Annotated in this window: 46 protein-coding genes and 4 pseudogenes (1 of these 50 running past the window's edge); 22 read left to right on the top strand and 28 right to left on the bottom strand. The window is 52.6% G+C overall.

The window, feature by feature from the left end:
- Nucleotides 1-223, bottom strand: partial view of an arylsulfotransferase family protein gene (locus LJF34_RS18325; RefSeq protein ID WP_231186760.1) — the start only. It extends 1223 nt beyond the left edge of the window; 223 of the gene's 1446 nt are visible here — the first part of the coding sequence; its start codon is at nucleotides 221-223; its stop codon lies off the left edge, out of view.
- A gap of 199 nt (nucleotides 224-422) precedes the next feature.
- Here LJF34_RS18325 and LJF34_RS18320 point away from each other — a divergent pair, with 199 nt between their 5' ends.
- From LJF34_RS18320 to LJF34_RS18310, 3 genes are all read left to right on the top strand, one after another.
- Nucleotides 423-1157 carry a type II CAAX endopeptidase family protein gene (locus LJF34_RS18320; protein ID WP_231186759.1) on the top strand — a complete coding sequence of 245 codons (735 nt, stop codon included), beginning with the start codon at nucleotides 423-425 and terminating at the stop codon, nucleotides 1155-1157.
- Between the two features lie 101 nt (nucleotides 1158-1258).
- On the top strand, nucleotides 1259-3904 hold the full coding sequence (locus LJF34_RS18315; RefSeq protein ID WP_231186758.1) for a heavy metal translocating P-type ATPase: 2646 nt from the start codon (nucleotides 1259-1261) through the stop codon (nucleotides 3902-3904).
- Between the two features lie 144 nt (nucleotides 3905-4048).
- Complete coding sequence (locus tag LJF34_RS18310) at nucleotides 4049-4453, top strand: hypothetical protein (RefSeq protein WP_231186757.1); 405 nt, start codon at nucleotides 4049-4051, stop codon at nucleotides 4451-4453.
- A gap of 34 nt (nucleotides 4454-4487) precedes the next feature.
- Here the strand turns inward: LJF34_RS18310 and LJF34_RS18305 are convergent, their stop codons facing one another.
- Nucleotides 4488-6134, bottom strand: a complete 1647-nt coding sequence (locus LJF34_RS18305; RefSeq protein WP_231186756.1) for a hypothetical protein — start codon at nucleotides 6132-6134, stop codon at nucleotides 4488-4490.
- Here LJF34_RS18305 and LJF34_RS18300 point away from each other — a divergent pair.
- The gene (locus LJF34_RS18300; protein ID WP_231186755.1) at nucleotides 6122-7081 is read left to right on the top strand and encodes a hypothetical protein; all 960 of its coding nucleotides are present in this window, start codon (nucleotides 6122-6124) and stop codon (nucleotides 7079-7081) included. The two genes, LJF34_RS18305 and LJF34_RS18300, sit on opposite strands and share 13 nt — an antisense overlap.
- A gap of 73 nt (nucleotides 7082-7154) precedes the next feature.
- Here the strand turns inward: LJF34_RS18300 and LJF34_RS18295 are convergent, their stop codons facing one another.
- Together LJF34_RS18295 and LJF34_RS18290 are read right to left on the bottom strand one after the other, a co-directional pair.
- A complete protein-coding gene (locus LJF34_RS18295) occupies nucleotides 7155-8408 on the bottom strand; it encodes an FG-GAP-like repeat-containing protein (RefSeq protein WP_231186754.1) in 1254 nt (417 codons plus the stop codon).
- Between the two features lie 86 nt (nucleotides 8409-8494).
- Nucleotides 8495-9073 carry a histidine phosphatase family protein gene (locus LJF34_RS18290; RefSeq protein WP_231186753.1) on the bottom strand — a complete coding sequence of 193 codons (579 nt, stop codon included), beginning with the start codon at nucleotides 9071-9073 and terminating at the stop codon, nucleotides 8495-8497.
- Between the two features lie 114 nt (nucleotides 9074-9187).
- On the opposite strand from LJF34_RS18290, the gene LJF34_RS18285 reads away from it, so the two are divergent.
- Nucleotides 9188-9973, top strand: coding sequence for a PHP domain-containing protein (locus LJF34_RS18285; RefSeq protein ID WP_231186752.1), 786 nt, complete (start codon nucleotides 9188-9190; stop codon nucleotides 9971-9973).
- 19 nt (nucleotides 9974-9992) lie between these two features.
- Here LJF34_RS18285 and LJF34_RS18280 read toward each other — a convergent pair whose 3' ends face one another.
- Nucleotides 9993-11171 carry an AI-2E family transporter gene (locus LJF34_RS18280; RefSeq protein ID WP_231186751.1) on the bottom strand — a complete coding sequence of 393 codons (1179 nt, stop codon included), beginning with the start codon at nucleotides 11169-11171 and terminating at the stop codon, nucleotides 9993-9995.
- Nucleotides 11172-11453: 282 nt separating this feature from the next.
- Here LJF34_RS18280 and LJF34_RS18275 point away from each other — a divergent pair, with 282 nt between their 5' ends.
- Nucleotides 11454-12071, top strand: a complete 618-nt coding sequence (locus tag LJF34_RS18275) for a GAP family protein (RefSeq protein ID WP_231186750.1) — start codon at nucleotides 11454-11456, stop codon at nucleotides 12069-12071.
- Nucleotides 12072-12982: 911 nt separating this feature from the next.
- Here the strand turns inward: LJF34_RS18275 and LJF34_RS18270 are convergent.
- From LJF34_RS18270 to LJF34_RS18260, 3 genes are all read right to left on the bottom strand, one after another.
- Nucleotides 12983-13459 (bottom strand): hypothetical protein, encoded by a 477-nt coding sequence (locus tag LJF34_RS18270; protein ID WP_231186749.1) that lies wholly within the window; start codon nucleotides 13457-13459, stop codon nucleotides 12983-12985.
- Between the two features lie 92 nt (nucleotides 13460-13551).
- On the bottom strand, nucleotides 13552-13752 hold the full coding sequence (locus LJF34_RS18265) for a hypothetical protein (RefSeq protein ID WP_231186748.1): 201 nt from the start codon (nucleotides 13750-13752) through the stop codon (nucleotides 13552-13554).
- 570 nt (nucleotides 13753-14322) lie between these two features.
- Nucleotides 14323-14682, bottom strand: coding sequence for a hypothetical protein (locus tag LJF34_RS18260; protein ID WP_231186747.1), 360 nt, complete (start codon nucleotides 14680-14682; stop codon nucleotides 14323-14325).
- Nucleotides 14683-14992: 310 nt separating this feature from the next.
- Here LJF34_RS18260 and LJF34_RS18255 point away from each other — a divergent pair, with 310 nt between their 5' ends.
- The 3 genes and pseudogenes from LJF34_RS18255 to LJF34_RS18245 all read left to right on the top strand — a co-directional run.
- Nucleotides 14993-15934: an NADP-dependent oxidoreductase gene (locus tag LJF34_RS18255; RefSeq protein WP_231186746.1), complete on the top strand. Its 942-nt coding sequence runs from the start codon at nucleotides 14993-14995 to the stop codon at nucleotides 15932-15934.
- Between the two features lie 99 nt (nucleotides 15935-16033).
- Nucleotides 16034-16525 (top strand): hypothetical protein, encoded by a 492-nt coding sequence (locus tag LJF34_RS18250; RefSeq protein WP_231186745.1) that lies wholly within the window; start codon nucleotides 16034-16036, stop codon nucleotides 16523-16525.
- A 467-nt stretch (nucleotides 16526-16992) separates the two neighbouring features.
- Nucleotides 16993-17364: pseudogene (locus tag LJF34_RS18245) on the top strand (transposase); the annotation flags it as partial.
- 364 nt (nucleotides 17365-17728) lie between these two features.
- On the opposite strand, the gene LJF34_RS18240 reads toward LJF34_RS18245, so the two are convergent.
- A complete protein-coding gene (locus tag LJF34_RS18240; RefSeq protein WP_231186744.1) occupies nucleotides 17729-18427 on the bottom strand; it encodes a haloacid dehalogenase type II in 699 nt (232 codons plus the stop codon).
- A 53-nt stretch (nucleotides 18428-18480) separates the two neighbouring features.
- Here LJF34_RS18240 and LJF34_RS18235 point away from each other — a divergent pair.
- The 3 genes and pseudogenes from LJF34_RS18235 to LJF34_RS18225 all read left to right on the top strand — a co-directional run.
- A pseudogene (locus tag LJF34_RS18235) lies at nucleotides 18481-18639 on the top strand (transposase); the annotation flags it as partial.
- 638 nt (nucleotides 18640-19277) lie between these two features.
- Complete coding sequence (locus LJF34_RS18230; protein ID WP_342765887.1) at nucleotides 19278-19787, top strand: plastocyanin/azurin family copper-binding protein; 510 nt, start codon at nucleotides 19278-19280, stop codon at nucleotides 19785-19787.
- 424 nt (nucleotides 19788-20211) lie between these two features.
- Complete coding sequence (locus tag LJF34_RS18225) at nucleotides 20212-22482, top strand: twin-arginine translocase subunit TatC (RefSeq protein WP_231186743.1); 2271 nt, start codon at nucleotides 20212-20214, stop codon at nucleotides 22480-22482.
- Nucleotides 22483-22717: 235 nt separating this feature from the next.
- Here the strand turns inward: LJF34_RS18225 and LJF34_RS18220 are convergent, their stop codons facing one another.
- Nucleotides 22718-23137 (bottom strand): hypothetical protein, encoded by a 420-nt coding sequence (locus LJF34_RS18220; protein WP_231186742.1) that lies wholly within the window; start codon nucleotides 23135-23137, stop codon nucleotides 22718-22720.
- A gap of 99 nt (nucleotides 23138-23236) precedes the next feature.
- Between LJF34_RS18220 and LJF34_RS18215 the strand changes: the two genes are divergently transcribed.
- A complete protein-coding gene (locus LJF34_RS18215) occupies nucleotides 23237-23668 on the top strand; it encodes a hypothetical protein (RefSeq protein ID WP_231186741.1) in 432 nt (143 codons plus the stop codon).
- 68 nt (nucleotides 23669-23736) lie between these two features.
- Here the strand turns inward: LJF34_RS18215 and LJF34_RS18210 are convergent, their stop codons facing one another.
- The 4 genes from LJF34_RS18210 to LJF34_RS18195 all read right to left on the bottom strand — a co-directional run bounded on the left by LJF34_RS18210 (nucleotide 23737) and on the right by LJF34_RS18195 (nucleotide 26898).
- Entirely contained in the window at nucleotides 23737-24306 is a 570-nt protein-coding gene (locus LJF34_RS18210; protein WP_231186740.1) for a helix-turn-helix domain-containing protein, read from the bottom strand.
- A 627-nt stretch (nucleotides 24307-24933) separates the two neighbouring features.
- Nucleotides 24934-25395 carry a hypothetical protein gene (locus LJF34_RS18205; RefSeq protein ID WP_231186739.1) on the bottom strand — a complete coding sequence of 154 codons (462 nt, stop codon included), beginning with the start codon at nucleotides 25393-25395 and terminating at the stop codon, nucleotides 24934-24936.
- 187 nt (nucleotides 25396-25582) lie between these two features.
- Nucleotides 25583-26095 (bottom strand): hypothetical protein, encoded by a 513-nt coding sequence (locus LJF34_RS18200; RefSeq protein WP_231186738.1) that lies wholly within the window; start codon nucleotides 26093-26095, stop codon nucleotides 25583-25585.
- A gap of 293 nt (nucleotides 26096-26388) precedes the next feature.
- Entirely contained in the window at nucleotides 26389-26898 is a 510-nt protein-coding gene (locus LJF34_RS18195) for a hypothetical protein (RefSeq protein WP_231186737.1), read from the bottom strand.
- A gap of 850 nt (nucleotides 26899-27748) precedes the next feature.
- Between LJF34_RS18195 and LJF34_RS18190 the strand changes: the two are divergent.
- Nucleotides 27749-28192, top strand: a pseudogene (locus tag LJF34_RS18190) (halocyanin domain-containing protein); the annotation flags it as partial.
- 81 nt (nucleotides 28193-28273) lie between these two features.
- Here LJF34_RS18190 and LJF34_RS18185 read toward each other — a convergent pair.
- Nucleotides 28274-29065 carry a plastocyanin/azurin family copper-binding protein gene (locus LJF34_RS18185; protein WP_231186735.1) on the bottom strand — a complete coding sequence of 264 codons (792 nt, stop codon included), beginning with the start codon at nucleotides 29063-29065 and terminating at the stop codon, nucleotides 28274-28276.
- 1774 nt (nucleotides 29066-30839) lie between these two features.
- Between LJF34_RS18185 and LJF34_RS18180 the strand changes: the two genes are divergently transcribed.
- The 3 genes from LJF34_RS18180 to LJF34_RS18170 all read left to right on the top strand — a co-directional run bounded on the left by LJF34_RS18180 (nucleotide 30840) and on the right by LJF34_RS18170 (nucleotide 33544).
- Nucleotides 30840-31523: a plastocyanin/azurin family copper-binding protein gene (locus tag LJF34_RS18180; protein ID WP_255666256.1), complete on the top strand. Its 684-nt coding sequence runs from the start codon at nucleotides 30840-30842 to the stop codon at nucleotides 31521-31523.
- A gap of 394 nt (nucleotides 31524-31917) precedes the next feature.
- Complete coding sequence (locus LJF34_RS18175; protein WP_231186733.1) at nucleotides 31918-32211, top strand: SWIM zinc finger family protein; 294 nt, start codon at nucleotides 31918-31920, stop codon at nucleotides 32209-32211.
- Between the two features lie 337 nt (nucleotides 32212-32548).
- On the top strand, nucleotides 32549-33544 hold the full coding sequence (locus tag LJF34_RS18170; RefSeq protein WP_231186732.1) for a bifunctional oligoribonuclease/PAP phosphatase NrnA: 996 nt from the start codon (nucleotides 32549-32551) through the stop codon (nucleotides 33542-33544).
- Between the two features lie 48 nt (nucleotides 33545-33592).
- On the opposite strand, the gene LJF34_RS18165 is transcribed toward LJF34_RS18170, so the two are convergent.
- The 3 genes from LJF34_RS18165 to LJF34_RS29190 all read right to left on the bottom strand — a co-directional run bounded on the left by LJF34_RS18165 (nucleotide 33593) and on the right by LJF34_RS29190 (nucleotide 36877).
- The gene (locus tag LJF34_RS18165; protein ID WP_231186731.1) at nucleotides 33593-34276 is read right to left on the bottom strand and encodes a TrkA family potassium uptake protein; all 684 of its coding nucleotides are present in this window, start codon (nucleotides 34274-34276) and stop codon (nucleotides 33593-33595) included.
- Between the two features lie 519 nt (nucleotides 34277-34795).
- The gene (locus LJF34_RS18160) at nucleotides 34796-36349 is read right to left on the bottom strand and encodes a TrkH family potassium uptake protein (RefSeq protein WP_231186730.1); all 1554 of its coding nucleotides are present in this window, start codon (nucleotides 36347-36349) and stop codon (nucleotides 34796-34798) included.
- A 333-nt stretch (nucleotides 36350-36682) separates the two neighbouring features.
- On the bottom strand, nucleotides 36683-36877 hold the full coding sequence (locus LJF34_RS29190) for an HVO_0649 family zinc finger protein (protein ID WP_303646683.1): 195 nt from the start codon (nucleotides 36875-36877) through the stop codon (nucleotides 36683-36685).
- 159 nt (nucleotides 36878-37036) lie between these two features.
- On the opposite strand from LJF34_RS29190, the gene LJF34_RS18155 reads away from it, so the two are divergent.
- Nucleotides 37037-37219 (top strand): hypothetical protein, encoded by a 183-nt coding sequence (locus LJF34_RS18155; protein WP_231186729.1) that lies wholly within the window; start codon nucleotides 37037-37039, stop codon nucleotides 37217-37219.
- Nucleotides 37220-37666: 447 nt separating this feature from the next.
- Here the strand turns inward: LJF34_RS18155 and LJF34_RS18150 are convergent, their stop codons facing one another.
- Nucleotides 37667-40081 (bottom strand): amino acid permease, encoded by a 2415-nt coding sequence (locus tag LJF34_RS18150; RefSeq protein WP_231186728.1) that lies wholly within the window; start codon nucleotides 40079-40081, stop codon nucleotides 37667-37669.
- 177 nt (nucleotides 40082-40258) lie between these two features.
- Entirely contained in the window at nucleotides 40259-41035 is a 777-nt protein-coding gene (locus tag LJF34_RS18145; protein WP_231186727.1) for an Lrp/AsnC family transcriptional regulator, read from the bottom strand.
- Nucleotides 41036-41209: 174 nt separating this feature from the next.
- On the opposite strand from LJF34_RS18145, the gene LJF34_RS18140 reads away from it, so the two are divergent.
- Nucleotides 41210-42112 (top strand): universal stress protein, encoded by a 903-nt coding sequence (locus tag LJF34_RS18140; RefSeq protein WP_231186726.1) that lies wholly within the window; start codon nucleotides 41210-41212, stop codon nucleotides 42110-42112.
- Nucleotides 42113-42135: 23 nt separating this feature from the next.
- Here the strand turns inward: LJF34_RS18140 and LJF34_RS18135 are convergent, their stop codons facing one another.
- Complete coding sequence (locus tag LJF34_RS18135) at nucleotides 42136-42492, bottom strand: hypothetical protein (RefSeq protein ID WP_231186725.1); 357 nt, start codon at nucleotides 42490-42492, stop codon at nucleotides 42136-42138.
- A gap of 151 nt (nucleotides 42493-42643) precedes the next feature.
- Between LJF34_RS18135 and LJF34_RS18130 the strand changes: the two genes are divergently transcribed.
- Entirely contained in the window at nucleotides 42644-44866 is a 2223-nt protein-coding gene (locus tag LJF34_RS18130; RefSeq protein WP_231186724.1) for an amino acid permease, read from the top strand.
- Nucleotides 44867-44908: 42 nt separating this feature from the next.
- Here the strand turns inward: LJF34_RS18130 and LJF34_RS18125 are convergent, their stop codons facing one another.
- The 3 genes from LJF34_RS18125 to LJF34_RS18115 all read right to left on the bottom strand — a co-directional run bounded on the left by LJF34_RS18125 (nucleotide 44909) and on the right by LJF34_RS18115 (nucleotide 49666).
- Nucleotides 44909-46774 carry a cation:proton antiporter gene (locus tag LJF34_RS18125; protein ID WP_231186723.1) on the bottom strand — a complete coding sequence of 622 codons (1866 nt, stop codon included), beginning with the start codon at nucleotides 46772-46774 and terminating at the stop codon, nucleotides 44909-44911.
- A 200-nt stretch (nucleotides 46775-46974) separates the two neighbouring features.
- Nucleotides 46975-49227 (bottom strand): amino acid permease, encoded by a 2253-nt coding sequence (locus LJF34_RS18120; protein ID WP_231186722.1) that lies wholly within the window; start codon nucleotides 49225-49227, stop codon nucleotides 46975-46977.
- Nucleotides 49220-49666, bottom strand: a complete 447-nt coding sequence (locus tag LJF34_RS18115) for a universal stress protein (RefSeq protein WP_231186721.1) — start codon at nucleotides 49664-49666, stop codon at nucleotides 49220-49222. The genes LJF34_RS18120 and LJF34_RS18115 overlap by 8 nt, the downstream gene beginning before the upstream one ends.
- Before the next feature lie 1151 nt (nucleotides 49667-50817).
- On the opposite strand from LJF34_RS18115, the gene LJF34_RS18110 reads away from it, so the two are divergent.
- On the top strand, nucleotides 50818-52305 hold the full coding sequence (locus LJF34_RS18110; protein ID WP_231186720.1) for a glycosyltransferase family 39 protein: 1488 nt from the start codon (nucleotides 50818-50820) through the stop codon (nucleotides 52303-52305).
- Nucleotides 52306-53344: 1039 nt separating this feature from the next.
- On the opposite strand, the gene LJF34_RS18105 is transcribed toward LJF34_RS18110, so the two are convergent.
- The 3 genes from LJF34_RS18105 to LJF34_RS18095 all read right to left on the bottom strand — a co-directional run bounded on the left by LJF34_RS18105 (nucleotide 53345) and on the right by LJF34_RS18095 (nucleotide 56511).
- Entirely contained in the window at nucleotides 53345-54802 is a 1458-nt protein-coding gene (locus tag LJF34_RS18105; RefSeq protein WP_231186719.1) for a polysaccharide biosynthesis C-terminal domain-containing protein, read from the bottom strand.
- 19 nt (nucleotides 54803-54821) lie between these two features.
- Entirely contained in the window at nucleotides 54822-56138 is a 1317-nt protein-coding gene (locus tag LJF34_RS18100) for a sulfatase-like hydrolase/transferase (RefSeq protein ID WP_231186718.1), read from the bottom strand.
- 127 nt (nucleotides 56139-56265) lie between these two features.
- Entirely contained in the window at nucleotides 56266-56511 is a 246-nt protein-coding gene (locus LJF34_RS18095) for a hypothetical protein (protein WP_231186717.1), read from the bottom strand.
- A gap of 503 nt (nucleotides 56512-57014) precedes the next feature.
- On the opposite strand from LJF34_RS18095, the pseudogene LJF34_RS18090 reads away from it, so the two are divergent.
- Nucleotides 57015-57116: pseudogene (locus LJF34_RS18090) on the top strand (sulfite exporter TauE/SafE family protein); the annotation flags it as partial.
- Nucleotides 57117-57336: 220 nt separating this feature from the next.
- Here the strand turns inward: LJF34_RS18090 and LJF34_RS18085 are convergent.
- The coding region (locus LJF34_RS18085; protein ID WP_231186716.1) for a hypothetical protein at nucleotides 57337-57671 on the bottom strand (335 nt) is incomplete at its 5' end.

Here is a 57671-nt window from a genome sequence, read left to right as displayed (position 1 = left end):
CGCTTGCTTCCCGGCCGAGCCACGAGTTGGAGTCCGTTGCGATGACGGTGATGTTCTGACGGGGGGGAACCATTTGACCCGTTTCGGCCCTAATCTCGGACTGTGATTTGCCGCGGAAATCCGCGGAACTGCCGGGGGTGGAGGCGTACGAGTTCACGACCGCGACCCCGGATAATATCACCAGTCCGGCGAAGAAGAGCCGACACATCCGCTTTGATACCATTACCCCCCACTATTAGTTCCGAAAATATACCGGTTTTGACCGAACGCGTGATATAACTATCATTTTTTGCGAAAAGATGAACTGTCGGTGACAGTAATGTGACAACTGGTGGCACGCTTTTTCGGATGAATCCACTCCGCGGTCGTCTACCGTTCCGCAACCGAAAGAGGAAGAAAGGGTGCGTCCGTATTCTGCACGGATGAGTAATTCAGGTACCCAGCTTCGGACGTTCGGCGTCGGATTCCTCCTTTCGTTCGGAGCATTTGGTGTCGGACAGGTCGTCGTCGCACTGGCCGCGCTCGCCTTCGCGGCCGTCGGTATCGACGTTCTGAACCGACCCGCGCTTTTCATTGCGATCAGTACCGTCATGCTCCAGGGCGTGACCTTCGGCGGTATCGCGCTCGGCTACTTGACGTATCGAAATCTCGGGCTCGATTTCATTCACGCCCACGTCCCCTCGCTTCGGGATCTCGGTATGGCCCTCGTCGGATTCGTCGTCCTCTTCGGAGCCCTCCAGATAATCTCACAACTGATTCAGCGCCTCGGCCTCCAATCGGCACAGAACACCGTCGTCGATATGGCGAGCGGAAACCCCGACATCTATCTGTTGTTGATTCCGCTCTCGTTCCTCCTCATCGGTCCCGGCGAGGAGTTGCTGTATCGGGGTCTCATTCAGGGACTCCTGCGCAAAACGTTTCGCCCGGCACGAGCCATCGTTCTGGCGAGCGCGCTCTTCGCCGTCGTCCACGTCTTCTCGCTCTCGGGGGCCGGAAAACTCGTCTCCATCGGAACCGTGTTCACGCTGTCGCTCATCCTCGGAATCCTGTACGAGTACACCGACAACCTCGTGGTTCCCATCCTCGTCCACGGCGCGTACGATGCGGTACTGTTCAGCCTCCAATACCTCATGGCGACGGGCCAAATCCCGTCGTAATCACGATAACAATCTGGATCACTCATTTTAATAATCTCTACGTAACGAACCGCCGATTCGTAGCAGTTGGATTAATAAGTCGATGGGGACTACGTTCGAGTATGAACGACGCGGGTTCGGATCCATCCTCCCCCGACTCCGGTTCGTGTGGTTGTAGTGACGACCACGGCAACCACGTCCACGAGAGCCACGACGGCGGCCAGCGCGGCGAGTCGGAAAACGGAGACATCGTCGCCGACGGCGCTGGAAACCGCGATGTCGTCCGATTGTCCGTTCCCGATATGGACTGTCCCTCCTGTGCCGGGAAGGTCGAAACCAGCGTCCGAAAACTGGACGGCATCGACGCCATCGACCCGCAGGTCACGACCGGAACCCTCACCGTGGAGTTCGATGCGACCGAAACGGACGCCGCGGCCGTCGAAAATCGGGTCGAAAAGGCTGGCTATGCGGTCGAAGACGACTCCTCGGAGGTGACACTCTCCGTTCCCGATATGGACTGTGCGTCCTGCGCCGGAAAAATCGAGAACGCCCTCGACGGCGTTTCCGGCCTTCGAACGTACGATACGCGACCGACGACGGGGACGGTCGTCGTCACCACCGATCCGTCCGCGTCCGTGAGCGACGTGACGGCGGCCATCGAAACCGCCGGCTACGACGTCGTCGGGACGAGCGCGGACGAAACCGACGGCGGGTCGCTCGATTCGGAGAGCGTCTGGCGGAGTTCGCGCGCGCTCAAAACGTGGACCAGCGGCGTCTTCGTCGCGCTCGGTCTGCTCTTCGAGTTCCTGCTCGTCGGGCAAAACGCCACCGTCGTCGGCGCTGGCGGCCTCCTCTCGGCCGGGACCATCGAAATCACGATTGCGGACGTGGCGTTTCTGCTGGCCGTCCTCGTCGGCGGGCAGGCCATCGTCACGAACGGCTACTACTCGCTTCGCAACCGGAACCTCGACATCGACCTGCTGATGAGTGTCGCCATCCTCGGCGCGCTCGCGGTCAGCGTCGGTTTCGGACGGTCGCTCTATCTGGAAGCCGCCACGCTCGCGTTCCTGTTCAGCGTCGCGGAACTTCTCGAACGCTACTCGATGGACAAGGCGCGAAACTCCCTCCAAGAACTGATGGACCTCTCGCCGGACGAGGCGACGGTCAAACGCGACGGCGAGGAGGAGACGATTCCCGTCGATGCCGTGACCGTCGGCGACGTGGTCGTGGTCCGTCCCGGCGAGAAAATTCCGATGGACGGGACGGTCGCCGACGGCGAGAGCGCGGTCAATCAAGCGCCGATCACGGGCGAGAGCGTCCCGGTGGACAAGACGACGGGCGACGAGGTGTTCGCGGGAACCATCAACGAGGGCGGCTACCTCGAAGTGGAAGTCACCTCGGACGCCTCCGACAACACCCTCTCGCGCATCATCGACATGGTCGAGGAGGCACAGGGGAACAAGACCGAGCGCGAGCAGTTCGTGGAACGGTTCGCGGCCTACTACACGCCCGTCGTTCTCGCCTTCGCCGTGCTCGTCGCCGTCGTTCCGCCGCTGTTCTTCGCGGAACCGTGGGTAACGTGGTTCGTCTACGGATTGACGCTCGTCGTCCTCTCGTGTCCCTGCGCGTTCGTCATCAGCACACCCGTCACCGTCGTCTCCGGCATTACCAGCGCGGCGAAGAACGGCGTCCTCATCAAGGGCGGCAACCACCTCGAAGCGATGGGCGACGTCGAGGCCGTCGCCTTCGACAAGACGGGAACGCTGACGAAGGGCGAACTGACCGTCACCGACGTGATTCCGCTCAACGGCAACACCGAGGAGGATGTCCTCCGCTGTGCACACGGCCTCGAATCGAGGAGCGAACACCCCATCGGCGAGGCCATCGTCGCCGAAGCGGACGGCGCGAACGTCACGAAACACGAAATCGACGACTTCGAGAGCCTCACGGGCAAGGGCGTCCGCGCGGACCTCAGCGGCACGACCCACTACGCGGGCAAACCCGGCCTGTTCGAGAGCCTCGGGTTCGAGCTGAACCACGTTCACGCGACGGACGGAGGCGTCGCCGCCGCGGCGACGACCCGCGACCTCTGCGAGCGAAACGACTGCCTCGACCTGCTCGAAGACGCGGTTCCCTCGCTCCAGAGCGAGGGGAAGACGGTCGTGCTGGTCGGGACGGAGGACGAACTCGAAGGCGCGATTGCCGTCGCGGACGAGGTACGCGACGACGCGAAAGCCGCCGTCCAACGCCTCCGTGACCTCGGCATCGACCACCTCGTGATGCTCACGGGCGACAACGAGCGGACGGCGAAGGCCATCGCCGAACAGGTTGGCGTGGACGAGTATCGCGCCGGACTCCTTCCGGAGGAGAAGGTCGAAGCCATCGAGGAACTCGATTCGAACGTCGATGGTACTGCGATGGTTGGGGACGGCATCAACGACGCCCCGGCGCTCGCCACCGCGACGGTCGGCGTCGCGATGGGTGCCGCCGGTACCGATACCGCGCTCGAAACCGCCGACATCGCGCTGATGGCCGACGACCTCTCGAAACTGCCGTACGTCTACGATCTCGCACACGACGCGAACGGTGTCATCCGCCAGAACGTCTGGACGAGCCTCGCCGCGAAAGCCGCGCTCGCCGTCGCGGTGCCGTTCGGTCTCGTCCCCATCTGGGCCGCCGTGCTCGTCGGCGACGCGGGCATGACGACGGCGGTCACGGGCAACGCGATGCGGCTGTCGCGGATTCGGCCCGAAAACCTTCGAGAATAACCGCTTCCGATCCGCTTCTCCGCCCAGTCACCGTTCTCGGTCGTTTTCGACGGCCGTACCAGCGGCGCTATTTCCGTCCCCGACCTATGGGACCCCGAGAATCCGACGAGCGACCCGTCGAATTCCGTTTCGGAGCCACCGACCATGAACACCTCTGCACGACGTGCCGACGCGACGGCCACCGATGCGAATCGCCGATCGAGACGCCACCAGTTCGCGGTTGCGGGTGCCGGACTCGTCCTCATCACGGGGCTGCTTCATCTCGCTTTGGTCCCCGAGCATCTGGAGGAAGCCACCTACCTCGGCGTGCTCTTCGCCGCGGACTTCGTCGCGACAGTGGTCGCCGCCGTCGGTATCTATCGGAATCGGCAGTGGGGATGGTGGCTCGGCGTCGCCATTGCGGTCGTCGCCATCGTACTCTACGTCGCTCACGTTACGGTCGGGCTTCCGGTCGTCGGGGCCGAGGAACCGGAGACGCTGGGAGTGGTGACGAAAGTCGTGGAACTGCTGTACTTGGGCGTCGCGGCGGTGTGGCTACGTAACGGCTGACCACCGCTGTTTCTGACGTCGGATCCGTCCCGTTTCAGGAGACCACCGGTTGCGAGATTATCCACAGCGAGAGGACCGTGTACCCGACCATCAGCACGACCAACGGGAGGTGTCCCCGTCGGGCGGCCGAGGCGGTTTCGAACCGCTCGACTGCGACGTAGTGGGCGGCGACCACCGCGATGACGTGGCCCAGCACGATGAGGAGGACCTGTGATCCCCAGAACGCCGGAAGCGAGAGCCAGCCGAGCGGATTCACCGCCTGGACGCCGGGCGCGACGGGGTGGAGCGCGACGGCGACGAGTTGCCCGACGTAGCGGAACACGTAGGTGTAGTTGTGCGCCACCTCGTAGGCCGCCGCGATGGGCAGGACCGTCGGCGCGAACGCCTGTGCGGTCCCGCGCCATCCGGGCGCGAGCGGCCGTCCGTCCCCGTCCGCCACTTGTCCACCGTCGGTGTTCGCGTCGGCGATGCGTCCCGCACGCGTCGCCTCGCTCCCGCCCAGTCGCTCGACGAGCACACTGGCGAGCGTGAACGAAACGACGAACCCGACCAGTCCGACGGCGTACAGCAGGACGCTCGTTTCCGGCCCCGTCCCCAGCGCGTCTCGGGTGCCGAACAGCACGTCCTGATACGTCCGCGTGTTGGTGAACCCGTCGAAGCTCACGGTGTAGACGGCGGTGACGACGAACGCGACCAGCGAAAAGCTTCGAACCGGTTCGACGCTTCCCTGCCACGGTGCTCGAAGCGAGACGTCCGTGCCTCCGCCCTCCGTCCGGTCGATGGTGACGGAGGAAACCCGTCCGAAAAGCCGATAGAGAACCGAGAGCGGGTCGGCGCGCCGGAACCACTCCGTTCCGTACAGCACGCTCCCGATGATCATCAGGCTGGCGTACACCGCGAGAACGACGGTGGTCAACTGCGGACTGGTCGGAATGTAGGTCAAGTTCTCGAAGATGCCCATGAGGAGGACGAACCCGACGAACGCCGGCCAACTGGCGAGTCGTTTCGGGTAGGACCCGAGGACGGCCAATCGTTCGCCTTCGAGCCACGTGAACCCGCGATAGAGGGTCCGCCACGGCGAGAGGACGGCCCACGGCGTTCCGAGGAGAATCGAGAGGAGGGCGACCCCGCGGAACCATACCGGCCACGTGAATACGGTCGCGAAGTTCCCCTCCTGTGCTTGTTTTCCGACCACGCCGAGGACCAGCGCGGTGACGAACCCGGCGAAGAAGACGAGCCGAAGGGTCAGCCGAATCGCCGCCGAAACCGACGGCGGAACGGTGAGAACGCGGGTCCGCTGCGCGCTCTCCGCGGGCGTCCGTTCGGTGAACGCGAGCCATCCCGCGGTCAGCGCGACGGTCGCGCCCGCACCGAGAAACAACAGCGGAAGCGGGAGCGGCGAAGCGAAGTTCGAGGACGGGACTTGGTGTGCGCTCGCCAGTCCCGGCACCGCTCCGAGCGCGAACAGAACGACGAGGAGGACTCGTAACCGTCCCCCGATTCTACGAGGCTTCCCGTTTCCACGCTTCATCGTGCGCCCGTAGAGGCCGAACGGGAAAAGCAACTGCGATTCTGCGTCGGAACGGCACCGCCCGATTCCGCTCGTCGGGGGCCACTCGGAATCTCCGACCCAGAACGTATTTGCGCCCGTGACGGCAATCCACCGCCATGTCTTCGTCATCGTTCGACGCGGCGGCGCTGTCGTCGCTCCCGTCGTTCGTCGCGCTCGAAACCGCGCCCGTTCTCATGGGACGAAAGGACGGTGCGAGCATCCAGATGAGCGACCGCTACTTCGAAAATCAGCTCTCGGTGCTTCGAAGCCTCGACGGCGCGTCGTTCACCGACCGCATCGAATCCCTCTCCCAATCATACGAAACCGTTCAGGACGCCTCGATACACCTCGATTCGCTATCCGTCGGGACGCTCGAACACGCGGCGAACAACGTCCACGAAACGTATCGCTCGATGCCGGAGACGAAACTGCTCCGCTCGTCGTTTCCCGGCGACTGTCTCACCCTTCCCGAGTTCGTTCGAACCGGCGGGAACGGCATCGACTTCGGCCTTCGGGCGTACTTCTTCCGCGAAGGCGACGCGCCGGACCCGGAGGACGTCATCCACCGAAACGTCGTCGGCGTGGTGGAAGAGACGGAACGCGAGTTCGAACGCTATCAGGGCGGCCTCCATGACTACCCCGACTGCTGTATCGACGCCTTCATGGACCGCTCGCCGGACGCGGACGCGCCCGAAGTGCGTTCCGTCGAGGCGCTATCGTGCGTCCGAGAGGAGCGAATCGGCGCGTCCGGCGTCTCCATCACGGACATCCTCCCCGGCTTCTTCGAGGAGCCACACGCCTACTCCTTCTTCTCGCGCAAATTCTTCCCCGAATCCGACTGCGTGACGGCTCAAGAGTGCGGCCGGGACATCCTCGAAGGGTTGACGGCGGCGTTTCCCGATCGGATGGCTCGGGATATCTTTCGGCTCAACTACGCGCTCTGTTTCACACTCGCTCACAGTCTCACCCCGGAGGGCGGGGAACTCCCCCGCGTCGGGTCGCTGGGAACCGAACACGTCTACGCCTCTCTCCCGCTGAAAAACGCACTCTCTGTGCCGCGGTATCGGTCGTCGTAACATCGAAATCGAAGTCAAAATCGAATTCCTCGTCCGCTGATTTCCGTCCGACGACTCCTTGTCCACCGTCCCGCTATTCCTCGCTGTAGTCCAGCGCTACGACCCGTCCGTCGCCGTAGACGGCCAGTATCTCGGGTTTCCCGTCGTCGTCGATGTCAGCCAGTTTGACGTGGGTCCAAATCGGAACGCTCCGCTCGTAGTTCGCGAGGACGGACCCGGTGTCCGGGTTTATCACCGACACGCTGCCGGTTTCGGTGACCGCGACCAGTTCTTTCCTTCCGTCCCCGTTCAGGTCCCCGAGCATCGGTGGCGGCATCGTCTGGACGTTTTCGGTGGTCAGCGTCGTCGTCCACTCGGCGCTCCCGTCGCTCGCATCGAGCGCCCTGAGTTTTCCGACTTCCGTGTCTCCCTGTTCGTGGAGCGCGGACGCATATATCTCCACCTGCCCGTCTCCGTCACCGTCGCCGACTGACTTCACTGCGGCCATCCCGCCGAACGATTTCGACCATTGGTCCGTTCCCGTCTTCCCGTCGATGACGGTAACGGCTCCGTTGAACGTTCCCGCGGCGATTTCGACGGCGGGGTCGCCGTCGGTCTGTCCGGTCGTCATCCAGTTGACGCTCCCGTCGGTTCCCGTCCGCCACTTCACGCTCCCGTCCGGTTCGTACACGGTGACGTTTTGCTCCCCGACGGCGAGTTCCGACGTCCCGTCGCCGTCGAAGTCCGCGACGGCCGGCGCGGCGACGACGGTGGTGGAGGTATCGATGTGTTTCTTCCAGATCAGGCTTCCGTCCTCCGAGTAGACGAAGACGGTTCCGTTCAGGTCCGTGACGACGATTTCCTTCCCCGGGTCGGGCGTAAAGTCGGTCACGATGGGTTTCGTGTAGCCCCACCACGAGAGGTTCCCCGAGAACTCCCGTTCGCCCCCGGCCGAGAACCCGAGGATCTTCTCCTCGGTCGTCGCCACGAACACGTCCTGGGTGCCGTCACCGTCGTAATCCGCGAAAACCGGGTCGCCGTAGCCGTGGATGTTGCAGGCCTCTCTGGGCATCGTCGTCTGCCACCCTTTCGTCCCGTTCGCGTCCAACTCGACGAGCGAGCACGTCCCTTTGTCCTGCTCAACGTTGACCGAGACGACGATTCGCTTCGACCCGTTTACCTCCGCCACCGCCGGAACGTGGTGGTTTCCGATCGTGTTCCGGGCGGTGTCGGACACCCACTTCTCCGTCAGTTGACCCTGCCGATTCGGTTGGGTGACGGCGTACACCCCGGCACCGACGAGGGAGAGAAGGAGAATCGCGATGACCGCCATCGTTCGGGTACGCATTGGCTCACTCTACCGACGGAGAACGGAAAAACTGCCCGCATCGTTCGTCTCGCGTACTAGTCGTTCGTTTGGAAGGCGGGGGCAATTCACCCGTATCGACGCGTGATTTCTACCGGGTCGTCCCGGTTCCCGTCCGAAAACTCGACTTCGTACACGTCCGGCGTCGTCAGGTCGGCTCGCCAGAACTCGACGTCGAACCGTTCGTCGTACGCGTTCAGGACGAGCGTGAGGAGGTTCCCGTGCGTTCCGACGACAACGGATTCCCCCGCGTGGCGGTCGATTGTCCGCTCGACTGCCGCGAGACCGCGGGTCTGTGCGTCGTCGTTCGACTCGCCGTCGGGCCACGCGAACGACCAGTCCGACCAGACCCGCTCGATGGCGCTTTCGAACGTCTCGCCGACGGTTTCCACGGGACCGTCTGTCAACTGCCGCTCACTGAACCCTTCGTCCTCGGCGATTTTCATCCCGTGGTCGTCCGCGACCGGACGCACCGTCTGCCGGGTGCGGGCGAACGGACTCGAAACCACGGCGTCGATTTTCTCGTCCGCGAGCACCGCCGCGACATGCTCTGCATCCCGACGCCATCGCTCGGAAAGCGGCCGTTCCGCCTCGCGGTTCGGGACCCACGGCGAATGGGCGTGACGAACGAAGTAGAGAGTACTCATGCGTTTCCCACGTTCGGTTTTGGAATGAGGGTTTTGAATCTCGCTCGCCCCTTCCGGATTTTTCACGCTTCCGACAGCGGATTTTATATCGTTCCTCGCCCACGCTTCTATCGAATGCGAGATTTTCACACCCATTCGAACTACTCCGACGGGTCGTTCCTCTTCCGGATGGTTCGTGCCGCCGAGGACGCAAACCTCGACGGAATCGGGTTCGCGGACCACTGCACCGTCTCCGCCCGCGAGTACACGAAGGACGCTCGCGCCGCGAGGGGATTCAATCTCGACGTCACCTACGAACGACGACGGCGGGCCATCGAGGAGTTGCGCGAGGATGCGGCCGTCGAGATTTACGACGCCGTCGAGATGGATTACGACCCCCGCGACGAGGCCGAGATACGCGACTTCCTCGACCGCGCCGACTTCGATTACGTCATCGGCAGCGTTCACGACATCTCGGAGATGAACGTGCAGGTCCCCTCGAACTTTGCGCCCATGTCGGACGAGGAACGCGACGGCATCGTGGACCGTTACTTCGACACCCTCTCCGCCCTCGTCGAGTCCGAGTTGTTCGACATCGCCGCCCACCCCGACCTGATAGAGCGAACCCCCGGACTCCGTGGGCGCGCGACGGACGATCACTACCGGCGGCTCGCACGGGCGTTCGCGTCGTCCCGAACCGTCCCCGAAATCAACGCCGGTCGCGCCCTGACCGACGCGGGAATCGTCCATCCCGCCGAACGCTTCTTCTCAACTCTCCGCGAGTACGACGTTCCGTTCACCGTCGGGTCCGATTCGCACGAACCCGAACAGGTCGGTGCCCGCCGCGAGTTCCTCGGAACCCACCTCGAAACGGTCGACGTGGATCCCGTCTCCCCGCCGAGCCTCGATCTCGACGGCTGACCTTTCGGTCGCTCTTCGGTCACTCCCCGCCGTCGGTCGCCTCGCCGCCCCGCCTCGTGTCGTCGAATCCCTCGTCCGTCTCCCGGGCCGTGGTCGGGCCGATGTCGAGACGGCCGGAGCGCTCCTCGCCGCGGAGTCGCGGCACGGCAACTTGGAAGAACTGAACGACCACGACCATCAGGAGCGGTCCCAAAAAGACGCCGTACCATCCGAACAGTATCGGCCCGAGGAGGTAGGCGAACATGACGAGCGAGAGGTGGAACAGCTTTCCCGAGAGGTACGGTCGGATGTACGTCCGAACCACGTTGTCGAACGCGAGCGTCATGAACAGGAAGAACACCAGCGGATACCAGAGGTCGTTCGGGTCGCGCTGAATCGCCCCCAGCGCCAGAAACGCCGCGATGGCGATGTAGACGACTGAACGCCCGACCAGCGGGACGAGCGTGAAGATGCCCGTGATGACCGCGAGGAGTATCGTCGCCGGAATGAGGAGGTTGTTCGGCGCGAAGAGGTTGAAGAGGTTGTAGATTATCGCGGTGAGTATCATGATTACGAAGATGGTCAACGTGTACCCGAAGTACACCGAGTTCAGCCCCGAATCGACCGCTTCGAGGTAGTCCGTGAACACCGGGTCGCCGTCGAGCAGTTGCTCTTTTCCCCACCGAGCGAGGCGCTCGTCCTCCACGAGGAGGAAAAAGCCGAGCAGCAACGAGAGGAACAGCATGAAGATGCTCGACGCCACGGCACCGACGAACGACTGCGCGCTGGTCAGCGCCGACTGCACCGACGGGTCCTTGAGCGTCGTGGTCGCCGTATCGAGCAACTTGTTCGGGTCGTTCGGAATCGTGGTACTCGGCAGTTCACCGAGGAGGCGCGCTGCCAATCCCGTGTTCGCAATGGAGGCCAACTGCCCGATAGCTATCGAGAAGAAGACCCCCAAGAAGAGTACAACGGGTATGACGATGAGCAAAAGTGACAACGCCGCCGAGGCGTTCCTGCCCTTTATTCGACGCCCGATATATCGGTTTATCGGCCGCGCGACGTAGTAGGTGAACAGGCCGAATACCACCCACGGCAGGAACGTGTACGCCACCGCGGCGACGATACCGAACACTATCAGGCCGACGACCCACCACTTTAGTCCCGGCCGAACGATACGAACCCGCATCGCTTCTGAACTCGCCCCACTCCCAGACATGTGCTTCCGTACGTCACCGACAGCGTTAGCTCTGCCGTCGGTGGTCATCCCGTCTGCAGTCGTCCTCATCCGTCCGCGGTCCTTCGTGTCCCTTTCGCGTGAACGCCACCGCAACGGCTATCCTGTTAGACAACATACGTATATCGAACGGCACGACCCGGCGCTTGCGCCCGGTCGTGTTCCGGGGGCAAGTGACATGATCGACTCGAAATCGACAATCGAGCGGGGGTACGGACGCCGGGAACGTCGAGCAGCGGTGCGATACGGCGGAACGCGGGGACGATGAGTTTTCTCCAAGTCCTTCCGCTGGCGTTCGTGATGATCGCGGGACCCCAGATCCTCAGTGCTATCTTTCTCGCCACGAGCGAGAACTGGCGGCGGAACTCCGCCGCGTTCGTCTTCGGCGCGGCGCTCTCCATTACCCTGCTTGTCTCGCTCGCCTTCTTTCTCGGCATCGGCGCGAACCGCCAACGGGGGTCGAACACCACCCTCTCGGCCATCGTTCTCGTCCTCCTGCTCGTCGCCATGGTGCACACCTATTTGACCCGCGAGGAGTCGGAACCACCGAAGTGGATGGGGAAGTTGACGTCCGCGAATCCGCGCTTCGCGTTCAGACTCGGCTTTCTCCTCCTCGGGTTCTTCCCGACCGATATCCTCACTTCGGTCGCTGTCGGGTCCTACCTCGCCGCGAACGGGTTGGCGTGGACGGATTCCCTCGGGTTCATCGCGATCACGCTGCTGTTATTGGCGCTCCCGTCGCTCACCCTGCTCGCGTTCGGCGAACGGGCACAAGCGTGGCTACCGAAGGCGCGCGAGTGGATGAACGATAACTCCTGGGTCGTCAGCGAGGCCGTGATTTTACTGTTCATCGGCATGAGCCTGAACAACCTCCTCGGGTAGCCGTTCCTCTATCGCGCTCCAACCTTCTACGCCACTCCGAAAGTTGAGACCAGTGTGCTCGATGCATGGATTCTCACCCTCCTCGATTTATTCACTCATTCTCCGACGAAACAGCTATCGCATTCGCTTCGTGTATTATTCGACCGTTACACGATCAGGAGATGGTAACTCACGAAGCTCTGGATTGTGTCCCACGAAGAACGCCCACACCTTCGCGCATACGCGTCACGTAGGAGTGCGGAGTCTTCCGCTCCCGTGTCCGATCCGTCACCGTCTGTAACTATCGAATTTCCGCTGTCCTTGGCTTGCCGCTCGTCACCTGACAACGGCGAGGGTTCGCCGGACTGGTTGTCGTCCGGTACCGTATTTGCGGATGGGATCGAGACGGTTGCAAATACGATCGCAGCGATTCCGAACGTAATGGCGTCAAGGACAAACAATGTAATCGCGCTGAAAAGCCCATAAGGACACCACCAACCCCATTCGCTACCATGTCGAACCCTTGGTAGGCGACCGAAAACGCTGAATTGGCCCCGATCAGTTCTTCCCTATCGAGGATCCGTTGGATTACAGGTGCAAGTTTGAGACAGATCAGTCCGCCCGCCTGCTGAGTCTCGTCGGTCGCAGCATCTAGCCCTTGCTCTGAAAGACGTTTAATGACTTCTAACCGATAAGTTCCACTCTTGGAGATTCTAGGTGCTGTGTGTATCCAGACTTTGCGCCGATTACTCCGCCGAGCGCTGGCTGGTCGAAGGTTGGGGGAGTCACCCTCATATTCGCCATCACTACCATTGAACTGCTCTGCGAACCATTCTGACTGTGACGCAGCAGCTATTTCCCACGGCAGAAAGGAGACTGCTTGGAAGGATCGCGCAGGTCCGAACCAGCTAGCGAGAGGCCGACAGAGAGGATTAGCCTTCCATGTCCGTTACTGCCATTCCGATCCCGTATGTCAGTGAGACTAACGCGACACCGAACATGAGAAGCCACAAGATGAGAATGAGGTTAAGCGGAACGCTCTTCACTCCCTCGGGGAGGCCGTGCTTTACTGCGATCTTATTTGGAACGATCGGGCGGTAGACCAGCTGTACAACCATCAGAACGAGACCAGTGGTGGCACCGAAGGCAATCGCCCACCAACTTCCGCCATCGTTGGGGGTCTGTCGGAGGACACTGACATAGTCGATCATGAGCGTAACCCCGATGGAGTACAGGAGACAGATGGTAATCGATACTACAGAATAATCCAGTAACAGAAAATGCGAACTGAGGCCGATACATATCCCTCCAACCCCACCAACGAGTGCTGCTCGCTTCGTTGGCGGATCTCGGGTCGTCTTCTTGGACGCTGAAAACGGAGTGGAGTGGTTTGATCGATCGGGATTCATCTGATACTCACCAGCTATTGACGGGGAAATCGGCTCAGGGATTCCGTTCAATATACAAGAAGGTCTATAATTGTAATAAAGAAACCGATCTTCTATAGCGAATTGTTCGTGAGTGCTCGCCGTCTCCAGATCAGCAAGGCGAGTGCCTCGAAGAACAAAGGTTCGTAGAGATTAGCATAAACGTCTCCGTTCTTCTTGACGACCTCCTTTGTGTTGTAGAGGTTGCCGTAGATAGCAGTCGAAGAACCGTACTCTATCTCATTGAACTTCTGGAGGAGTGTGTTCTTCTTCACCCTCAGTTGTGAACTAGGTCTGATTGTGACCCGAAACGAACAGAAGTTGAGACTAAGACTCCCGATGTATATGGTGGGTTTGGGGACAGTCAATCTCTTGGTGCAGATCGACGTGACCGGCGAGTACAAGCCATCGCCTGTTGTGACGGTAAACACGGTTTTGACCGTGCTGAAGCAAACTGGCATCGGTTAGAACTGATTCGAGCCGGTGAGCTCCGGGCGATCAGTGGCAGCGCTGGTTCGGCCAGTCACTAAATGATAAAAATTTTAAAAATATAATTAGAAACGGTTTCCGAAGTTCAGTGTAAAGCGGTTGTCGAGAGTTGGATCGGCTGAAATCGTGCATTCTGGCGATGCTATCGCCCGTGTTGTCTCATTTTCGATCAAGAAAATGGAAGTTGAGCCTAGCTCTCTCAATGCATGAGAAAGCTCCCTCCTGGGACAAACATGGCGATAGAAGCTTGTGAGTTGTCGTGTGGTACTAACTGGGAGCTATACAGAAAGTGAACCGATGATAGTTCATACTCAATGCATTTTTTGTACGCTAACGGGTATATGTGTCCACCATACTCAGTGAAAAACTTCGTTGGTCTCGCCGATCATGGTTACCCGGATTTCATCCTCAGGAAGGTATTCGATGGATTCGAAAAACACCTCGTGTTCATCGAGTGGTCGGAGAATTCCGCGGATCGGACCGGGAAGCCGACTGTGAACGTACATGAGTCCGGTACCGTCTCCCGCGTCCGAAACGCTGTGATCGATTGCGTTTGAGTTTTGCTTGATCAACTGACGAATACGGTTGGGGTCGCCATAGACACGAGCTAACATGACCATCGTTCCATCATCAAGCACGTTGATGTGAAGGACCGATTTCCGAGCGGTAGCGCCCATTTCGCGAACAGTTGGGTAAAATCCGTCAGCCCGTGCCACGACGAACGTAATCGATCTCATGGTGTATCGTGCTCTTGCGTCTGACTCGGTTGTCCCACTGTACTACCGTTGAGGAGGCAGCTGGTTAAATACTGCCCCATTTTTGGGGCGGTCGGTTCATTCGAATACGAAACGTAGCATTCAGTGTGGTAAGACTGCGATACGACGAATTCGACGGTGGATGGAAAACTCGCACACCGCGGTGGGTCGCAACGATGCTCAATCGATGGCGGCTACAATCTTTTCCGGTGAATCAGCTATCCAATCGCCGAAAAATGACTCACTCTTACAAAATCCAGTGTGGCCATATATGAACGCAATACGTATTCATGAGTTCGGTGATGTATCGAACCTTCAGTACGAGGAAATAGAGACGCCCGAACCAGCCGACGATGAAGTGCGTGTTCGGATTCACGCGGTCGGTGTAAACCCCGCCGATTGTAAGATTCGCCAAGGAGCACCATTCCCCATCGAGCTCCCGTGGATTCCCGGGTGGGACATCGCTGGCGTCGTCGACGAAGTCGGAAGCGCCGTCACTGAATTCGAGCCGGACGACGAGGTTTACGGGTTTCTCCCGTTTCCTGGCGAGGGCGGCGCGTACGCGGAGGCGGTCACGGTTTCGCCGACGAATATCAGCCGAAAACCCGACTCGCTCTCGTTCGAGGAGGCTGCCGGGATTCCGATGGCGGGACTCACCGCGTGGCGGTCGCTCAAATTGACCGACCTCGAAGCCGGCCAGCGCGTGCTGGTTCACGCCGCGGCGGGCGGTGTGGGTCACTTCGCCGTCCAGTTCGCAAAGCACCAGGGCGCCCACGTCATCGGCACCGCTTCCGGGTCGAACGAGGAGTACCTCCGCGATCTGGGTGTGGACGAGTTCGTCAACTACCGCGAGGAGCGTTTCGAGGATACCGTCGAACCGGTTGATGTGGTGATCGATGCTATCGGAGGTGATACCTTCACTCGTTCGATCGAAATCACCAAGGAAGGCGGGGTCATCGACAATCTCCCGCTGAACGTCACGTCGGAACAGGAGGAAGCAGCTGATGCGCACGGCGTCCGCGTGATTCAGTCCGACACAGGCGATCCGGAGTGGCTCAACGAGATCAGCGAACTCTTGGAAGCTGGTACTGTCGTGCCGACGGTCGATACGGTGTTCCCACTGGTCGAAGCACGGGTTGCACACGAACTGAGCGAGGGAGGGCATGCTCGCGGAAAAATCATCCTCAAACCGAGCGGAGGAATTGAGAATTGACGCAGTAAATATGGTGTACCGTTGATGCCCCCGACTACTGAGTACCGCGTTACTGAGGTTCGAGCAGAGATGTAAGAGGCAGGCAGAGTTGAACGGGCCGTGCGGGTCCTTCGAGAACAAATCGGGGCCAAAAAATCAGAGGAGAAAATGACAATCAAAAATCTAGAAGAAGACAGAGGTGCATTAGTATCGACATTAAATACCAACGAAGGGCGCTACTGGGCGCTCGGTTTTGGAAGTTCCATGATCCATCAGATAGATGAACTCATAGAATCAGGAAATCCGACTCGAATACTAGCTCTACCTTTGTTTCCAATCGTCCTTATCGTTTCTCAACTCATGCCAAAACGAGTTCGAGCAGTGTTCGCAATTCTATTTGGAACGACTTTTATCTCAGGTGTTTTCTTAGGTCACATAATTCCCTATATTCGAGAAGATCGTATGACACCTGCAACTGGGACTGGAGTTTTCCATCTGGCCGGCGGGATAATACTCGTTGGACTCGGTATCTCGTTACTGAGTGATTCACAGAGCGAATCATCAGAAGAGGAGACAACTATGCTCCCTACTGACAGTGAGTCGAACCAGTAAGTGAAAGTAAAAATTGCTTTTCCATTGTTAATTCAAACCAAGTACCTCAGGTTTGGGCTTGAACTCCCCCGTGAACTGACAATTCTCAGACACAGAGAATCTCGCATTCGGATCGAAATTCTCGTACCGGCTAAAGTAAGTTTCTAGTGTGATATCAATAATTGAACAACTAGTTCTCGTCATCTGCTCCGAGGGCTGGATAGAGAGATGCCGTCAATGGGATCCGGACGGACGTGAGCGAGATTCACCGACGGCGCAGTCAGTGAGTCTTTATTGTCCCTGTTTTAACCGTAAACGGCACAGCCTGGCGCATCCCAACGGGAAAGTGTTAGTTATCTATGGTGGTTCTGGCCAATCAATAACTGCCCGAGAGTCCTCTTGGCATGGAACTGTATTCGTCTCCGGCAGTTACTTATCATGGAACTCAAGGGGTATCCTCAGCTAGATGAAAGACCATGGTGGTTTGTAGGCTTCCGTTGGATGACGATGAGCGGCACGAAACGACGCTGGTGTACCGACGTCGGGACAACTCCAAGCGTACCGATTATCGCCAGTATTCAGTGTTCATGACGAATGGCGACCCCAGTCTATTGCGCGAGTATTCATATCACTGGGAGATTGAAAGTGGCTACAAGAGCATCAAACGGTTCATGGCAACAACTACATCGAAGAACTTCGTGTTGCGGTTCTTCTCCTTCGCGTTTGCAAGCCTGCTGTATTCGATTTGGCGTGCAGTTGATCTCCTTGTGCAGGTTGAATTGACGGATGAGTACGAGCACTCACCGATTGTGACGGCAAACACGGTTCTGACCCTGTTGAAGCAAACAGGAATCGGCTAAAGCCGCCGAATAGCACAGTGAACGCCCGTGGATGAGCAACAGCTTTGGCTCAAACAGCCCGCAAATTGAGAGAATTCCAGAATACTAACAAGAGTTGACTCTTAGATTCCGATTTGGAATGGTTGTAGAGCGATAAATCCGCCGAAATCGTGCATCCTGGGTACGCTGTTGCCGCTGTAGTCACAACTTCCAACGGACGACAGAAGTTGAGACTGCATCGCCCAATGCATATGGCAGTAGCCCATATCTTGTCACTTCGTTTCAACAATCCCTCACTAGAAAGCCGATACAGAGAAAATGAAAACAGAACAACTAGTCGCCGAAAATAAAATGTATCCAAATATGCTGAGTACTTATCTATGGATCACACCTCTGTATTCTCCGTCGTCAGCGACTCTGCCAATTCGTGAAAGCTCTCGATAATCAAATCAGGTTCTCTCCCGTAGGGTTCCCACGCTCGGCCTTTTCGATTGAGCCAGACGCCTTGCATCCCGGCGTTCAGCGCCCCATTCACATCACTCCAACTTGCGGTTACGTGAACGAGGTTTCCGAGGGGCACGCCAATGCGTTCGGCTGTGTGTTCGTATAACTCCCGTGTCGGCTTATACAGATGGATGTCATCGGCGCTAATCACACCAGTGATGACGTCCGCAAGGTTGGTATGGTCGACCAAAGAATCGAGCAGTGCTGGATCACCATTGGAGAGAATATAGATGTTGTACCCAGTATCGCGGATGGTCTCAAGCCCTTCTCGAACATCCTCAAAGACGTCCAATTCATGATACACCGAGAGAACCTCTTCGATCTCATCGTCCGTCAGGTTCACATCGAAGACATCGAGGGCATATTTGAGTGCGAGCCGGTGTCGATCTACTGCTGGCCGATAAACATTGGTTTCGTTTCCAACCATCGCATATTCTCGCGTGCGAAGTTGCCACACCCGGGCAAGTGCTGTGGCCTCCGGGGTATGGGCTTCAAGTGCCTTTCGTGACGACTCAACATCAACAAGGGTGCTGTACGAATCAACGACCACCGATTCAATTCGGGATGAATCTATCCCCATGTTGGAAATTGGATTCTCTCGTTATAAATGAGTCAGGTCAAGGCAATATTGTACTGCGGTTCTTCTCCTTCGCGTTTGCCTGTCTACTCTACTCGATTTGGCGAGCGGTCGATTTACTGGTCCAAGTCAACTTGACTGGCAAGTACAAGCGGTCACCAGTTGTGACCGCAAACATGGTCCTTACACTGTTGAAGCAAACAGGAATCGGCTAGAACAGATTTGGAGCCGGTGAACGCCAGGTAATCAGCGGCAGCGCTGATCCGACTGGTCGCTAATTCGGGGAAGAGTTAGAATAGTAATCAGAATCGATGTCTGAGTTCCAGTTTGAAGTGCTTGCAGTGGGCGGTTTGCTCCAAATCGTGCATTCTGGAACCTCTGTATCTACTCTAGTCTCAACTTGCCGCGCTCAATTTTGATATAGCGCCATGCAATATATCGTCTTCGAAACGCTCGAATTTGGTGATTACAGCCTTTCATCCGGTGTTCTACACTGGAAGCAGTGGTGTCTGAGCTACTTCCGGTTATTTCCATAAGCGGAAGTAACCCACCCCCGGGACCCCCACATCAATCTATGCGCAACGCTTTCCCACCCTGAACTGGTGGGTGACCTAAGTGAATTGTAACGAACGGTTTGTACGCTATCTGCGCTCGACGTGGTCAAACACCCCGAGAAGTACGGTGGTGGCGACTGCGGTGGGCGCTCCGTGTCGAGAAGACTAGCGATCACTGACTAAGTAGAAATTTGGGGACAGTCTCATTTTGAGGTGGCTGATGACAATTGTGGGTTGCTGACCTCACAGATGAATCTCAAACTTGTCCTCAAGGAGGGTAGTCCACTCGACGCTCTCAAATGAAGGAGATGAAGGATAAAGGTTCTCGTTATCCCAACTTAGTAGGAACCAATGCGAGGTATTTCGTGATAGTGCCTCAAAATCAAAGTATGAAGCGACGGGCATTCTTAGCTGGGGTCACTGGTGCCACATCCATCAGTATCGCAGGATGTTCAAGTGCCTTGTTTGGGTCAGAGAGATTAAACGGTGATATTGTCATGGGATCTGAGACGTTCAATCCAAATGAGCTTGAAGTAAAAAAGGGAGATACAGTTACTTGGGCAAACGACGACATACGCAGACATAGTGTTACGGCATACGAAACTAACATTCCAGAAGCTGCCGAATACTTCGCGTCTGGTGGATTCAATTCAGAACAGGCTGCCCGCGATGCCTGGCAGAAAGGTCGCGGTACAATTGATCCCAAAACCACGTTTAAACATACTTTTGAGGTTCCTGGGACGTATTCATACTTTTGTGTCCCGCATGAAGTCGGTGGAATGACTGGTACTATCGTGGTGACTGAATAGTCGTCTATGCTTTGTGGTCCACTGAAAAATAGGGACAGATTTCTCTCATGCTTGTGCGGGAGGACTGCAGTAAGTCTCTCCGCCTGAGGGAGACACCGAATGACGCCGGACCGGTGTCAAAGTGTGGTCAGACTATGGCCGGACGGTGATTTGTGGTCCGACAGCAATCACAATTCATCCATGCGGCCACGAGATCGGCCATATGGCGGCGTTCATTGATGTTCCGGACCTTGATCCATTGTTGTCTGGCAAGTGGCTCACGAGGTTCCTCGATACTGACGACGACTGACGCCTCCTGATGCTTTCAGCATCCATTCCAATTTGTTGGTCTTTCACTCGGGCCAGTGTATCCGTTCTTATAGGCTCTCATCATGTTGGGTGACGAGAAAATTGATAACTGACACCCTGGTATCCTCCCGAAAGAATGTCCAATTCGGGGAGCGGTATCATCGATGAAGACACCGCACAGACAGTCGCGAGCGGTCGCGAAACACTCGGCTCGATGCTCTCGGCAGCACAGACACATCTCCAAAAAGTGTTTCTCGTCTTCGTCGCCGGATTCATCGGCACGTTCTACGCGATGGATACGGTCGCATGGCCGTTCCTCCGCCGAGTCATGACGCAGGAAATGCCGAAGTCGGTGATGCGACACGTCGATATCGTTGCGGTGACGCCGTTCGACGTCATTCTCTTGAAAGCGAAAATAGGGACGGTCGCAGGCGTCATTCTCGCGATTCCCGTGTTGCTCTTTTTCGCTCGTGGCGCGATCCGGCGACAGGGGTGGTATCCCGATGCCTCCGTTTCCTACTGGAAGGGTGGTGTCGTCGTCCTGCTCGGAGCGGGTCTCTTTGCTGCTGGACTCGCGTACGGCTACTCCTTGTTCTTCCCGCTGATGTTCAATTTCTTGGCGAAGAACGCCGTCAATGCCGGATTCAGCCCGAAATACGGTATCGTTTCGTGGACACAGTTCGTACTCGTCCTCTCGTTCTCGTTCGGGCTGGCTGCCGAAATGCCGCTCGTCATGAGTGCGCTGGGCTATACCGGCATCGTTCCCTACGAAACGTTTCGCGACAAGTGGAAGTACGCCGTCCTCGGGATCTTTACCTTCGGCGCGTTCTTCTCACCACCGGACCCATTCACCCAAATCATGTGGGCAGCCCCGCTGCTCGTCCTCTACGCGCTCAGCCTCTATCTGACGAAAATCGTCGTTACCATCAAGCGCGGAAGTGAGGAGGTGAGCCTCGGCGGGACGGTTCAGCAGAAGTGGAATACCATCCTCGGTATCGTCTTCATCGGCGGCGTTGGCACGTACCTACTTATCTCGCAGGGGGCGGGCGTTTACCTGAATCGAGAACTGATTCCGACGCTCAACGACACCCTGCCGACGAAGTACCACGTCCCCGTTGTTCCGAGCGTCGAGAACTTGTTCGGTCTCCCTCGTGAACAGGCTCTCATCGTCGAGGCGGTAGTCGTCGCGGCGGGCGCATTCCTGCTGGCGGTGCTGTACTACCTGTTCGCCTCACTCGAAGCAGACGCGGACATGACCTCGTCGGGCGGTGCTCCGCCCGCCATCGACGTCGACGAACTCGACGCGGCTGATGTACGCGCGGCACCCCCGGAGATATTCGAGGCGATGAGCGGCGACGAGTCGCTCGACCACGCTCGGACCGCGATGTCGAACGACAACCCCGAGAAAGCCCAAGCCATCCTCGACCGCTACGACGACAGCAATCAGGAAGCAGCGGAAGCGGACGAGGCAGCGCAGGATACACAGTCAACGGGGAGCATCGAGAGTGAGGGCGATGCACCGCTCGCCGAGGACGTGGCTCGCCAGCAGGGCAGTAGCGCCGATGGCGACGGCAACGTCGTCCAGAGTACGGCCGCGGGCATGATGAATGCGTTCTCGGAGGACGAGACAACTGAGGATGACATTGGCGGCTACTACTACGATATCGCCTTCATCTTCCAGTCGATCACGACGAAGATTTTCTGGGTTGTCGGCATCTTCATGCTCGTCCTCGCGGGGTCGTTCCTCGTCCTCTACAAGGGAGGGATGGAGGCTATCAACAAGGACTTCACACGGCGTGTTCCCGAGGGCGTTGTGCAGGGTGACCCGGCCCAGTTGTTGAACATCGTCACGCTCCACCCGGTCGAGGCGCTTATCTTCGAGGTGAAGGTCTCAACGCTCCTCGGTGCGGTCGCAGCGGTTCCTGTGCTACTGTACTTCGCGTGGCCTGCGATGAAAGAGCGGGGCATCGCCCGTGGGAACCGCAATGTATTCTTCGTGTGGGGCTTCGCGCTGTTCGCTGGACTGTTCGCCGGGAGCTACGTCGGCTATACACAGGTAGCACCACGTATCATCTCATGGCTCGTCTGGGATGCTCAGCAGGCGAACATGGTTATCTACTACCGAGTCAAGAGCTTCTTCTGGCTCGTGTTCGCCACGACCATCGGTATCGGCCTGCTCGCGGACGTCATTGTGACGATGGTTCTGTTCAATGAGGGCGGTATCGTCTCCTATGACACCTTCCGTGAACACTGGCGGGTGGTCGTCATTGGAACGTTTGCGCTCGGCGGGCTGCTGACGCCCGATAGCCTTTACACGATGTTCCTCGTCGCCGTCCCGACCACCGTAGCCTACGTCCTCGGACTGGGCCTGCTGACGGTCACGACCGTTGGTGGCCACCGTGGATAGACCTCGTGCGCTGCGATTCGGCTCACGAGTGACTTCCGTTTCTCGGCGTTCGATGCGACCCAGTCGACCCTCTCTTATTCACTTATTCATCTGTTTTTGCTGGTACAGGCACTAATGGAGTTAGTATACTATACTAACTTTGGGCATTCACTCTCGCTCTGGCTGGTGATAATTTACAGCGATTCACGATGATGGCTTATTTTACTATCGTAGCTGCCTATCTCCCCTCTCATAGTCATGAATTAGCGAATATCCGACGAAGACAGAGACCAATTGCCCCACCAATTGTCCCAAAAATAGCGGCAGTAACAAGGCCAACGATACCAGCCCACAGAATTCGGAATGGAAGACCTGGCGTTTCGCCGGTAATGCCTATTCCAACAAGGTGGATTCCAAATCCTGCGCCGAATGCAAAGACGAATAACCAGACACGATGAAGATGCTGATCACGAACAGCAAGTACTGCACTCCCGATGAGAAGCCCGAGCGCAAAATACTCTAATCGTAAAAATCGAAATACGGGGAGATCAAAGCGTTTAATTGCAGATAAAAGGCCAGCTGAACACACAAACAACCCGAGTGCGATACAGACCGTTTGAATGAATTTCTTTGGATTGGATATTGTAGTAGGAGGTTTGTTCTTCTTGTTCTCCATACCGTATCTCAACCAAGAAAATAGATGAAGGTTAGTTAAACTCAAAATCGATTTTGAATTATCCAAACGAATTACTTCCACACTTCCGACTACTCGGTTATGACATCCCAGCAGCGTCGACTGCCGCTCTGGTTCGGCCGATCATCCTATCGATCACTCTGGTTTCTCGTCTTCGCAGCCGTCCTTTTTCTCTGCCTTTTCGCCCTTCATGTACCGGCCATAGCTGGCGAGCTCGCGTCGTATGGAATTCCTGTTGGATTTGGCGTCGATTTAGTAATTCTATTTGCGCTCATGCTCATTCCTGCAGCGCTCAACGCGTATCTGAACGACGGCCTACTCATTAGCATTGCTCTCGCTGCGAGTCCACTCTTTGGCGTTGTTCTTGGGAGTATGTTGTATACGTCGCCACTATCTCAACTGAACTATACTACTCTCTTCCACACAACACTCCCATTCATGGCAATTGCTATTGGGCTCGCCGCTGGGCTCGGGTTTGTACTTGGGAGTGGCGCCCGACGACTTCGCGCATAATTTCGTAACCAGAACAGACCGTACCTCTTCGCATTACCCACTAGCCAGAATACTGCACCTGAGATCGTTCAGTTGTGAGACGCTTGCCACCAGAGGGCGATCAGAAGAATCACAAGGCCACCGATGAAGAACGCAAGCCCTGTTGGCCACCCAGCTGGCTCCGGTTGGCCACCAGCTGCGGTCTGCGCCATGAACGGAAACCCCTCAACAAGCGTGTGCACGATGAGACTGAGGAATGCAAGCGCACCAATCGCACCAAGAAACCGTTTGAGTATCGAACGAATCCCATGTGTCCGCTCTTCAGTTCCAACAACAAGCACGACCGGGTTCTCACCGGGGGCATAGATTTTCATCTCACGGCCTTTTTCGGAATATCGTGTATCCGCGACTTGGACTAACTCGGCATCAACGAGTGCGTCAAGATGGTAGGAAACGGTTTGAATTGACGTTTCAAGACGATCAGCGAGTTCAGACGACGTTCCTGGCTCGTCATTGATTGTCACGAGAAGGTTGCGAGCCGTCGCAGACGACAGCGTCTCAAAGACTGCATCTGTATCTCGTTCATCGATTCCAAGAATTTGGATCTCACCAGCTTGCTTAGTGTCGATCTCCGGGGTCGAACTGGGTAACAGAGACATGACTGATCAGTTGCATATTCCTGCTCGAACAGGGTATGGCACGCATGCGAGCAGGAAGGAGGGGTGGCGGGGTAGGTGGGAAGTATGGATCAGGAGTGATGGCGCCAGACCCATGTTGGAACCCATTCAGGGTGTCAGCGGCGACCACGCCACAGATAATCGCTTAGCAGGGTTCGGTATATGCTTTGTGCTACTATTCGAAACAAAGACAGTTTTCTTTTCTTTAAGAGTGGGGTAACCAACCAACTCCGCATTGAATGCTATAGTCATAGCGTCACAACCTTGCATATTTGCGCTTTCCACGGTCATATTCGACGTGAACGATACCGCTATGACACACTACAGCATGCACACCAGTGCTGGATACTATCCGCCGTGGCAATTTGTGATAGTGTACAGCGAACGTGGGAAACTCTTCACAGGTACTACACCTTGTCGTCCCACGTTTCACTGAATTCCGGCATCCGTCTGATAGTCTTATTAAACAATGAGGCGGACCACAACAAAACCGAGACGGGTAGATTGTAAAGTATCGCCTTCGAAGCCCATCCATAATCTCAGACAGTCCATGTGCCGTACGTGTGTTCTCTTACCAGTTGCACTCCAATTCCTGACACTAGATCACAATTACGGCGAGGATACCCAGTAGCGATCAACGACCCAGGGGAAGAAACTGATCGCTATTGCACTGATAGTTATCCCGACGAGTGCTGAGAGATACATCGAATGCGAAAACGACCCAATGTAGCTACCACAATATCCCGCAACTAATAGGAGCAGGTTGTAATAGAGTATTCGCACGACAAACAACGAGGGTGTCAACGAAAGCCACCCAGACTCTGTTCGCGTTGGTGGTGTCACCCATTCACCATAGAACAGAGCAATACCGACAACGGCGGTTCCCCACCCAAAGACAAGCGCATTTTTAACCCCGATTGCAGAAATCGGCTCTAGATTGAGGATGACAAGAAGGATCGGGAGTGCAGGGATCGAGATATCGAATACTGCGTACACCAGGTCACCAACGGGATCAGTGGCCGAGACGGTTGGAAATCTCTGTTCTGATTTTCGGGGTGTTGGGGATGACATTGGTACTCACACTCTCAATTTCGAACTTCAGCAACGTACGTCAAAAAATTATTGTTACATTCTATTACTATGGGTCTGAACTCATCGGGGGATGTTTCACTATTTGACCAGACTTGCTCATTCACCGGTTGTCGTGGCCATCTTTTCCAATATGATTCGATAGGCCGGTAGAGTCACTGGTATCAGATCACGTGTGCCGCCGGGCCGCAATTGCTCCAGCTATCGACGGAAAACTCCCAACCGCAAGTCCGCCAATCAATACTGCCCACCCCATTGGGAGTAAGGGAAGTTGGGTTGCTTTGCCAAGGAAATCACCACCATAGGCGATGACTGCTAACGCGAGGTTGAAATAGAGGAACCGAAGGCCGATCAGCAGTGGAGTTAGCGAAACCCAACCGGGGATGTCAGTAAAGAGCGGCTGTATCCAGCCGCCACGAATCAAGGCTGTTCCGAGTACCATTGTTAGCCATCCAATCATGGCTGCGCTTTTGACCCCGCCAAAATCGACTGCTGTGGTCACCATGATGACATACAGCAGTGGAATACAAGGAACGGAGATATCGGCAAATGCATAGACGGTGTCATCGATGAGGAGGCCAAGGCCATCTTTTTCGACGGTTGTGAGTGTCCCATGGCCGCTGAATGAGCGTCGGGTGTTGGTCTCTGCTGGTCGGGGAGTGCGTCCTGGTGGACCAGACATGGTATTTCAAACTACTCTGTACGGTAATAAAAACATTCAGAATTACTACACTTCTATCACATTTCTGAACACAAATTAGACACGAGGTTGCCGATTCGGTTCGGCTATCCCGAACAATTCTGGGGAAAGACGTCTGATTTCTGGAGTTTCGATGCGTTTCGGAATGCTGATTAGTTTGTAACCGAAGTAGAACGTAGGACAGCAGCGAGGTCGATCTCTCGAACCTGCCTGATTTAGCGTGATTGACTTCTTGTGGGAAGTATAAGCAGATGTGGGCATTGTAATGTCATCTATTACTGTCCTTTCGTAAATACAATTGCTGAAATAATAGTGCCACTTATGAATCCTACTCCATGAGCATATACATTTGTTGTACTAGAAATATCACGTATTGGAAGAAATAACATCATAAATAAAGATACTATAAGCCCCATCGATAGAAATACAAACAGCGCGCTCACATACCACTGTTCCCAAGAAAACTGACTGTTCTTTAATTGGAATATATTTGGTGAAACTTTGACACTTGATGCAAGAATAGATACTACTAAAGCAGATGTGAAATATTTTACCGAAATTGCATTGATATGTCTTATTAGTAGTCGTCCGGTACCCATAATAATGGCGAGCTGAGCAAGCCAAAAGGCAATCCATGGCCCATACCTCTTTTGATAAAAAATAATTATGATAATAAAAAGAAATCCTATATACCCTGCTACCACACCAGAAAACCCGTATGATATTATCCTGTCACCTTCAAATAGAATATTGAATATATAAACATTACCAAGTGAGATTACCACTGGTAGAAAGATCAGTAACATTGGTATTGTCCTTCGAAACCACCGACGACGACCAAGTTGTATACAAAATAGATAAATAAGAATGATCGTATTAGCATACATCGACAGGTTCTGAAATAGATGCTGATTATTCTTATGTATATATGCAGAAGTGAACAGGGTTAGTAGATCTGGTGTTGGATAACGGGCTATCAGGCTTGACTGAAGTGACGGTGAGAGAGTGAAATGAACGAAGACGAGAAAAATGGGTGGTCCAGCGATTAGTAGTAATTCATATTTTGTTGGAACCGTCTTTTTCACGAACGTTTCGACCCGGGTCATGGTTTGGCTATCTCCTTCCACCATACACTTCTTAATATTGCCGAATAGTACATAATCAATAAAACCCTTTCTGATAGTACTTCGCTCTTTTTTACTTGACTTTTACCTTCTCTGTATTCAGTAATATCATTTGTTCCCCGGTTGTTAAGATTGACGTACTAAGTAAATATGTGACCGTGAATTTCCCACTTGAATTGGTGTATTCATTCATAGAATATGCGATGATTGTAGTGAGAGAGTATGAATTTTAATCATGCTGCCAGAGGACAGAATTTTCCCCCAATCTCATTCTCTCAATATAATTCAGGAGGATTTATACAGTTTCACTATTAACTCTGCCTATATGAACAGACGAAATTTCATTAAAATACCTGGTGGAGTAGTAGCAGCGGGTACGATCCCAGTGACCGCCCAAAAGGAAAATAATTCCACAAGTGGAAGTGGAAATTCATCTAAAGGAAATAAATCAAACACGAATTAATCAGCAGGTAATCAAACTAGTGGAAAGAAAGCAGGTGGTGGCACAACAAAGACGGTGAAAGTCGGTACAAAAGGAAACGGTGGGTACTATGCGTTTTCCCCAGCCGAACTAACCGTCCAACCGGGGACAACAGTCAAATGGGTATGGACTGGAAAAGGTGGAGCACACAATGTCGTTGCATCTGATGGTTCTTTTAAAAGCGGAGCACCAGAATCAGGGAGCAGTATTACATTCAGCCACACGTTTGAGAAGAAGGGATCCTTTGAGTACCACTGTGTCCCACACCAGAGTATGGGCATGAAAGGTACTATTACAGTCGGTTCCGCTAGTGGTGGAGGTGCTGAGGCGGAAGCAGACCCAGAAGAAATGGGTGTTCCGTTTCAAGCCCATTATGTTGGAATTGCAACAATAATAATGGTACTCATGTCTTTACTCTATACATTTTTCTTCCTAAAATACGGCGAATCTGCGCACACTAGCTCTGGCAATTAGTCAACTAATTTTCTAATAATAACGGGTTGTCCACACCTGCATCGTGAACAACAGCAGTGAAACGTGTGTGGTGACGTGCTATTATTCAACGTAAATGGTTCCAACCATTCCAGCGGCTTCGAACGGCTGGCTGGTGAAGTCATATCGGCCAGGTACCTCAAACGTATGGGAGTACGTGTACCCAGAGTCAAATAATCTCGACGTGGAGCCCGGTGTTCCGTGCCAGTTTGCATCCGCAGGTTGATCCTCAACAACAATGTTATGACCGTCTGATTTCCAGACGAACTCTACCTCTGTACCTGCTGAAATCACAAGCGGACAATCCGTTCCAGGGCTGAAGATGTACTCATCATTTGGTCCAACTTCAATCGGGAGATTGTCGGCAGTAGCCGTCTTTCCAGTTGGTGCGTCGACAGATGTCGAGCCCCCCGGTTTTGAAACGGTGATTTCACCCACCATGTCTGCCATTTTGTGCGGCGTACACTGATATTCGTAATGCCCCTCCGTCGTGAATGTGTGCGTATAGGTGTATCCAGTTCCATACAACTTTCCTGCACCACCAGGTGTTCCCTTCCACTTGGCATCGCTGGGTTGCTCTTCGGGAATGATGTTGTGCCGATCTGATTTCCACACCCACTGGATAGTGGTTCCTGGGGTCACGGTGATTTCAGCTGGTTCAAACATCAGCTCGCCGTCTGGTCCCACTTGGATGGTTGTATCGACCGATGTCGAGTCGGTTGTCGTTGTCTGTGACTTCTCCTCTGCGGCATCTGCGCTGAGTTGTGAACCACCGAGACACCCAGCAAATGATGCGCTCGCAAGGGTTGCGCCGGTGGCGGCGAGAAGTGTGCGGCGAGTGGGGGTGTTGGGCATGATTGAAATCCATTTACAACCTACACTTCGGCGGCAAAAAATACCGGGTTCTAATTCTCACTCATTGAGAATGAACGAAATACGACTGGCCACCATTCAGAACGAAGTGGGAACAAAAGAGCAATCAGCACAAGCAAATCGGTCATTAGAGAACAATCAACGCAGACGAGATGACTGATCCAGTTGATGAATCCCTATCTGCAGCGATTAATCAATGACAGATATCAGATCGAACGTGGGAGGTCGAAATGTTGACCGTACTGCTGGCCGTGGTCCTGAACAGTCCCCCGCTCAGACGGTCGTTTTTTACATTATAGCAGTATCCGTTTCCCACGTTGAGTTTACTCGCGATCGTCGGTGAGGATGGGTATATCAGCGGCTTCCGTCGTCAGCAAACGCTCGGATAGCCTAGGATGATATTGACTAACAATCTACTGCACGTATGTTCACTTTCGAGTGGCCGAATATCCATATCTCGAATTATTATTGGTATATAATATGTCTACTGGAGTATTCACTGGTAATACGGTTGCGAATGCATCTTTGTTAGATTCTCTCTCTGTGGTTAGTGACAGAATTTCTCAATGGATGTCACCTGATTGCTCTGTGTCGGCCTGGGGGGACGAATTAGATAGTAGAGACATAACTGGATCAGTTGTAAATTCCTGCTCGGACAAGGCATGGCACGTGTGTGAGCAGGAAGGGGGGTGTGGCGAGGAGAGGGTGTGGATCGGGAGTGATGGCGCCAGACCCACAGTGTGGACCCATTCAGGGTGTCAGCGGTGACCGCGCCACAATCAGTGGCTTTGTGGGGTTTGGTATATGCTTTGTGCTACAGTTCGAAAAGAAGACAGTCAGTTATACGACCATAAATAAGCCCGTCGACAATGAATGTCCTACTGAGTACTGTTCACTTCCCTGAAACAGCCCAATGAGAACGAGCACGATACCGAGTGGCACATAGAGAATGCCAGCCCCAATATTACACGACAGTCTTTCGTCGACAGTGGTCGACGTCTATTGAATTCCAAGCCACTAAAGCCAGTAATCTGTGGTCCGCTTGGGTCTGGTTCATGGAAGCCGACAGCCTCTTTCACGGCGAGCTGAATTTCGACTACGGTCCGTTCTACTACTGTGGCAATTATCCGCTGTCTGTCGGAACATTTCTATAATATACAGAAAGCTTATCGTATTCTGTTGCGTATCCTTACTAATGAAAGTAACATCGGGTTGGAGACTTTTTGGGATGTGTCTCATTGCAGCAATCATTAGCTTCATCATTTGGAGTGTCTATTTCCCTTCAATGCAGGGTGTTCTAGCACTCGTACTAGCGATTGCCATATTTGCTGCTCTATCGCTTGTGGATGGGTACCGGAACTCCGCATAATTGGTTTTCAATTCCCATCGTCTTCTTTAGGCGATGTCTTTTTTGATGATTCGATACCCGCTGATCCTCGCTTGATCAGCGTTCTATGAGGAAGTTTTTCGCACACTGTCGCATAAACAACGACGGTTCGCACCGGGTCAAATAGTGTTCTGAGACAACAGTACCGATCACTTGAAACAGACATTTGGAGTAGTGTGCCGGTTGGCTACCGCTTGATTTCAACACTATCTCGCATGTCGAGAGCGGTTGCGAATCTTGGTGTAGATATTCGAAGAAATCCAACATACAATTCGAGTGAGATTATCTGTTAAGTTCATTCTCAGTGTGTGGGAATAACATATCGGTATTTTTTGCCACCAAGATGTTAGTCCAAAACGGTGTCTAGTCATGAATCACGACCCCACCCGCCGTACGCTCCTCACGATTACTGGCGCAACGCTCACCAGTGCATCACTCGCCGGCTGCCTGTCATCAGCAACTCCCAGTAGTACAAACGAGAACACATCGACTGACGGTAGTACCCCCGATAAAACCGTCCACGTCGGTCCTGGAGGGAATCTAATGTTTGACCCCGACGAACTCGAAGTTCAGCCAGGAACCACCATCCGCTGGGTCTGGGACTCAAACAACCACAATGTTGTCGTGGACCATCAGCCGAACGACGCCGATTGGGACGGTTCTCCTGGCTCAAAGTCGACACTCCACGATGCTGATTTCAGCTTCACACACACATTCGACGTCCCTGGAACATACGACTACTACAGCAAACCCGATCTGGCGGCGGGAATGACTGGGACGGTCGTAGTGACCCGATCACCATCGGGAACCACTACAGAAGAGTCGGAGTCACCCACGGAATCGACAGAGGAAGAGAACATCCCAACGAGAGAACCCTGCAGTGTCACGGATCTTACCGCTCTCAGGGACGCGTACGCCGATCAAATCGACGGTCCAGTTTCTCCCATCGTATTTGATCTTGAGCGTCGTCGGATCGATGACCTCAGTAACACGCGCTTGGAAGCGTTCGCTATTCTCTGGAGTATCAATATTCGCGGTCGTGGGTTGTCGTAGATACGTCGTCTGTGTGCGTGTTTGGGTCTGAGGTTCTGTAGTGGCCGTTGTTGCAGTAGTCAATTCTGCTGTTGTTGTGCTAGCGATCGAGGTCGTCTGTGTTTCCATTCCTGTCGTCGTTGTTGTGGCGTTTGTGGCGTCGCTACTACCACTGAATCCAAGCCCACCAAGACAGCCTACGAGGATGATAACCAGGACAAGTCCGAAAAGAGGGAGAGCTCGCTGCATACTGGTGATGATTGCTCTGTTTAGTTCAACATTAGGGGTGCTGAATGATGGCCGACACAGGCAGTCTGACTGCACATCTGTGGAGAGATCCTAAAATCGCTGTCTGAAACGGTAGTGATAGTTATTGTGCGAGAATGAATCCGACCAAGACGAGGATGCCCCCGGAATGGTCGACGTCACCAACGAGAGCCATGAGAATCCCGCAGCCCACCAGTACACAGTCTCCATCGACGACGTGACTGAAGACCTGATGGCCTGCACGTGCCCGCACCACGTCCACCGCAACGCCTTCTGCAAACACATGGCCGCCGTTGAAAACGCCACTGACGACGGCACACTTGAGGCGTTCCCATCGGAGGACGAAGACGAGACCGAACCAGACAACTGCGACTGTGAGGGCCTCGGTGACTTCCCATGTTGGCCGTGTGTGAGAACCGGGCGGACAGAACTGCCGAACTAACCCCCGCCCACCTTGAGAAGGACACTGCATGCAGACAAATGGCTTGATCAGACTACAGTTCTTGAATTACTCCACCCCAGTTCTGGTGATACGTAGGAAATTCATCGGATTGACGACGCTCCAAAAGATCGAGAGTTCACAACGATTTGGGAACAAGAGTCTTCGAGTGAATGTTGAGCTACTAATCAAGAGAGCCACTTAGGAATAGATTTTTGATTTTATCATTACCATGAATTCCTAGTTGGAAGAGACACACATGCCGTTTAGTAGATGCTTTTTACTACACAGCCCTGATAGAGCCGCTACATTCGTATTCTCTTCACACATAGTGGAAGTTATGCAGAAATCAGATGAACTACATAACTATTTAAAAACTCTTGACTCGCTCGCAATTGTCTGTCACCATCAACCAGATCCAGATTGTCTTGCAAGTGGCTTCGCTTTACAGTGGATTGCAAAGCAAGTTGAAATCGATCGGTGTAGCATCTTCTACCAAGGAAAAATCACTCACCAAGAGATACTCTCACTTGTAAATATATTTGAAATACCGATTGAAGAAATCGAAGAGGGAGTATTTGATTCGTTTGATCATATCGCTCTCATCGATCATTCTGTGTCCGGAACAGAAGTGGAGCTTCCAGATGAGATTCCAGTTGAAGTAATTATTGATATAAAAGAGACAGAACACAGCATCGACATACCATTCATCGATAGTCGTCCATCTTACGGGGCAACATCAACAATCCTCACCGAATATATTCAAGAGCAAGAAAAAACACCCCCTGTGTCTATCGCTTCTGCCCTTTTGTTCGCGATTCACAACGAACGGCTCGATCACGTTCGATATCCCACACTAGCGGATTACCAAGCTGCAACCGAACTATATCCCGATGCAGACATTGATCTCATCGAAGAAGTATATGGATCATCACTTACTCCATCGACGCTCGATGCAATTGGACAGGCAATCAACCATCGAGAAAAACAAGGGTCAACACTTGTCTCGAGTATTGGACGAACAACTGAAACTGGAGCTCTCCCCCAAGCGGCTGACTATTTGCTCCGATTAGAGGGGGTCAAAACTGTTCTCGTAATGGGAATTGCCGATGACAAGCTTCGGCTCAGTGCACAATCTTTCGATCCTCGGATCGACGTCGGCACTGCAGTTGAGGAGGCATTTAGTACATACGGAGCAGCCGGGGGGCATCCTGACCGTGCTGGAGGAGAACTTCCTCTTGGAATCTTTGCTAAAACGGGAGATCATGAAGCTGCAGTAGAAAAGCAATTATTCAAAATCGTTGCAAAACAATTTTTCAATACTCTCAATATCTAAATATATCTGACACACGAAATAATGTTCTAACGCTGACAATACCTTTCTTCACCGATGATTGCTACGCCCATTTCCTGTGAATAGCTCCATAACATCCGGTGCAAACCCATGTTTTGAAAATACCGTAACGAGGTCACCGACCTGAATTTCGGTCTCCCCACGCGGGGTGATAACTGAGTGATCACGTTCGATTGCAACGATTAGGACATCATCCCCAAACAATCCCATTTCATGTGCATCTTGAAGTGATGTTCCAGCGATTTCACTTCCCTGGGTAGTAGTGATCTCGAAGACTTCTGCACCCTCTCCAAGATGCATAAAGTCCTTGACGGATGGTCGTTGTACAGCTCGGTAAAGATATTCTGCGATAAGGTGCTGAGGATTTTCAAGGACGTTCACACCGATTTGGCGGAACAGTCGCATATGCTCTGGAGTATGAACGACTGAAACAAGCGATGGAATTTCTAGTTCTTGGGCGAGCAGCATCACCATAATGTTGATCGCATCCTCGTCGGTAGTACTGATGATAGCATCAGCCTGGTGTGCTCCTGCTTCCTCAAGGGTATCAATGATCGTTGCATCTTCATTGATGACGAGACAGTCGTAGGTAGAGGACGCTGTCTCTGCAATATCTGGATCCTTTTCAATTACCACAACATCGTTGTTTTGTTCAGTTGTAAGTTTAATCAGCTGACTTCCAATACTTCCCGCCCCGATGATGATGAGATACATTCTTATTGGCTTTTGGTGACTCACCGTATATAGGATTACTCAAACACGTTTTTATTCGCCGTCCCAATAGACAATAATCACGGTTACGAATTCTGGTTCCCTGAATAATATAATAGAATCGACGGTTCGCGAGTTCCGCACATTTGACGATCTATTCTTCAGGAAGCCGTTAGCTGTGTATAGACCTTGCTCAGCACGTGATGACTGTCCACACGAACAGTATTTTCATTGGACTTGGACCAAGTTCTTATCTATGGAAAGAAATCAGACCTCCACTTGCTATTTTTGGATCGGATAAAAGAACTATTTTCTAACGGTAGTCAAGACCCTTGTAAAGAAGATAGCCGAGGAAGAAGAGAATATAGCCACTAGCGAGTCCGACCGTAACAACTGTTCGCCCAAGGATAGTGATGATTACGATGAGCAGTGGTCCTATGAGTAGCAGAAGGTCGAAGATAGTATCTTGACCACCGAATTGGGCAAGTTGCCGAAAGAACGGATAATCACGAGGATTCGCCATTATCGATACACCCCTGTTCCGCGGAAGACACTCCGAAGCAATACTAATACCGGGATGATTTCGAGACGGCCAATCCACATATTAAAGAAGAGCGTCACTTTGACCACAAGTGGCATGGCAGCCCCAGTAATCCCACTGGACAGGCCGACGTTTCCTTGTGCGCTAGCGACTTCGAATACAATATTTTGAAGACTGTAGCCATCCGCTCCACTGGGGAGTGTGACGAGAAGAACGAACATCCCCACTGTCAAGAACACTACCCAGAGAAACGCGATGATCGACGCTTCTTCGAATTCTTGAGCTGTCTCAGCATCAGTTAGAACTCGGCCATCTAACTTGAATGGGCGAAGTGCAGATTGTGGATAGAATATATTTGTAATTCGGTACCAGGTTCCCTTTGTAAGCGTCGCGAGTCGAATGAGTTTGATACCGCCAACTGTTGAACCAGCGGCAGCACCGACAACCATTCCCAATGAAACGGTCACTTGGGCTTCAGCAGACCATTCGGTTCCAAGTGAACCAGCGGTTTGAAACCCAGTACACGACGCTGCTGAAACGAACTGAAAGATACCGAATCGGAACGCACGAAAGAGTGAATCATACGTTTGATTAAAGAATAGCATTGCTGTCAACGCGATTGTTCCAAATGCAAAAAATCCGAACACCCATCTCGTTTGGAGGTCGGTATAGAGGTTCTTCAGATCTCCCTGCAGAATCAGATAATGGATTGGGAATGCAATGCTACCGAGGATCATCACCGGAAGAAGTGCGAAATCGATAGCCACACTGTGATATGTGCCGATGCTGTTGTCAGTGATGCTGAATCCTCCCGTCGCCAGACCGGTCATCGCGTGATTTATCGCCCCCCACATTGGCATTCCCGCAAGCCACAGCAAGAGGATTGAGAGGAACGTGAACAATAGGAAAATCCACCAAATCGTGTGGACAGTCGAGACGATACTTGGGTGGATTTTTTCCGAACGTGCTTCGCTTTCGTAGAGGGTCAGAGATCCACTTCCTGGTCGTGCAAGAATTGCAGTTGTGAGCACGATGACGCCGACGCCACCGATCCACTCGATAAAGGACCGCCACCATTGGAGGGTATGTGGGAGGAGATCTTCACGGTCAGTCATAGTTAATCCAGTTCCAGTAAAACCACTCATGCTCTCGAAGATTCCGTTTATTGGATGTCTGAACGCAGCGAGGGTTGCATATCCTTCGGGTTGCATTTGCGGGACACTAAGAAACACTGGATCGAGTTTCACCGTCCATGCGATGAAATAGAACGGTAGCGCGCCGAAGAGTGCAACCAAAAACCACCCCGACGCCGCAATCATCATCCCATGGAGCTTCCCCGGTTCTGCGGCACTTCTACACCACCTCGTCAATCCAGCGCCTAAACTTAATGTGAGTAATCCAGACAAGAGAAGTCCTGGAACTGCGTAGTATTCCCGCCAAACAAGCGGAATAAGTAATGAGACAAAAAACATCGCAGACAAGGCTTGTAGCATTCGGCCAAGGTCGCGTCCGATCGTCCGTAACCACTCTACCATTATCGCATGTTTCTAATGGATACTACATATATTGACGGGTATTCGATCGCTATCCGAACTCTAGTACATGAGTGTACTATCGAATCAAAAATCCTCTCGGTTAAACGTCATTATTGAGTCATTTGTTTCTAATGACAGTATGACGACTATATTTTACAAAGTGTGCTCTGGCCAATCATTCTAAAAATTTAATATAATAAGGGTGTAAATTAGACGGGGATCGGTGGACTCAACGATTTCCTGGGTCTCCTGTGTTTGGAGCCTACCTAACGTTATGTAATACTATTTTCGAGCTTTGCATTCAATCAAGCTTCCTTGATAGAAAACCGCGAACTACGAACGGTCCATTACGCGCGTCTGTTTGACTCCACAGCTTGGACAGATATGATGATATTCCACTGTACCACCATCAGTTGTTGCTTTCCATTCCCCGTCTTCATCGAAAAAGCCACACTCGGGGCACCGAAGCTCCGTTTCATCATAGCGTGATTTCAGGTGTTCGAAGGGCGACCGATTTTCATGGCTCATACTTCGCCTCATTCGTTGTACTTTGTTATAGATCTTCGGATTAGTGATCTAGCTATTTAAAAACGGTGCTGGATCATAAACCACCCATAAAATAGTACTATTCATGATCTTCTTTAACAGATTGAATGCGGATCTCTAATAACCCTCCTTGGAGTGTAGATGGCACTGATCTTCGGAAGAGCCAGAACGTCGATATCGACACCACGATCGTTCAGAGTAGATTCGCCTGAGTTGAGGAGAGTTCGGGCACTAAATTCAATCTCAGAGGAAAGATTTGTGATATACATGGGAGAACTAGCAAAGCTATCACTGGAATCAGTTAAAGCGTTCATAGAGGAATAGTAGACTGTTTCAGTGAGAAATTCATACAAGAGAGCTATCTACCTGCAGGCGTATTCGGGGCTCAGCGAGTCACCGTTATGAAAACGTAGTGAGGGAATAGTGTATCGCATAACACTGGCTCCTAATCCGAGTGCAATAAACGCAGTAATGATTGCTACTTCATCTCGATATCTTAGTATTTGACACCCAAGATAAGTAAGGCAAATAATCGAGAGTGCAAACAGGCAGATAAAGAAACCAATAAGGGCTGCTAAGAGATTAAATAGCGGATCGGACTGTATCGTTAAGAAACGATATGGAAATTGGAATGACGAGATAGTAGTTATCACTGCTCCTCCACAGATATAGAAAAAAAAAGAGAACCGAGAACACAGTCATTCCAGTGAACCCTACTCGGAGGGTCCGATACAGCGTTCGTTCGAATATCATTGCCATTTACTTAGACAGTTAGAACCATTGTTGGAGATACGACGTAATGCTCTGGTGTTGCTTCGCCATAATCGTCGTGCTCTTCGACCGCCATCCGATTTGTTCGGGAATAGCACCAAAAACAAATTGTTGGAGGAGGCCTTCACGTGTGGCTCCCACGATCGTGAGATCATGCTCATTGGTGCGCGAGACGATCGTATCGACGATATCGTCGCCTGTGAGCACAGTCGTTGAAACTTGTGCATGTTCCCGGAATTGATCTTCAGACTCTGCGAGCATTTTGCGTGCCTCTTGATCGTCTGCATTAGGGTCAACGACATGCACGAGCTCAACGTTGGCTCCCGTTGAGGAGGCGATCGTATCTGCGACATCAGCAGCGAAATCGGAATGTGGTCCGCCTGCAATTGGAACAAGAATCGAATCAACTTTCCCAGCGTCATCGCCGATACGCTCGATCAGCACGTCACAAGGCGCGTTCTGGACGACCTCATCGACATTGCTTCCAAGCACGATGTCTCGGCGTTGAGTTTTATGTTGACCTTTCCACCCCATCAGTACGACATCGCTGTCGTACTGCTCCACTGTGTTCAAGATCGCATCGCTAACGTCGTGACCGATGCGAACAGTTCCGCTAACGGGAATACCCGCCTCACGAGCAATCTCCATCGTCTCTTCGAGGACATTCGGTTCGTCCTGGATGAACTCGCGGCCCTCGGATGGTGGTGTTTGTTGCGGGACGGTCACGACACTCATAACGAGAATTCCACCGTCTGGGTACGTCTCCTCGTCACGAGCCAGATCAACTGCCGTCTGCATCAGCTGTTGAGCGTTTTCGGGATTCGAGATCGGAACAACGATCTGGTTATCGGTCTCTCTGGGCGCTTTATGTGAGACGACCGTCGGCGTTTCTTCTTCGATCTGTTTTGCCTCCTGCTGTTTCGAGTAGCCATAGTAGACACCAAGTCCCACGAGCATCCACGCAGCAGTGGCGATCAATGCGATGAGGCCGTGGTTGCTCTCACCGATGCCGAAGTATTCGAGTCCCAGGGTGTAGATGAGAAACGGCATCAGGAAAAACTGCAGGGCAATTCCGATGAGTGGCGGCCATGGCATATATGGGACCTTGTACGTGCGCGGTAGATCGGGGTGGGTTTGTCGCATCCGAATAACGGTCCAGTTGACCTGGAGGAACAGCAGGATGAACATGATATCTGCCGACGCTGCGACCGCCTCGATGGGAAGCGTGACCGCCATCGCGGCGATCAATATGCCCGAGATTAAAATTGCCCAATGAGGAGTGCGCTTGTCCGTGTGAATCTTGTCAAAGATACTTGGGAGTGCACGATCCCGTCCCATGGCGAACGACACGCGACTCGAAGAGTACACTGTTGCGTTGAGTGCACTCATGGTTGCGGCGAGTCCCGCAAACAAGAGCAGTGGCGCGCCGTATGGAACGAACTGGCCTGCTGCTTCGATGATTCCGAGCTCACCCATCTCACCGAGCGCTTTCCACGTAGGAAGAGAAGTACTCGCGGAGTTCGGAATACCACCGGGTTGATTGATCAGATGTTGGGTGATATCGATGCCACCAATTGCGGCGAATGAGACGAGTACGTAAATCGGGACAACGATCGCCATCGAGTAGAAAACCGCCTTCGGGACGTTTTTCCCCGGGTTGACGACCTCTTCACCCGATTGAACGATAATCTCGTACCCCTCGAACGCGATGTAGGTGAAGCCCATTGCGCCGACAATACCGATCCAGCCGCCCGGGGCGAAGCTTGGACTACTGAGGAACTTAGATGTCCAGTTTGGACTCTGGATTGTCGCCCAGATACCGAAGCCAATGAAGAGGCCCAATATGACGACTTTGATGCCGGTGACGATGACACCGGCTTTCCCGGTTTCTTCCGCTCCGCGGAAGTTGATGTAGGCAAAGGCTGAAATCATGAGGACGGCAAGGAGTTTTTCCCAAAATACGATGCTAAATCCGAATGCCGGGAAACTTGCTAGACCAACAATATGGAGTAACTCAACGAAGAATGTCCCGAAGGTTACAGCATATAGGGAACAGGCGACCGCGTGAGCGAACCAACTCATCCACCCAGCATAGAATCCGTTCGGGTCGACGAGTGCTTCTTTTACCCAGAGATAGCCCCCTCCGGCTTCTGGGAATGCTGCACCAAGTTCTGCATAGGAGACGGCAGTAAACATTGCAACAGCCCCATTAAGGATAAAGGCGACCGTCAGTGCTGGTCCGGCAAGTCCAGCGGCAAAGCCCGTTAGTGCGAACACCCCCGCCCCGATCATTGCTCCGACGCCAATAAAGGTGATGTCGAAGAGACTCATATCCCGTGATAATTCCGTTTCGACGTCGCCTTCACCAGCCTGTTCAGCCTCAACGACGTCTTCATTCGGCGAATTTTCGGCCATGTGTCGTGTATCTGTCTCCCCTATCGTGAAAAAAGAATTGGCTTAATAGTCCACCCTCGGATAACTGAATGACTATTTAAGTAGTGGAGTGTATGAAAAAGTCAATTGCATCAAGATAGAGCAAACGATAATCATTCGAGAGGTTAATACAAATACGCAATAGCGTAACCCAATAAGCTACTTAGTTGTATCTTCTACTTGATGATCGGAGTCGTCAGTAGTAAAGCTCTGATAGACTTGATCTGAGATTCCAGTTCGAGAAAATATAGTCACAACATCGTTCGGCTGAATACGAGTATTGCCTTTCGGTGTGAGAACAGACTCATCGCGCTCGATTGCTATAACCAGCAAATTCTCATCAATTAACCCTTCCTCTCCAATCTCTCGAAGTGTTTTATGTGCGACTGGTGCATCTGGGTTAATTGCCACTTCGACGATATCTGCCTTTCCTGAGAGACTTATGAGATCAGTCAGCGAGACCTGCTCTCGCGGCTTATCTGGCCCAAATTCCTGATATGGAGAATATCGCTCATTTTGAATGAGGTTTTCCTTCTCGATTTCGAGCCCACAGTTGGTAAGTTCATAGGCAATACGGGACAAATCAGCCGTTCCATCACCGACAGCTTTGACGTGGATATTCCCTCGCCCAGTTGTCAGTTCGCGAATATTGATGACGCCTGGGATCTCAAGGATTTGCTGTGCCAGTTTCTCGCCCAGTGGAGCTTCTATTGTACAATAAAACAAATTCTGGAGACGTCCATCTGCCTGCTCGAAATCAATGTTGGCATGGTAGCCGGTGATAATACCGTTTTCTTGTAATTGAGAAATCCGATTGCGTATCGTTCCTGCCGAGACATTGACCTCATCGGCGATTGTTGGAGCAGACGTATCTCGAGCGTCCTGCATTAGATAGTAGATGATCCGTTTATCGATTTCATCGAGTCGGTATCCCATAACTAAATCTATTTAGATACACATTGAACCATTTTTCGGCTTTCTTCCTGAACTCACCCTCGGCAGACGCAACGAATACGATCTCTATTAATGAATGAATAATATTTAGTCCGAATATTCACCTTTCCCAAATATGGCCATTCATTTTATATTTCCTGTACACAAACGGAGACTATGGAACGGGAGGACGCTAATCAGCAGTCGAGTGACGTTTCGGAGACGACGGGAACGGTCACTCCAACCACGACCGGTGCAATCCTCATTCCAGTTCTGGATTCTCATGAGACGAACCAAAGTCTCGAAATTGGTAGGGCATTAGCACGAGTGAACAACACAGGGATATTGCTAGTCCGCCCTGTTCCGCTCCCGCCACAACGTCCACTCGAACTTTCACGTGAAGAGGCTGAAGAACAGCACAAAATCGTCGACGAACTCATCACCCAATTCTCACGAGACCATCCCGGTGTTAATATTCGAGGAATCGTTCGACTTGGCCGGAGTTCTGAACAGATTATTCGGAGCGCAGTGACGGAACACGGCATCGGTACCGTCGTCATCGAATATACTCCTCCATCAGGGCGCTTGAAAGCCGTTCGCCGATCCCCAGTTGAGCGAATTGCTGATCGATTATCCTGTGATGTTATCCTTACTAATGGGCGCGGTGATTTCACATCGATATCTTCGATACTCATCCCCGTCTCTAGCGGAAATCACTCCGGTCTTGCTGTCGATGTCGGTCACGCTCTTGCTCGAGAGTACGATGCATGGACTGATATTCTCCATATCATTCCTCCAGATTCTCCACCAACCAGACACACACGTGGCGAACAGTACGTCTCTGCAGCAATTGATCGGACTGACAGAGCAGAGCGAACCAATACATGGATTCTGGAAGCCGGTGATGTCGTTGAGACCATCGTTGAACAAGCGAACTATTACGATGCTACCGTTCTTGGGATGTCACAGAAAGGTCGATTTCGACGACTCACTTTTGGTTCCACTACCGATGGAGTTTATACCACAGTCAGATATCCGATTATGATGGCGAAGCAAGGGGGTCGATGGCCATCGGATTGACAATATCGTGATAATAGTTCTCTTCACTCGGGATTCGATTGATCTACTCGACCTAAGAACACCCAATGAAGAGTTGGTTCGTGATCGACCGGAGAATGTTCTTCCCTTACTAGGTAAAGATAGGGGCCATGAGGACAGTCCTCACATCCTTCGGCACATTTCTGTGTTTTTGTGACGAGTGTATAGCCTCCTTGCTCTTCGATACTGATGATTTCTTCACCGGGTGCTGCTTCAATGTGACTGGGTTGTGGCGCTCGTTCTCTGAGCAATTGCTGTGCATAGCTAACAACATCTCGGAGAGCTTCGTCATCAAGTGCCTGTAAATCCTCGGCGATCGACTCGGGCAGATCTCCGTTGATCCCGGAGTTTGGATGGCCCATATTTATTATTCGTTCTATAGGCTTAAAAATGGGTTGTGTGTTCAGTAAGTTCGATAGGCGAATAGTAGTGGCCCACACTTATGTTGTGGGGCTCATATTACGTAGAATAGATGAAACGGAACGCCGCTCAAGAAGAGAATAAATATCCACGATGGTAAAAAATCTCGAACGCGATCTCGGCCTCTACGCAACAGTCACCATTAGTATCGGAGCGATGATTGGGAGTGGCATCTTCGTGCTCCCAGGACTGGCTGCTGCAAAAACAGGGCCGAGCGTTATTTTGGCCTATCTGCTGGCAGGACTCATTGTTCTTCCCGCTGCACTGTCAAAAGCAGAGATGGCGACTGCAATTCCCGAGGCAGGTGGCACATATCTGTTTATTGATCGGGCAATGGGGCCACTGCCGGGTACTATTGCGGGAATCGGTGCTTGGTTCTCGCTCGTATTCAAGAGCGCATTCGCCCTCGTTGGACTCGGAGCGTACCTCTTATTGTTTGTCGATATTTCAACAGGGCTGCTCACGTTTGTTGGGATTGGGCTTGGGCTCCTGCTTATCGTTGTCAATATCGCTGGCGTCAAGCAGACCGGCCGGTTGCAAGCAGGAATCGTTAGTTTCGTGCTCTTAGTACTCGTTGTGTTCGTGGCTGATGGGATGACGTACGTCGATCAGGCTCAATTCCATCCGTTTGTGACTCATGGGAATACCGGCTTGCTTGCAGCCACGGGATTTGTTTTCGTCTCCTATGCAGGCGTCACGAAAATCGCCAGCGTCGCCGAAGAAGTCGAAAACCCGGGACGGAACATCCCGATTGCAATCCTTGTTTCAGTTCTCGTAATGATGCTGGTCTATACGCTCACTGTCTTCGTTGTCGTTGGTGTCGTTCCTGCACCTGAGCTTCAAATGAAACACAATCTGACGCCGATGGCTCAGGCTGCCCAAGTGTTTGCAGGCCCACTCGGAGAACTTGGCCTTGCCGTCGTCGCCGTACTCGCGCTGACGAGTATGGCGAATGCGGGTATCCTATCGTCTTCTCGATATCCGCTTGCAATGAGTCGAGATTCGCTTGCACCACCACAATTCAGTGAGGTGAGTGACCGGTTCAAAACACCCATCTATGCGATCGGATTTACTGGGCTCATTCTGCTTGTCCTCATTGCGTTCGTGCCAGTCGTCAATCTCGCGAAGTTGGCAAGCGCTTTCCAAATTTTGGTGTTCGTGTTCATTAACGGCGCACTCATTGCATTTCGTGAGAGTGAATTGGAATGGTACACACCTGAGTTCACTGCTCCAGGCTATCCATGGGTGCAGGGCTTCGGTGCGCTCGGCGGGCTTCTCTTGCTAACCCAAATGGGCATTATCGCGCTTGGTGGTGCCGTAGGGATCATCCTATTCAGCCTCGCTTGGTATCGCTTCTACGGTCATGAGCGGACAGAACGGGAGGGAGCAGCTCTCGATGCAATCCGACGGTCAGAGAGCTCCCAGACCCTAGTCGAGACTGAACGAGCAGTTGCGGACGGTGATGGACACGTTCTCGTTGCAATGGATACCAACACATCTGCAGAGCGGGAACAAACACTGCTTCGAGTTGCAGCGAGTGTAGCACAACAGCAGGGTGGAACAGTGCATGCGATCCGATTCGAGGAAGTGCCAGATCAACTTCCATTATCGTCAGCAACCGAGATGACTATGGAGGATCGACAATTCGAGACACAAACACATGAGCTAGCAGAGGCGCTGCCAGCTCGTATCGAAGCGAGTGAAGTCGTTAGCCACGACATCAAGAAAGCAGTGATCAATTACGCTGATGACCTTGGTATCGAACTGATTCTCGGCGAGTGGAGACCGGAACACTGGCACGCGGAGTTGCTTGGAAATGACGTGGATTGGTTTATGAAACATGCGCCGTGTACCACCGTGTTTCTCCAGGATCGTGGCCTCAAAGACGTCGATGATATAACGGTTCTCACTCAACGGCGACCTTACGAGCCAACGAAAGTGGCTCTTGCCAACGCGATTGCGAACGAACAGGGGGCAACGATTCGGTTCGTCACTGCCGTCAAGCCGAGTGTTTCAGACGAGCAACTCACAGTGACACGCGAGTTTTTACACGATCTTGAGGGACTCTGTTCGGTCGAAACCAAGAGTGAGATTATCAAAGTGTCTGATACGGTCAAAGGACTGGTTGCTGCATCATCGAGTGCTAACCTGGCGATATTAGGAACGGTCGCACACTCGAGGGTACATGAAATGTTACTTGGTGATCCTGCGAGCGAGATTAGTAGCCAATTAGAGTGTAGTGTACTCTTAGTACACCCGCCCAAATCGAGAGCGACGACTCTGGTTCAGGCGGTTATCGAACGACTTGCATACTGAAATCGGCGCGGAGAGCCGTGTGACTTTCCTAAATTTGGTGATTTAGGCTTTCACTTTTGAGTGACACTGTTCGATGGCTTCATCGACACCTTGCTTTCGTCCAATAAACGTCAGATGGTCTCCCTGTTGGATCGTGAAATCGGGTGTTGGGATCTCTGATTCACCATTTCGGCTTACGAGTGCGATGAGGACGCCATCAGGAAGATTCGGTCCAATATCGCGAACGGTTTTCCCAGCAAGAGTCTCGGCTGTAACTTCTATTTCTTGTATATCGCCATTTCGTTCGATTTCCGACATCCAATCGGCGAGTGCCGGTCTCTCTACTGCATTATCCATTGCTTGCACAATCGAGTCGTTCGCCGAAATGGCCTGCACGCCGAGTTCTTCGAATGCTTCGACGTTCCCAGGCGTGTTTACGCGAGCGATCACTGTCTCCGTATCAAATTTAGAGTTCGCAAGTTGAGCGACGAGCAAGTTTGCATCATCATCGCCAGTTGCTGCAGCGATGATACTGGCGTTCTTCGCGCCTGCTGACAGCAAGTCGTCTGTATCCGTGCCCGTTCCGTGATGAGCGGTAAACCCTGCAGTGCGTGCCTTCTCGATTTGCGCTTGATCCTCATCGATGAGGACGACGTTTTCTCCTCGATTCTCCAATCGTTTGGCGAGGCCACGACCGACGCGACCTGCACCGACTATGATTGTGCGCATTGGTATTACGTTAAGTGCTTGTGCAATATGCCGGGCGAAACCAGCTTCGAAAACAACGGTCACCAGTATCACGAGAAACACGGTCCCGACCAAAACGGTTGCTGCGGTTGGATTCGTTGGACGAAGCTCCAAAGCAAAGAGCGTCGCGACACTCGCTGGAATGATTCCACGAGGACCAACAAAACTGATAAACAACTGTTCTTGTCTGGTAAACCGTTCCCCGTGCGTGCAGAGTAACACGAGTGCCGGTCGGATGAGACACACGACTGCGATGACAACGATAATCCCGCCAACACCGAGTGAGACAAGCTCGTCGATCGAAAGGAGCGTTGCAAGCGAGATGAAGACGAATGAGAGGACGATCAGAGTGATATCTCCTTTGAACGTTTCAATCTCGCTTTCATACGGGAGATTCGCATTGCCAAGGAGGAGACCAGCAGTTGCGACAGCAGCGATACCGGCTTCCTGAGAAATCGCATTTGCAACCCCATAACTCCCGATTGCGCCTATAAGAACTAACAATCGGGCGTTTTGAACAGCATTCGATGCCGAGATATCCACGTGTTCGAGGAGATACCACAGGATGCCAGCGACCAAGCCACCGACGAAAATACCGACGCCAAGTCGAGAGACAAACGACTGCAGGACATGGATCACCTGTGTTTCACCTGCGATAATAAATTCAAACATCGCAACTGCCAGGATGGCGGCGGTCACGTCATTGACGATACCCTCCGTTTCGAGTGCTGCTGCGACCCGATCACGCACTGGAACGATACTCAGAATGGGTGTAATGACCGTCGGTCCTGTCGCGATGAGCAACGAACCGACCAGAAACGAGAGTTCCCAGGAAACACCCAACGCCAAATGAACCACGACGGCTGTTCCAATGAGCCCAATAATTGCTCCCAGTGTGACGAGTCGGAAGGCTTCTCGTGGCGTTTGTCGAAGCTTTTCGAGTTTTAGATGGAATGCGCCCTCGAAGACGATAATTGCAACACTGAGCCCAACAATCGCTGGGAGCGATGATCCAAATGCATCCGCTGTAATAAGCCCGAGGCCTTCCGGGCCGACAACGATCCCTGCGAGGATAAGAAACAAGACACTCGGAATCTCCAATCGAGCGGCTAATACCTGCGAAGCAACACCCAATCCGAGGATGATTACAACAAGGGAGAGTAGTCCTGTTCCGGCACTCACTAATGGGGCACCTGGTCATGTGTACTCATCCAGCCATATATAGTCACTCGCATTATCACCGCAGAATAATGGCTCGCTCAGCACAGTCCGTATCAACATACTAGGGACCCATTCAAGTCGAGTGTTGATTGTGGGTGAGCTAATCGTCTTTGAGAATCGAAGGTCGCAGTAATTCGAGCAGCATCGCTTCCCAGCAGTTGTCACTGCGTCAGGCGTGCCACCAGTCCGTCTCGAATCGATTGTGGGGTTTGTTTGCTGCCACGAACCATCGCCACCGTTCCCGACGCGTGCTCACCGATCGTTTCTGGGAGTGAACCGAAGAGCGCTTGCGATACGGTGCCGGAGCGTGTCGCTCCGACACAGATTGTATCGTATTCTCCAACAACGTCGAGGATGGTTGTCTCAATATCGTCGGCGACAATAACACAAGAATCGTAATCCATAAATTCGATACCGGCTGCCTCCGCGACGTCCTCGATGACCGCTTCGCCACGTTCAGTTGGGTCTTGCTCCGCTTCATCGGATTCACGCTGGACGTTCAACAGCGTGAGTCGTGCGTTCCCCTGAGTCGCGGCGACGAACTCGCCCGCACGCCGGGCAGCAACTGGAGCGAGAGGGCCTTCTCCGGCGAGAACGACGATGTCCTCTATATTGTCATGCGTTTGATCAGCCTTCAGTTTCACCAGTGTCGCCTCACATGGTGCTCGTTCGATGATCGGATCGATGTTCGAGCCGAGGATGTGTTCGCGGGTACTCCGACTTCCTTTCCACCCGAGGAGAACATGATCGGCGTTCTCCTCTTCGATCACGTCGAGAACGACGTCACCGACGTTTCGCCCGACGATTGCCCGCGTTCGAAGGCCCACGTCGAGGTCGTTCGCGATATCACGCGCTTCGTCGAGGAGGTACTGTTGTTTTTGAACCCGTTCCTGCTCAAATTCGAGGTCTTGCGAGAGCGAGGTTTGTTGCGGGACTTCGATAACATTCACTGCGATGAGTTCGGCCTGTTCGTCGTCATGTGCGTGGGCGCTTGCAGCGGCGAGACGAAGGAGTTCTCGTTCAGTTTCCGGATTCGCGACTGGTACCACGACCCGGTAGCGTCCCTGACCGTCCGCAGAGAGTGTCGGCGTCGGTGCGATTGCTTCCCCCAGTAACCCTTCTCGAACTGCTCGGTCACGGGCATAGCCGAAGTACCACAGGATGCCGACGCCCACGATCCCGAGCCCGAGCAACTGAACGAGGGGACGCATCTGAACCAGAACCCAGACACAAGCAAGAAAGCCGAGGATAGGAACGAGTGGAAAGAGAAAGAATCGATCTGGGATTTCGAATGCTGGGTCATAGTCAGCTGGATCTGCACGCCGCATGACGATGACGGCGATATGAACAAGCGAGTAGGTGACCAAGTATGCGAAACTCGCTACCTCGGCGAGCGTCCCGATGCCGACGCCAACAGTAATCAACAGCAAGATGATCGCACCCGTCGCTATGATCGCGCGATATGGTGTTCGGAACCGGTTGTGCACCTCGTTGAGCCAATTGGAGAGAATTTTGTCTCGCCCCATGGCGAAATTCACCCGTGCGGCGGACAAAATCGAGGCATTCGCGCTTGATACAGTCGCCAGAACTGCCCCGACGACCATTGTGATTGCACCGACAGTTCCGAGGATTTGTTGGGCCACGTCCGCCACTGGAATCCTCGAACTCGCAAGGGCATCAATGTCAAGGGTTCCCGTGCTGACGAACATGACGAGCACGTACAACAGCGTCGGTGTGACAACTGCCGCGATCATTGACAGCGGAAGATTTCGACTCGGATTCTTGATCTCCTCGGCGCTCGTCGCGATTACTTCGAACCCGATGAATGTCACGTATACTGTCCCGATGGTTGCGACGACTGCACCCCACCCGTTCGGATTGAACTCACCCAGCGTATCGACGTGGAGGACACCGAACGCAACGAACACGATGATGAGACCGATGAGAGCAATGACGATAACGTTCTGGAGCGCACCTGTTTCTTTGACCCCGTAATAGTTGACTCCCGTCAAAATCGCAGACATGATGAGGGCAGCGATCGCTACGCCTGTCGATCCCATCGGAATAAAGTACGTGAGGTACTGGCCAAATCCGAGCATGTAGAATGCGCTGGCAAACATCAACCCGGCCCACATTCCCCAGCCAACGATACTACCGAAAAAGCTTCCCAGGGCTCTGTTGACATAGTAGTAGCTGCCACCTGCTTTCGGCATTCCAGTGGCGAGTTCAGACAGTGAGAGGGCGGCTAGCAACGATACGACACCACCGAGAATAAACGAAATCATGCTTGCAGGCCCTGCGGCTTCTGCGGCGATGCTGGGAAGCACAAAAATCCCGGCACCGATCATCGTCCCAAGCCCGATCGTGTAGGCTTCGAGGAAACCTAAGTCGCGTGCAAGTTCCTGCTCATCCATGGCTATCTTCCTCCGGCGGGAGGCTAATGACTGGACGATCTGTATTCGTTAACAGAGAGTACGCCACGTCACCAGTGAAGAGTTTTGTCCAGCGGTTGCCACCGCGTGGTGTGAAGACAATAGCCGATGCACCGTATTCACGTCCTGCTTCAACGATGGTGTCGGCGACGTTCGTTCCGTATCGTACCTCAGTCTCGAAGTTCGTGAAGTCAGCATTCGTAAACTGTTCGATGACCCTGTCGAATATTTTCTCGGCTTCCTCCTGGAGTTGCTCGGGTGATGCTTTGTCGGGTGCGCCACCTGCTTTCTCGATAACGTAGATAACCTTGGCCTCACTCACATCTCGATTAAGATATGGCAACAGTGCTTTACATGTCATTTCTGCGTCCGGCTCCGTTACGACCGGAACGAGTATTTTCTGGAAAAGTGTTTCTGGCATAGGAAAGTGGAAAAATTACTGGATTATTTCAACCAATTCTTTATTTTTCATACAAATGGTGTGATTGGAATACGAATGTTGTATTTGTGATTTCATCACCCAAAGTGTCACACCTCATCCCCTTAATTCATTCGGGAATTTTCACCCGGTTGATTTCCTCCATGCGAAAATCAGTAAGGCTAATTTTTTCATCGCGTAATTTCCCCACTCCCTGTCTGACTGGAGCACGAAGAAAGTCGCCAGGCGAGAGCAAGTTATTTCACAGTGTTTGCTGTGGCTTATTTGTCTGGTTCAGCAAGTCGCACAACTTCCCGAACCAGACACTCACTCAACCAGCTAATAATATGATTCGTTTATTCGGTGGCAACGATCGCCGAGGCGATGTTCCAACAACTGTTTGAGAATATCCTTGGACTCTAGTTCATGTTGACCCCGAGGACTACGAGATTGTTGCCGTGAATGACGCCTACCTGGAAGCAGCGATGACCGAGCGGTAGGGTTCATATAGAGCGTAATCCACCTGCGGAAGCTGGAGGATAGTGACTTCATCGACTGGATCTGGAGACGAACACACTGCAAGACGGGCTGCGTTTTTCTCCTCGAATTAATGCACCAGCATGCCGACGAACTTTCCGACAAATGGCTCCGAGTCCAACGCAGCGGGCGATCGTTTTTCTGTCTATGCCTCAGGCGCCTATTGAGTAACGGCGATTCCTTGTTATCGGTGGAAGCAGCTGTGTCTCCATTAAAATCATAACCGGCAGCACACAAATTCGATAGGCTTACCAGACTCCCTTAGTTCTGCTTAGTGCAAAATGTAGGAGTATGAGCCACCCAATCACGGTAAGTAACTTTGATTAAATATTTGGTCTACTTCCGGACCAAAGTTCGAATGCCATTGATGCTTCTACTGAAGACTAAACTAATATAAGAGTCTAGGATTTGGATCAGCAATATATAGTGCCTCAATTCTGGATTAATAAGTGACACACGTCTCAATCATTTCCTTCGATGGTAATGATGAGTACCCCACATAATGCGCTCTGAAAATCGTCGTGCGCCAGGATACGTACGGCAAATAAATATATCAGATAATAACTAAAATCTGAGAACAGGGGATTCATAATAGTATCTCTGCAAACTACCATTGAATGAATCTTCGCGATTTAAACACTGACCTACAGTACTCTGACTATTATCAGATATTCTTCATTTCCCTAACTGTAGGCTTAGGCGGCATTCTGCGAGTTCATACGATTGGCTTCGACAGCTTCTGGTTGGATGAGGCGATTACAATGTACTTCATCCACACCATGACTTTCCAGGAACTCGTCACAGAACTCCCGAAGGCTCAACCGCATCTGCCCCTGTATTATATCCTGTTGAAAGCGTGGATAGCCATTAGTGGGACCGAAGAGGGAGCGGTGCGAATGTTGTCCGCGGCGTTCAGTATCGCTTCGATTCCGATTCTCTATGCGCTTGGAAAACGGCTGTATGGGTTTCAGGTGGGAGCGATCGCGGCACTGATGCTGACAGTGAGCCCCTTCCAAATATACTATGCACAGGAGGCGCGAATGTATTCACTTCTCGCTTTCCTCACCGTCGCATCGTACTACTGCTTACTCCGGTATTTGGACTCAAGACAGAATAAAGAGATGCTCCTCTACATCGTTTCGGCTATCCTTCTCGCGTACACCCATGTGTTTGGACTCTTCATCATCGTATCTCAAATCCTCTACTACCTCTGGAGAGAATGGATAGGTTCCGAAGATTGGCGGTCATTTATTCGAGAAACTGGAAAGATATCTGTTCCGGTGGGAATTGGAGCAGCACCGGCTGTCGGGATGATCGCAGCGAAAGTATTCATCCCGAATGCGTACGGCAGTGGCAGCCAGGTGCAGCATATTCCCGCACCGCCGAATTGGCACGATATCATCTCTGCATACACCCACTTCACAGTTCGTCACCCGCATCCACCGATGAGTATCGCAGTTCAAGTTGGACTTCTCGTCGGTATCGGAGGTGCTCTGTTTGTCCCGTCTTACTTACTCTCGCGGAAGAAATCGGTATTCCTGTGGATTTGGTTACTGGTCCCTACGTGCTTGGCAATCGTTCTTTCTTATCTTATTCAGCCGATATTCTTCCCTAAATATTTGATCGGCTGTTCTATCGCACTGTATCTGCTCTTCGCGCGAGGCGTTGCACTCATCCCGCGACCGAACGTACGAACCATACTGCTCGCAATCATCCTGCTCAACTCCGTTGCCCTGAATAGTTTCCAATTTACGAATCACCAGAAGCGGGAATTCAAATCCGCTGCTCAGTTCGTCGATCGAGGCTATTCGCCCGAGGATTTAATCATCGTCGACAAACGAAAGTCGTCATCGCCGTTTGGGTATTACTTTGATCGAGCAGGAATGCCGACAGTCGGTGATATCACGGGGCCACTCCGTCCCACGATTCGAAAACAGGTCAGGAAAGTCGATACAGTATGGGTCGTGTTTTCGTCCTCGAAACGACCGCACCGACGGAAAGTCCTCCGGAACGTGCGTCGAACGCATAACCGTGCGGCCATCAAACGCTTTGCTGGTATCACAGCATATCGTTTTGTCGAAGAACCGAGCCACATGGAACAATAAAAGAATCAGCTTCGAACCGTTCGAACCCTCTTTGAGCAGCTAACTACGATACGTGATCACCGCACTATCTTTTTGAAGCAACTAATCTCTGCCAATCTGAGGATGTTGTTGCGCGAGTCAAATAATGAAAGCCGATGAAGAAAAATCCCTGTCCGAGGAATAAGAAGAAGAGCAACTCGATCGGAACACGGTATCTCCCGAGCAGCCGGACAGCTGCAAGAGTTACAAATACACTTCCGATGACCACCCACGACAGCATTTTTAGAACCGGGTCAGAGAACAGAAACTCAATGAAATGAATATCTGTTCGATCAAATGGATCCTCCCACACCTCCTGATCAGTTCCTTGACTGGACATCGCCGTCTTGATACAGACGATCAATCGTCATCAATACCGGTGATTGTCTCGCTGACAGTACGCTTCTGTACCAACTCAAGCTCATCTTTCTACTGTCATTCCAAATGAATATCTGTTCGATCAAATGGATCCTCCCACACCTCCTGATCAGTTCCTTGACTGGACATCGCCGTCTTGATACAGACGATCAATCGTCATCAATACCGGTGATTGTCTCGCTGACAGTACGCTTCTGTACCAACTCAAGCTCATCTTTCTACTGTCATTCCAAATGAATATCCGAGAATATTCTTACTTGCTGCCTTCGTTCAATACACTACTCGCTCTATAACTGCTTGGACGAGCGTCGTTCCTCTCGATTTGGATGGATCGGTAGTCACCGGTCAAGCACGCCTCTTCGAGAGTGGCAACGCTGTCGCGGTCGGCGGCGAACTGCCGCCGACCGCGACAGCCTCCTTCTCTTTTGGCGTAGCTCACCCTCTATCGATGGTTCGTCAGGATAGACTATCGGACTCAAGTTGAGTTAGGTGGCGACGCTTTGTGAGGTACTGAGTATTGTGCTTTGGGGTTGCCTCGGTTGGCGATGCAGTCGTCGGCAGTGTTTTTGCCTTCTACGCGTTCGGTAAGGGCGGCAGCTGGTTGCCCGGCGTGCGCCAGACAGGCTCTTTACCGATTTGAAATCTAATTCGGGAACAACTCTTCAAACATAGACTCCTCAAGGCTGTCCCTGATAAGCTGGCGTAATTGGCTGCTACTGATGAGAAAGGTTGTCCCGTAAGTGATTGCTCCGATTGTAAGAAGAAGTAGTAGACCGAGATAGGATTTCACCGAAAGGGTACGGCGGAGTAGAGAGACGACAGCAAACATTAGTATTCCAGCACCAAACTGCTTGAGAAGCGCTTCTGGCAGTAGTTTCACTCCAGTAGTGTATTTATTGACAATGATGGAGAGAAAGAGATATCGGATGACTTCGGCGAGTAGTGTTGCGATTGCAACACCGACTGGCCCGATCTGGCGCACCAATAGCACTCCTAGAACAACATTAATCGCAAGCGTTACCGCAGAAATACGCATCGTCATATCTGGCCTATCAAGTCCGTTTACCGTCTGTGTGAGCGGACCATTTTGTGATTTTGTAACGCGATATGCGGCAATAGCTACTAGCAACGTTGCTGCCGGCGCGTACTCTGCACCGTAAAACGTAATAATAAGAGCCTTTGGGAGCGCAAGTGCACCAAAGAATATCGGAATAGCAAGAATACTGGAAAATGCGAGCGTATTTGTTATATCGCTAGCCACATCCTGTTGTTTACTTTGAAGATTACTGACGCGAGCCATCAATCCGCTAGCAGCAGCGCTACTGATGAACACTGCCGGAAGCGTCAGCTTAGCCGCAATTTCGTAGTAGCCCGCAGCGGCCGGTGTCGCCAACACTCCAAGGAGAAGCACGTCAAATCGATCATATATTGTGCCGAAGAACCCAGATGGGATGCTGTATTGAGCGTACTGCCAGAGACTCTGAAGGAGGGGCACTGAGGGAAGAGCCGGCGGTGTCTGCAGGAAATACAGCACTAGTGGCACCGACAAGACAGTAGCCGCTGCTAATCCATATACTAGTCCCGCTGCACCAAATCCAGCAAGAACAAACATGAGCTGGAGTGGAAGTGTGAGATACGAACGAAAGGTATCAGACCACGTTGCTATACTGATCTGCCCACGGCCTTGAAGAAGTTTTTCCAATGGTTCGTACACCGGCTCAGAAATCAAAAGAACGATGAACAACATCGGTGCAGCCGATAATTTTGTGTATGCACGTAGCCAACCAGACAGGAAATACGAGACGATTGCAACCAAGGTGAGCCAAATAAGGATGAAGATGATTTGCGCTCCCAGTATCGAACTATCACGAATCGAAGGCTCGGAGAAGCGCTTTTTCGTTGCAATCGCCCATCCATAAATTGGTCTGTCTGCTATCTTCACTAATCCGAAAAGCAAATAGAATCCCCCAAGCAGCGCCGGATCCAATAGCCGCGCAAAGAGGACAGTTCCCACGAACCCACTTATTGCCATTGCAATCTTAGCTACTGTAGCTTTTACTGTTTCACCGCCAAAATTGACCTCAGAGGCCTCTGTTGGCATGCTTAAATCCTCACGTACATCAGGCGTAACCGAGATCCTCTAACTGTTTTTCCACTGAGTCAGATAGATCGATATCATCTTCTGTCTCCACTATATCAATCCCTGCCAGCAGAGTCTCTAGTTGTCCTTCTGGATCGTCGTACACTCTCTCTCCGTACTCTTTAAATCCGTCGAAGGTTTCATGACCATAATAGCCGTCAAATGCAAAACCACGCAGCTCCGTTTGCAGATGATCAATATTTTCAACGTCACTGTTTTTCAGAGCATGATAATGACGGTTAGAAATACCATGATATTCAGTAAGAACATCCCTCGATCCCCCCGATAACCGAAGATCGTGACCTCGACCCTCTGATTCAATATCAGCCGCGTTTAAAACTGTTTGATACACATCGAGAATACTCCTGGTTTCAGTGCATTTGGTTGTTGTCTCATCGCCGGAATAGATATTAAGGGGAACATGCGTTAACTCTGGATAAATTCCGTACATATGCTCCCAGGCATTGTGCTCTCCCAGTAGTTCTCCGTGATCACTAAGAGTAATGATGAGGGAGAATTCGTCCTTTAGCTCATCAAACATTCTCCTATACATGTCTGACAGATACCTCACTTCGTCATCATACGCTCGCCGTATCTGCTCTGGATCATCTTCTGGGGCACTCATCGTCGCATGCAGTCCACTAATGGTCGGCGGCGTCACGCTTTGATATTCGTCTGGAGCAATATATGGAGAGTGCGCCTCCATCAAATTCAGGAATAAGAATTCCTGATCACCAAAGTTGCTCTCCTGGATAAAGGACAATGCAGAACGTGCTCCGTCGTCGTTAGCTCGATTTTCATATCCTAAATCTCGAAGCTTCAACCATAGTCCACGCCGGAATGATGGTAGTGTCTGGCAATCACCGCTAATACATTTCCAAAGAGCAAGAGGATACCGCTGAGGACCCATATCTTCGGTTTTTGCAATAAACTGGTCCCAGTCGAATAGATCTCGATCAATAGTGCGAAGCCGCCAACTTCCTTTGAACTGGTCGAATCCACGGTGAAAATCAAATTGTCGTGAAATGTTTGGGTTGCCACTAAATGCTCGTGTTGTATATCCTGCATCACGCAGGATTTCTGCGAGAACACGGTCATCACAGTTGAGCATTTCTGCATGTCTATAAACACCGACCTCACTCGCATATCTACCGGTGAACAACGAACCATGTGCAGGAACAGTCCAATGGCTCGTACTCCAAGCGTCTTCGAATCGTTTGCCAGGAAGCCAATCAAAGTGCCTATCGAATGCGTCCTTTCTGAGCGTATCAAGAACGACTATTGCAATATTTGTCATCGTGCTTATCTTAGTTGTCTCTCTCGTAGCCTGCCACTCTTCGGGAAGCGCTGGTATTCCTTCCCAAATAAGATAATAAGGAATAAAAATGTTCGCATATCAGGTACTCCCTTACTACAACGTCAGCCTACTCAGCAAAGAAAACCGTCACCTGACTCGCAAGGATGAAATCCTCCAGTGATGCTTTCAGCACATCTGCGGAAGCAAGCACTTGGATGTCGGGTGGTTTACCATCAAACGATACTGCCGTCAGCACCGTTGTCTTGAATACGTCAGGTTCGGGATTAACGATGAGTATCGAGTCTGCGTCTTGGAATAACGAGTCGATCGTTTCAGCGAACTCCTGGTCTAAGGCAGTTGTACTTGCGGACATACCCTCTTCGACGCGACGCCTCCCCATTGTTCTACTCTCATTATGCTTGAAAGTATCTCCTAAAAATAGGAAAAGAACTGATTAACTCGATGTTTTTCGATTGGAGAATCTTTTACTATGTTGTGACTGGGTCACCGTCCTATCAACGAAGACCTTACTTGCCATAGTATGTACGACGACGAGTGCCACGAGGCGTCACCTGCTTTTTGACACTTATTGGTCTTCTGATTAACCTACACCACCGAGGAAGGGACGACCACCGAAGACGACTCGGACGATTCGCAAAATGGCTGTTAGTTCACATCCTTATTTCTGGCCGACAGATCACGGCGACGGTTTCTCACATGTATAATAATCACAACAATTCTCAGTGTGCTTGCTGGATGATCCCACCGTAACAGTAGCGCACACAACAATGGTGTAGCCATTTTCACCGATTAAATCAACCAACTCAAACTCGTCCTCACCACTGGTAGTGTCGGTTTGCATTCTTTCGGGTAGAGTTAGAGGTAGACGAACAGAAGTTCAATTGGTTCGTCGTCGTATTTCTATTCATCATCTCGCTCAATATCTTCCGAAACACGATTCCGGCACTTTTCGGCTAATTGGTTGCTCTACGGCTTGATGTAGGCGTACTCTTCATTTTGGAACCGCGTTAGTTCTCCAATACCTGATGAGGTCAGGGGTGCCCACGTCTGCTTAGTGCAAGAGATATGGTGACACCAGGCTATCTCGCCAAATGGGTTGGTTATCTTCCACCGCTATCAAAGAAGCCATTACCGACCTCGAACTGACCGCTCATCTATTTTCTCGAGCTCAGCTAGCTCATCCACGCGAAAGAATTGGTCCGGGCTCGTATGAGGAGACATCGAAGTAGTGGCCGCCACGAACCCAGTCGATCCCTATAAACATGAGTGACGCGCCGCCGCCGATAGCCGCCACCGCAAGAAACGGTTGGATGCTACTCTCATACGGCGATGTACTGTTCCAGATTGGGAATACAACGCCCAGAACAAACATCAGACCGAGCAGAAGATCAGCTGCCCCAATGAATTGGTTCCAGGTGATGCTCCCGACCTGTTTTCCGGTACCGCCGATCGCGAACAGAACGCCTGCACCGCCAGTAATCACAAATGTTGCTATCGCACTCGATTCGGACG

This window comes from Haladaptatus sp. DYF46 (genome assembly GCF_021083305.1).
Lineage (GTDB): Archaea > Halobacteriota > Halobacteria > Halobacteriales > Haladaptataceae > Haladaptatus.
Note: the sequence above shows the minus strand (reverse complement) of the source record. Positions and strands in the feature narration are given on the sequence as shown.

What these genes read in the sequence shown, in the direction of transcription:
- LJF34_RS18285 (WP_231186752.1), top strand. Translation starts at nt 9,188, where the DNA reads ATGCGAGATTTTCACACCCATTCGAACTACTCCGACGGGTCGTTCCTC.
- LJF34_RS18240 (WP_231186744.1), bottom strand. Translation starts at nt 18,427, where the DNA reads ATGGGGATAGATTCATCCCGAATTGAATCGGTGGTCGTTGATTCGTAC.
- LJF34_RS18210 (WP_231186740.1), bottom strand. Translation starts at nt 24,306, where the DNA reads ATGTCTCTGTTACCCAGTTCGACCCCGGAGATCGACACTAAGCAAGCT.
- LJF34_RS18180 (WP_255666256.1), top strand. Translation starts at nt 30,840, where the DNA reads ATGAATCACGACCCCACCCGCCGTACGCTCCTCACGATTACTGGCGCA.
- LJF34_RS18225 (WP_231186743.1), top strand. Translation starts at nt 20,212, where the DNA reads ATGTCCAATTCGGGGAGCGGTATCATCGATGAAGACACCGCACAGACA.
- LJF34_RS18275 (WP_231186750.1), top strand. Translation starts at nt 11,454, where the DNA reads ATGAGTTTTCTCCAAGTCCTTCCGCTGGCGTTCGTGATGATCGCGGGA.
- LJF34_RS18310 (WP_231186757.1), top strand. Translation starts at nt 4,049, where the DNA reads ATGAACACCTCTGCACGACGTGCCGACGCGACGGCCACCGATGCGAAT.
- LJF34_RS18100 (WP_231186718.1), bottom strand. Translation starts at nt 56,138, where the DNA reads ATGACAAATATTGCAATAGTCGTTCTTGATACGCTCAGAAAGGACGCA.
- LJF34_RS18150 (WP_231186728.1), bottom strand. Translation starts at nt 40,081, where the DNA reads ATGGCCGAAAATTCGCCGAATGAAGACGTCGTTGAGGCTGAACAGGCT.
- LJF34_RS18095 (WP_231186717.1), bottom strand. Translation starts at nt 56,511, where the DNA reads ATGTCCGCAAGTACAACTGCCTTAGACCAGGAGTTCGCTGAAACGATC.
- LJF34_RS18305 (WP_231186756.1), bottom strand. Translation starts at nt 6,134, where the DNA reads ATGACGAAGACATGGCGGTGGATTGCCGTCACGGGCGCAAATACGTTC.
- LJF34_RS18230 (WP_342765887.1), top strand. Translation starts at nt 19,278, where the DNA reads ATGAAGGAGATGAAGGATAAAGGTTCTCGTTATCCCAACTTAGTAGGA.
- LJF34_RS18280 (WP_231186751.1), bottom strand. Translation starts at nt 11,171, where the DNA reads ATGTCTGGGAGTGGGGCGAGTTCAGAAGCGATGCGGGTTCGTATCGTT.
- LJF34_RS18295 (WP_231186754.1), bottom strand. Translation starts at nt 8,408, where the DNA reads ATGCGTACCCGAACGATGGCGGTCATCGCGATTCTCCTTCTCTCCCTC.
- LJF34_RS18110 (WP_231186720.1), top strand. Translation starts at nt 50,818, where the DNA reads ATGAATCTTCGCGATTTAAACACTGACCTACAGTACTCTGACTATTAT.
- LJF34_RS18300 (WP_231186755.1), top strand. Translation starts at nt 6,122, where the DNA reads ATGTCTTCGTCATCGTTCGACGCGGCGGCGCTGTCGTCGCTCCCGTCG.
- LJF34_RS18135 (WP_231186725.1), bottom strand. Translation starts at nt 42,492, where the DNA reads ATGGGCCATCCAAACTCCGGGATCAACGGAGATCTGCCCGAGTCGATC.
- LJF34_RS18140 (WP_231186726.1), top strand. Translation starts at nt 41,210, where the DNA reads ATGGAACGGGAGGACGCTAATCAGCAGTCGAGTGACGTTTCGGAGACG.
- LJF34_RS29190 (WP_303646683.1), bottom strand. Translation starts at nt 36,877, where the DNA reads ATGAGCCATGAAAATCGGTCGCCCTTCGAACACCTGAAATCACGCTAT.
- LJF34_RS18120 (WP_231186722.1), bottom strand. Translation starts at nt 49,227, where the DNA reads ATGGATGAGCAGGAACTTGCACGCGACTTAGGTTTCCTCGAAGCCTAC.
- LJF34_RS18270 (WP_231186749.1), bottom strand. Translation starts at nt 13,459, where the DNA reads ATGAATCCCGATCGATCAAACCACTCCACTCCGTTTTCAGCGTCCAAG.
- LJF34_RS18290 (WP_231186753.1), bottom strand. Translation starts at nt 9,073, where the DNA reads ATGAGTACTCTCTACTTCGTTCGTCACGCCCATTCGCCGTGGGTCCCG.
- LJF34_RS18255 (WP_231186746.1), top strand. Translation starts at nt 14,993, where the DNA reads ATGAACGCAATACGTATTCATGAGTTCGGTGATGTATCGAACCTTCAG.
- LJF34_RS18145 (WP_231186727.1), bottom strand. Translation starts at nt 41,035, where the DNA reads ATGGGATACCGACTCGATGAAATCGATAAACGGATCATCTACTATCTA.
- LJF34_RS18315 (WP_231186758.1), top strand. Translation starts at nt 1,259, where the DNA reads ATGAACGACGCGGGTTCGGATCCATCCTCCCCCGACTCCGGTTCGTGT.
- LJF34_RS18130 (WP_231186724.1), top strand. Translation starts at nt 42,644, where the DNA reads ATGGTAAAAAATCTCGAACGCGATCTCGGCCTCTACGCAACAGTCACC.
- LJF34_RS18215 (WP_231186741.1), top strand. Translation starts at nt 23,237, where the DNA reads ATGACATCCCAGCAGCGTCGACTGCCGCTCTGGTTCGGCCGATCATCC.
- LJF34_RS18220 (WP_231186742.1), bottom strand. Translation starts at nt 23,137, where the DNA reads ATGGAGAACAAGAAGAACAAACCTCCTACTACAATATCCAATCCAAAG.
- LJF34_RS18170 (WP_231186732.1), top strand. Translation starts at nt 32,549, where the DNA reads ATGCAGAAATCAGATGAACTACATAACTATTTAAAAACTCTTGACTCG.
- LJF34_RS18165 (WP_231186731.1), bottom strand. Translation starts at nt 34,276, where the DNA reads ATGTATCTCATCATCATCGGGGCGGGAAGTATTGGAAGTCAGCTGATT.
- LJF34_RS18160 (WP_231186730.1), bottom strand. Translation starts at nt 36,349, where the DNA reads ATGGTAGAGTGGTTACGGACGATCGGACGCGACCTTGGCCGAATGCTA.
- LJF34_RS18185 (WP_231186735.1), bottom strand. Translation starts at nt 29,065, where the DNA reads ATGCCCAACACCCCCACTCGCCGCACACTTCTCGCCGCCACCGGCGCA.
- LJF34_RS18200 (WP_231186738.1), bottom strand. Translation starts at nt 26,095, where the DNA reads ATGTCTGGTCCACCAGGACGCACTCCCCGACCAGCAGAGACCAACACC.
- LJF34_RS18205 (WP_231186739.1), bottom strand. Translation starts at nt 25,395, where the DNA reads ATGTCATCCCCAACACCCCGAAAATCAGAACAGAGATTTCCAACCGTC.
- LJF34_RS18320 (WP_231186759.1), top strand. Translation starts at nt 423, where the DNA reads ATGAGTAATTCAGGTACCCAGCTTCGGACGTTCGGCGTCGGATTCCTC.
- LJF34_RS18175 (WP_231186733.1), top strand. Translation starts at nt 31,918, where the DNA reads ATGGTCGACGTCACCAACGAGAGCCATGAGAATCCCGCAGCCCACCAG.
- LJF34_RS18155 (WP_231186729.1), top strand. Translation starts at nt 37,037, where the DNA reads ATGGCACTGATCTTCGGAAGAGCCAGAACGTCGATATCGACACCACGA.
- LJF34_RS18115 (WP_231186721.1), bottom strand. Translation starts at nt 49,666, where the DNA reads ATGCCAGAAACACTTTTCCAGAAAATACTCGTTCCGGTCGTAACGGAG.
- LJF34_RS18105 (WP_231186719.1), bottom strand. Translation starts at nt 54,802, where the DNA reads ATGCCAACAGAGGCCTCTGAGGTCAATTTTGGCGGTGAAACAGTAAAA.